The 57,524-nt window shown below is 71.8% G+C and carries 49 protein-coding genes (2 of these 49 running past the window's edge); 23 read left to right on the top strand and 26 right to left on the bottom strand.

Going from position 1 to position 57,524, the window contains the following annotated elements; all coding sequences use genetic code 11:
- Nucleotides 1–178, top strand: the end of a protein-coding gene (locus tag ACH35V_RS04670; protein WP_395970266.1) for a biotin--[acetyl-CoA-carboxylase] ligase. It extends 689 nt beyond the left edge of the window; the window shows 178 of its 867 coding nt (coding positions 690–867); its start codon lies beyond the left edge, outside the window; its stop codon occupies nt 176–178.
- Nucleotides 179–349: 171 nt separating this feature from the next.
- Nucleotides 350–1,363 carry an adenylate/guanylate cyclase domain-containing protein gene (locus ACH35V_RS04675; RefSeq protein ID WP_395970267.1) on the top strand — a complete coding sequence of 338 codons (1,014 nt, stop codon included), beginning with the start codon at nt 350–352 and terminating at the stop codon, nt 1,361–1,363.
- Between the two features lie 33 nt (nt 1,364–1,396).
- Here ACH35V_RS04675 and bfr read toward each other — a convergent pair whose 3' ends face one another.
- Nucleotides 1,397–1,894 carry a bacterioferritin gene (bfr, locus tag ACH35V_RS04680; RefSeq protein WP_395970268.1) on the bottom strand — a complete coding sequence of 166 codons (498 nt, stop codon included), beginning with the start codon at nt 1,892–1,894 and terminating at the stop codon, nt 1,397–1,399.
- A gap of 100 nt (nt 1,895–1,994) precedes the next feature.
- On the bottom strand, nt 1,995–2,291 hold the full coding sequence (locus ACH35V_RS04685) for a bacterioferritin-associated ferredoxin (protein WP_395970269.1): 297 nt from the start codon (nt 2,289–2,291) through the stop codon (nt 1,995–1,997).
- Between the two features lie 245 nt (nt 2,292–2,536).
- Here ACH35V_RS04685 and glgX point away from each other — a divergent pair, with 245 nt between their 5' ends.
- The 5 genes from glgX (at nt 2,537) to ACH35V_RS04710 (ending at nt 11,090) form a co-directional block, all read left to right on the top strand.
- Entirely contained in the window at nt 2,537–4,714 is a 2,178-nt protein-coding gene (glgX, locus tag ACH35V_RS04690) for a glycogen debranching protein GlgX (protein ID WP_395970270.1), read from the top strand.
- A 19-nt stretch (nt 4,715–4,733) separates the two neighbouring features.
- A complete protein-coding gene (treY, locus tag ACH35V_RS04695; protein WP_395970271.1) occupies nt 4,734–7,109 on the top strand; it encodes a malto-oligosyltrehalose synthase in 2,376 nt (791 codons plus the stop codon).
- Nucleotides 7,106–8,896, top strand: a complete 1,791-nt coding sequence (gene treZ / locus ACH35V_RS04700; RefSeq protein ID WP_395970272.1) for a malto-oligosyltrehalose trehalohydrolase — start codon at nt 7,106–7,108, stop codon at nt 8,894–8,896. Before treY ends, treZ begins: the two co-directional genes overlap by 4 nt.
- A 149-nt stretch (nt 8,897–9,045) precedes the next feature.
- Nucleotides 9,046–9,717 carry a response regulator transcription factor gene (locus ACH35V_RS04705; RefSeq protein WP_019629095.1) on the top strand — a complete coding sequence of 224 codons (672 nt, stop codon included), beginning with the start codon at nt 9,046–9,048 and terminating at the stop codon, nt 9,715–9,717.
- A 101-nt stretch (nt 9,718–9,818) separates the two neighbouring features.
- Nucleotides 9,819–11,090, top strand: coding sequence for an ATP-binding protein (locus tag ACH35V_RS04710; RefSeq protein ID WP_395970273.1), 1,272 nt, complete (start codon nt 9,819–9,821; stop codon nt 11,088–11,090).
- 13 nt (nt 11,091–11,103) lie between these two features.
- On the opposite strand, the gene ACH35V_RS04715 is transcribed toward ACH35V_RS04710, so the two are convergent.
- Entirely contained in the window at nt 11,104–11,706 is a 603-nt protein-coding gene (locus ACH35V_RS04715) for a GtrA family protein (protein WP_395970274.1), read from the bottom strand.
- Between the two features lie 221 nt (nt 11,707–11,927).
- On the opposite strand from ACH35V_RS04715, the gene ACH35V_RS04720 reads away from it, so the two are divergent.
- Together ACH35V_RS04720 and purE are read left to right on the top strand one after the other, a co-directional pair.
- Complete coding sequence (locus tag ACH35V_RS04720) at nt 11,928–13,118, top strand: 5-(carboxyamino)imidazole ribonucleotide synthase (protein ID WP_395970275.1); 1,191 nt, start codon at nt 11,928–11,930, stop codon at nt 13,116–13,118.
- A gap of 29 nt (nt 13,119–13,147) precedes the next feature.
- Nucleotides 13,148–13,615, top strand: a complete 468-nt coding sequence (gene purE, locus ACH35V_RS04725; RefSeq protein WP_395971132.1) for a 5-(carboxyamino)imidazole ribonucleotide mutase — start codon at nt 13,148–13,150, stop codon at nt 13,613–13,615.
- Between the two features lie 38 nt (nt 13,616–13,653).
- Here the strand turns inward: purE and ACH35V_RS04730 are convergent, their stop codons facing one another.
- The 5 genes from ACH35V_RS04730 to ACH35V_RS04750 all read right to left on the bottom strand — a co-directional run bounded on the left by ACH35V_RS04730 (nt 13,654) and on the right by ACH35V_RS04750 (nt 19,157).
- Complete coding sequence (locus ACH35V_RS04730) at nt 13,654–14,073, bottom strand: CoA-binding protein (protein WP_395970276.1); 420 nt, start codon at nt 14,071–14,073, stop codon at nt 13,654–13,656.
- Between the two features lie 62 nt (nt 14,074–14,135).
- The gene (locus tag ACH35V_RS04735) at nt 14,136–15,470 is read right to left on the bottom strand and encodes a UDP-glucose dehydrogenase family protein (RefSeq protein WP_395970277.1); all 1,335 of its coding nucleotides are present in this window, start codon (nt 15,468–15,470) and stop codon (nt 14,136–14,138) included.
- Between the two features lie 201 nt (nt 15,471–15,671).
- Nucleotides 15,672–16,502, bottom strand: coding sequence for a hypothetical protein (locus tag ACH35V_RS04740; protein ID WP_395970278.1), 831 nt, complete (start codon nt 16,500–16,502; stop codon nt 15,672–15,674).
- Nucleotides 16,503–16,604: 102 nt separating this feature from the next.
- Nucleotides 16,605–17,441: a thioesterase family protein gene (locus ACH35V_RS04745; protein ID WP_395970279.1), complete on the bottom strand. Its 837-nt coding sequence runs from the start codon at nt 17,439–17,441 to the stop codon at nt 16,605–16,607.
- 39 nt (nt 17,442–17,480) lie between these two features.
- Complete coding sequence (locus tag ACH35V_RS04750) at nt 17,481–19,157, bottom strand: LCP family protein (protein WP_395970280.1); 1,677 nt, start codon at nt 19,155–19,157, stop codon at nt 17,481–17,483.
- Nucleotides 19,158–19,302: 145 nt separating this feature from the next.
- On the opposite strand from ACH35V_RS04750, the gene ACH35V_RS04755 reads away from it, so the two are divergent.
- Together ACH35V_RS04755 and ACH35V_RS04760 are read left to right on the top strand one after the other, a co-directional pair.
- On the top strand, nt 19,303–20,397 hold the full coding sequence (locus ACH35V_RS04755) for a glycosyltransferase family 2 protein (protein ID WP_395970281.1): 1,095 nt from the start codon (nt 19,303–19,305) through the stop codon (nt 20,395–20,397).
- A 103-nt stretch (nt 20,398–20,500) separates the two neighbouring features.
- The gene (locus ACH35V_RS04760; RefSeq protein ID WP_395970282.1) at nt 20,501–21,244 is read left to right on the top strand and encodes a hypothetical protein; all 744 of its coding nucleotides are present in this window, start codon (nt 20,501–20,503) and stop codon (nt 21,242–21,244) included.
- 42 nt (nt 21,245–21,286) lie between these two features.
- Here ACH35V_RS04760 and ACH35V_RS04765 read toward each other — a convergent pair whose 3' ends face one another.
- Both ACH35V_RS04765 and ispD read right to left on the bottom strand, forming a co-directional pair.
- A complete protein-coding gene (locus tag ACH35V_RS04765; protein WP_395970283.1) occupies nt 21,287–22,036 on the bottom strand; it encodes a glycerophosphodiester phosphodiesterase in 750 nt (249 codons plus the stop codon).
- Nucleotides 22,033–22,749: a 2-C-methyl-D-erythritol 4-phosphate cytidylyltransferase gene (gene ispD / locus ACH35V_RS04770; protein WP_395970284.1), complete on the bottom strand. Its 717-nt coding sequence runs from the start codon at nt 22,747–22,749 to the stop codon at nt 22,033–22,035. Before ispD ends, ACH35V_RS04765 begins: the two co-directional genes overlap by 4 nt.
- A gap of 86 nt (nt 22,750–22,835) precedes the next feature.
- Between ispD and ACH35V_RS04775 the strand changes: the two genes are divergently transcribed.
- The 6 genes from ACH35V_RS04775 to ACH35V_RS04800 are packed head-to-tail and all read left to right on the top strand — an operon-like array spanning nt 22,836 to nt 27,763.
- The gene (locus tag ACH35V_RS04775; protein WP_395970285.1) at nt 22,836–23,504 is read left to right on the top strand and encodes a hypothetical protein; all 669 of its coding nucleotides are present in this window, start codon (nt 22,836–22,838) and stop codon (nt 23,502–23,504) included.
- Nucleotides 23,501–24,121, top strand: coding sequence for a DUF5941 domain-containing protein (locus tag ACH35V_RS04780; protein WP_395970286.1), 621 nt, complete (start codon nt 23,501–23,503; stop codon nt 24,119–24,121). The genes ACH35V_RS04775 and ACH35V_RS04780 overlap by 4 nt, the downstream gene beginning before the upstream one ends.
- Complete coding sequence (locus tag ACH35V_RS04785; protein ID WP_395970287.1) at nt 24,118–24,861, top strand: sugar phosphate nucleotidyltransferase; 744 nt, start codon at nt 24,118–24,120, stop codon at nt 24,859–24,861. The genes ACH35V_RS04780 and ACH35V_RS04785 overlap by 4 nt, the downstream gene beginning before the upstream one ends.
- 52 nt (nt 24,862–24,913) lie before the next feature.
- Entirely contained in the window at nt 24,914–25,969 is a 1,056-nt protein-coding gene (locus ACH35V_RS04790) for an iron-containing alcohol dehydrogenase family protein (protein WP_395971133.1), read from the top strand.
- Nucleotides 25,959–26,885 carry a CDP-alcohol phosphatidyltransferase family protein gene (locus ACH35V_RS04795; protein ID WP_395970288.1) on the top strand — a complete coding sequence of 309 codons (927 nt, stop codon included), beginning with the start codon at nt 25,959–25,961 and terminating at the stop codon, nt 26,883–26,885. The genes ACH35V_RS04790 and ACH35V_RS04795 overlap by 11 nt, the downstream gene beginning before the upstream one ends.
- Nucleotides 26,886–26,908: 23 nt before the next feature.
- Nucleotides 26,909–27,763 (top strand): glycosyltransferase family 2 protein, encoded by an 855-nt coding sequence (locus ACH35V_RS04800; protein WP_395971134.1) that lies wholly within the window; start codon nt 26,909–26,911, stop codon nt 27,761–27,763.
- On the opposite strand, the gene ACH35V_RS04805 is transcribed toward ACH35V_RS04800, so the two are convergent.
- From ACH35V_RS04805 to ACH35V_RS04825, 5 genes are all read right to left on the bottom strand, one after another.
- Nucleotides 27,760–28,398, bottom strand: coding sequence for a TetR/AcrR family transcriptional regulator (locus ACH35V_RS04805; RefSeq protein ID WP_395970289.1), 639 nt, complete (start codon nt 28,396–28,398; stop codon nt 27,760–27,762). The genes ACH35V_RS04800 and ACH35V_RS04805 overlap by 4 nt on opposite strands.
- Before the next feature lie 60 nt (nt 28,399–28,458).
- Nucleotides 28,459–30,963 (bottom strand): HelD family protein, encoded by a 2,505-nt coding sequence (locus ACH35V_RS04810; protein ID WP_395970290.1) that lies wholly within the window; start codon nt 30,961–30,963, stop codon nt 28,459–28,461.
- Between the two features lie 208 nt (nt 30,964–31,171).
- A complete protein-coding gene (locus ACH35V_RS04815) occupies nt 31,172–31,918 on the bottom strand; it encodes an acetoacetate decarboxylase family protein (protein WP_395970291.1) in 747 nt (248 codons plus the stop codon).
- A gap of 56 nt (nt 31,919–31,974) precedes the next feature.
- Nucleotides 31,975–32,472: an SRPBCC family protein gene (locus ACH35V_RS04820; RefSeq protein WP_395970292.1), complete on the bottom strand. Its 498-nt coding sequence runs from the start codon at nt 32,470–32,472 to the stop codon at nt 31,975–31,977.
- A 32-nt stretch (nt 32,473–32,504) separates the two neighbouring features.
- A complete protein-coding gene (locus ACH35V_RS04825; protein ID WP_395970293.1) occupies nt 32,505–33,095 on the bottom strand; it encodes an HD domain-containing protein in 591 nt (196 codons plus the stop codon).
- A 55-nt stretch (nt 33,096–33,150) separates the two neighbouring features.
- Here ACH35V_RS04825 and ACH35V_RS04830 point away from each other — a divergent pair, with 55 nt between their 5' ends.
- Nucleotides 33,151–35,142 (top strand): PQQ-binding-like beta-propeller repeat protein, encoded by a 1,992-nt coding sequence (locus ACH35V_RS04830; RefSeq protein ID WP_395970294.1) that lies wholly within the window; start codon nt 33,151–33,153, stop codon nt 35,140–35,142.
- Between the two features lie 4 nt (nt 35,143–35,146).
- On the opposite strand, the gene ACH35V_RS04835 is transcribed toward ACH35V_RS04830, so the two are convergent.
- The 3 genes from ACH35V_RS04835 to ACH35V_RS04845 form a co-directional block, all read right to left on the bottom strand.
- Complete coding sequence (locus ACH35V_RS04835) at nt 35,147–36,328, bottom strand: glycosyltransferase family 4 protein (protein ID WP_395970295.1); 1,182 nt, start codon at nt 36,326–36,328, stop codon at nt 35,147–35,149.
- A gap of 183 nt (nt 36,329–36,511) precedes the next feature.
- Complete coding sequence (locus ACH35V_RS04840) at nt 36,512–37,774, bottom strand: nucleotide sugar dehydrogenase (protein WP_395970296.1); 1,263 nt, start codon at nt 37,772–37,774, stop codon at nt 36,512–36,514.
- Between the two features lie 22 nt (nt 37,775–37,796).
- Nucleotides 37,797–39,251 carry a glycosyltransferase family 4 protein gene (locus ACH35V_RS04845; RefSeq protein ID WP_395970297.1) on the bottom strand — a complete coding sequence of 485 codons (1,455 nt, stop codon included), beginning with the start codon at nt 39,249–39,251 and terminating at the stop codon, nt 37,797–37,799.
- Between the two features lie 24 nt (nt 39,252–39,275).
- Here ACH35V_RS04845 and wecB point away from each other — a divergent pair, with 24 nt between their 5' ends.
- Genes wecB through ACH35V_RS04860 form a run of 3 tightly spaced genes read left to right on the top strand, consistent with a single transcriptional unit; the run spans nt 39,276 to nt 43,262 of the window.
- Nucleotides 39,276–40,376: a non-hydrolyzing UDP-N-acetylglucosamine 2-epimerase gene (wecB, locus tag ACH35V_RS04850; protein WP_395970298.1), complete on the top strand. Its 1,101-nt coding sequence runs from the start codon at nt 39,276–39,278 to the stop codon at nt 40,374–40,376.
- A complete protein-coding gene (locus tag ACH35V_RS04855; RefSeq protein ID WP_395970299.1) occupies nt 40,369–41,082 on the top strand; it encodes a hypothetical protein in 714 nt (237 codons plus the stop codon). Before wecB ends, ACH35V_RS04855 begins: the two co-directional genes overlap by 8 nt.
- A 53-nt stretch (nt 41,083–41,135) precedes the next feature.
- On the top strand, nt 41,136–43,262 hold the full coding sequence (locus ACH35V_RS04860) for a glycosyltransferase (RefSeq protein WP_395971135.1): 2,127 nt from the start codon (nt 41,136–41,138) through the stop codon (nt 43,260–43,262).
- A 3-nt stretch (nt 43,263–43,265) separates the two neighbouring features.
- On the opposite strand, the gene ACH35V_RS04865 is transcribed toward ACH35V_RS04860, so the two are convergent.
- The gene (locus tag ACH35V_RS04865; RefSeq protein WP_395970300.1) at nt 43,266–43,697 is read right to left on the bottom strand and encodes an excalibur calcium-binding domain-containing protein; all 432 of its coding nucleotides are present in this window, start codon (nt 43,695–43,697) and stop codon (nt 43,266–43,268) included.
- A 102-nt stretch (nt 43,698–43,799) separates the two neighbouring features.
- Nucleotides 43,800–44,471: a winged helix-turn-helix transcriptional regulator gene (locus ACH35V_RS04870; protein WP_395970301.1), complete on the bottom strand. Its 672-nt coding sequence runs from the start codon at nt 44,469–44,471 to the stop codon at nt 43,800–43,802.
- Between the two features lie 102 nt (nt 44,472–44,573).
- Between ACH35V_RS04870 and ACH35V_RS04875 the strand changes: the two genes are divergently transcribed.
- Nucleotides 44,574–45,398 (top strand): class I SAM-dependent methyltransferase, encoded by an 825-nt coding sequence (locus ACH35V_RS04875; protein WP_395970302.1) that lies wholly within the window; start codon nt 44,574–44,576, stop codon nt 45,396–45,398.
- An 80-nt stretch (nt 45,399–45,478) separates the two neighbouring features.
- Here the strand turns inward: ACH35V_RS04875 and ACH35V_RS04880 are convergent, their stop codons facing one another.
- The gene (locus tag ACH35V_RS04880; RefSeq protein ID WP_395970303.1) at nt 45,479–46,489 is read right to left on the bottom strand and encodes a CDP-alcohol phosphatidyltransferase family protein; all 1,011 of its coding nucleotides are present in this window, start codon (nt 46,487–46,489) and stop codon (nt 45,479–45,481) included.
- Between the two features lie 176 nt (nt 46,490–46,665).
- On the opposite strand from ACH35V_RS04880, the gene ACH35V_RS04885 reads away from it, so the two are divergent.
- Nucleotides 46,666–48,090, top strand: a complete 1,425-nt coding sequence (locus ACH35V_RS04885) for a hypothetical protein (RefSeq protein ID WP_395970304.1) — start codon at nt 46,666–46,668, stop codon at nt 48,088–48,090.
- Nucleotides 48,091–48,174: 84 nt separating this feature from the next.
- Here ACH35V_RS04885 and ACH35V_RS04890 read toward each other — a convergent pair whose 3' ends face one another.
- The 5 genes from ACH35V_RS04890 to ACH35V_RS04910 form a co-directional block, all read right to left on the bottom strand.
- Nucleotides 48,175–51,576 carry a CDP-glycerol:glycerophosphate glycerophosphotransferase gene (locus ACH35V_RS04890; RefSeq protein ID WP_395970305.1) on the bottom strand — a complete coding sequence of 1,134 codons (3,402 nt, stop codon included), beginning with the start codon at nt 51,574–51,576 and terminating at the stop codon, nt 48,175–48,177.
- A gap of 115 nt (nt 51,577–51,691) precedes the next feature.
- Complete coding sequence (locus ACH35V_RS04895; protein WP_395970306.1) at nt 51,692–53,920, bottom strand: CDP-glycerol glycerophosphotransferase family protein; 2,229 nt, start codon at nt 53,918–53,920, stop codon at nt 51,692–51,694.
- Between the two features lie 59 nt (nt 53,921–53,979).
- Nucleotides 53,980–55,170 (bottom strand): acyltransferase family protein, encoded by a 1,191-nt coding sequence (locus ACH35V_RS04900; protein ID WP_395970307.1) that lies wholly within the window; start codon nt 55,168–55,170, stop codon nt 53,980–53,982.
- A gap of 97 nt (nt 55,171–55,267) precedes the next feature.
- Complete coding sequence (locus ACH35V_RS04905) at nt 55,268–56,452, bottom strand: acyltransferase family protein (RefSeq protein ID WP_395970308.1); 1,185 nt, start codon at nt 56,450–56,452, stop codon at nt 55,268–55,270.
- 13 nt (nt 56,453–56,465) lie between these two features.
- Nucleotides 56,466–57,524: the 3' portion of an LCP family protein gene (locus ACH35V_RS04910; protein WP_395970309.1), read on the bottom strand. It continues 372 nt past the right edge of the window; only the last 1,059 of its 1,431 coding nucleotides appear in the window; the start codon falls outside the window, past its right edge — the gene reads right to left on this strand; the stop codon is at nt 56,466–56,468.

Consider the following 57,524-nt stretch of genomic DNA (forward strand, 5'->3'; position numbering starts at 1 on the left):
CCGCACCGCCTACAAGGACCTGTGCGCCACCCTCGGCCGGGAGGTGCGGGTGGAGCTGCCCGGCGACGAGCGGCTGACCGGAACCGCCCGGGACGTCGACGGCGCCGGACGCCTGGTCGTCGCCGGACCGGGCGGCGACCGCACGATCAGCGCCGGCGACGTCGTCCACGTCCGATGAAGGGCACGGGTCCGATGAAGGGCACACGTCCGGTGAACAAGCGGAGACCATCGGCGGTCACCGCCATGAATCAGTTGCTGATCTGCGACGATATGTCCGGATACCGATTCACGACGCCGTCGCCGCGGCCCACGGCGCCGGCTGACTGAGGGGCGGAAGATGGCGGCCGGAATGCCGGATCCGAAGGAGATCGAAGAGCTCCTCCTCGGGGGCGAGCTGCGGTACAACCGCGTCGACGCCGTGCGCCTGGCCGGGGTCTCCCGGGAGTTCTCCGGACGGGTGTGGCGCGCGTTCGGCTACCCGTCGATGCCGGACGAGACCGTCGCCTACACCGAGGGCGACATCGCCGCCCTGGACCGCATCCGCCGCCTGATGGACGACGGCGTCCTCGACGAGGAGGGCGTGATCCGGCTCGTCCGGGCGTTCGGGCAGACCATGACCCGGCTCGCGGAGTGGCAGGTCAGCCTGCTGCACAGCATGCTGACGCAGGATCCGCACGACACGCCGTCCGCCGAGGCCGTCCAGACGATCGTGGACGTGGCCGAGAAGCACATCGGGGAGTTCGAGCCGCTGGTCGTGCACGCATGGCGGCGGCAGCTCGCCGCGGCCGGGACGCGCGCCCTGGCCGCCGCCGCGACGCGCGACAACGGCGACCCGGCGGGCCGCACCCCGACCACCGTCGGGTTCGCGGACATGGTGTCGTTCACGCAGGTCAGCCGGGAGCTGGAGGAGATCGAGCTGGCCCGGATCGTGGAGTGGTTCGAGGAGACGGCCGCCGACATCATCGCGTCCTGCGGCGGCCGGCTGGTGAAGACGCTCGGCGACGAGGTGCTGTTCAGCGCGGAGACGCCGGAGGTCGGCGCGGAGATCGCGCTGACGGTCGCGGCCGCGATCCAGGACGAGACCGAGGTCCCGGACGTGCGGGTCGGCGTCGCGCACGGGCCCGTCGTGCCGCTGATGGGCGACCTGTTCGGCACCACGGTGAACCTCGCGGCCCGGCTGACGTCCATGGCCCGGCCCGGCTCCGTCGTGATCGACGGCGAGCTGGCCGCGCGGCTGGAGTCGAGCCGGGCGTACGAGGTGACGCGGCTCGTGCGCCGTCCGGTCCAGGGGCTCGGCATCATCCAGCCGTACGTGCTGCGCCGCACCCCCGGCATGCGGCCCCCGACCCTGGACGCGCCCTAGCCGCGCCCTAGCCGCGGGCCCGGACGTCCCCGCTCAGACGGGTTTGATCGAGTCCTCGCCGGGGGCGTCGGTAAGGCGCTGCAGGTAGTTCTGCTCGCCGAGCGCCTGGACGAGGCTCAGCTCGGTCTCCAGGTAGTCGATGTGCTCCTCCTCGTCCGCGAGGATGTCCTCGAAGATCCGGGCGGACGTCACGTCGCCCCGCGAGCGCATCAGCTCGATGCCGGGACGCAGCCGGGCCACGGCCTCCATCTCGACGGCGAGGTCCGCCTCCAGCTGCTCGACGATGTTCTGCCCGATCCGCAGGGTGCCGAGTTTCTGGTAGTTCGGCAGCCCCTCCAGGAACAGGATCCGGTCGGTCAGCCGCTCCGCGTGCTTCATCTCGTCGAACGACTCGTCGCGGGTGTGCTCGGCGATGCGGGTGAAGCCCCAGTTCGCCTGCATCTTGGAATGCAGGAAGTACTGGTTGATCGCCGTCAGTTCCGCGGTGAGCTGGTCGTTCAGCAGCGCGATGATGTCCTTGTCGCCATCCATGACGCCCATGTTTCCATGGCGGGTGGTTTCAGGACAGCACTAACCCCCGCAAGGCGCGTGTCCGCCCGTCGCGGGCGGGGCCGTGCGGGGCCCGGAAGGCTCAGGCTGCGGTCGAGGCGGCGCCTCCCTCTTCGATCTCGGCGATGATCTGTTCGGGGTCCAGTTCGGGGCCCTGGTCGGGGACGGCTGCCAGCTCGGCCGGGCCGCCGGTCAGGGCGTCCGCGAGCTCGCTGGCGGTCTGATACTCGCTGACCATGGTGTGGATGCGCTTGGTGCACGTCCCGCACCCGGGCTTGAAGCCGCAGGCGGCCTTGACCTCTCTGGCCGTCCGGCAACCGGTGGCCATGCAGCCGTGAACGTCGTCCTCTGTGACGGCGTTGCAGATGCAGACGTACATTCGGCTGACGGACCTTCCGTGCGGCTACGCGTGCTCCACACGCCTGACCAGGCGAGCTTAGGGCACCCTCATTAAGGTTAGGCTCCCCTAAAGTAGCTCAGGTTTGTCCGTTCTGGCCAGAGGACTCCCGATCGGTGTGATCCACCCCTCACGGGGAAGGGCTCTCCACGCGCGCGCCGCGGCGCGGGCTCGCGTCGCTCGCGTCGCGTGGGACTTGCGGGCCGCAGGGACGGGAGGGCGGGACGGTGGCTCAGGTTTGGCCGGGCGACGCCTACCCCCTCGGCGCCCGGTTCGACGGGGCGGGCACGAACTTCGCCGTCTACTCCGAGGCGGCCGAGCGGGTCGAACTGTGCCTGTTCGACGACCCGCCGGGCGGCGGTTCCGGCGATGGCGGGGACAGCGTTGAGACCAGGCTCACACTCCCCGAGGTGGACGCCTTCGTCTGGCACGGCTACCTGCCCGGCGTCATGCCCGGACGCCGCTACGGGTTCCGGGTGCACGGCCCGTACGAGCCGCGCCGGGGCCTGCGCTGCAACCCCGCGAAACTGCTCCTCGACCCGTACGCGCTGGCCGTCGAGGGGGCCGTCGACTGGGACGAGTCCTGCTTCGGCTACGACTTCGGCGACCCCGCGTCCTGCGACGGCTCGTCCCGCAACGACGCCGACTCGGCGGCCCACACGATGCGGTCCGTGGTCGTCAGCCCGTACTTCGACTGGGGCGACGACCGGCCGCCGCGCATCCCGTACCACGAGACGGTGATCTACGAGGCGCACGTGAAGGGCCTCACCGCCCGGCATCCGGACGTCCCGCCGGGGCTGCGCGGCACCTACGCGGGCCTCGCCCACCCGGTGATCGTCGATCATCTGCGCTCGATCGGGGTGACGGCGGTGGAGCTGATGCCCGTCCACCAGTTCGTCCACGACGACGCGCTGATCGGCCGCGGCCTGCGCAACTACTGGGGCTACAACACGATCGGGTTCTTCGCGCCGCACAACGAGTACGCCTCGTCCGGGCGGCGGGGCGAGCAGGTGCTGGAGTTCAAGGCGATGGTGAAGGCGCTGCACGAGGCGGGGATCGAGGTGATCCTGGACGTCGTCTACAACCACACCGCCGAGGGCGACCACCGCGGCCCGACGCTGTCGTTCCGCGGCATCGACAACCCCGCCTACTACCGGCTCGCCGACGACGACCCGCGCTTCTACGCCGACACGACGGGCACGGGGAACAGCCTGCTGATGCGCGGCCCGCACGTCCTGCAGCTGATCATGGACTCGCTGCGGTACTGGGTGACGGACATGCACGTGGACGGGTTCCGCTTCGACCTGGCCGCGACGCTGGCCCGCGACCTGCACGAGGTGGACCGGCTGTCGGCGTTCTTCGACCTCGTCCAGCAGGACCCGGTGGTGTCGCAGGTGAAGCTGATCGCCGAGCCGTGGGACGTGGGGGAGGGCGGCTACCAGGTCGGCAACTTCCCGCCGCTGTGGACGGAGTGGAACGGCAAGTACCGCGACACGATGCGCGACTACTGGCGCGGCGAGCCGGGCGCGATGCCCGAGTTCGCGTCCAGGCTGACGGGCTCGTCCGACCTGTACGCCGACGACGGCCGCCGTCCCAGCGCCTCGATCAACTTCGTGACGTGCCACGACGGTTTCACGCTCCACGACCTCGTCTCCTACGACCGCAAGCACAACGACGCCAACGGCGAGGGCAACCGCGACGGGACCGACGACGACCGGTCGTGGAACTGCGGCCGCGAGGGCCCGACCCGCGACCCGGAGATCGTCGCGCTGCGCGAACGGCAGAAACGCAACCTCCTGACCACGCTGTTCCTGTCGCAGGGCGTCCCGATGCTGCTGCACGGCGACGAGATCGGCCGGACGCAGCGCGGCAACAACAACGCCTACTGCCAGGACAACGAGCTCTCATGGGTCGACTGGACGCTCTGCGAGCACGGCACGCTGCTCGACTTCGTCCGGCGGCTGTCCAGGCTGCGTACCGAGCATTCGGTGTTCCGGCGGCGGCGCTTCTTCCTCGGCGACCGGCGGACGAAGCGGACCCGCGCCGCCGCGCGGCCGGAGGAGCTGCCCGACCTCGTCTGGTTCACGCCGGGAGGCGCGGAGATGGCGGGCACGGACTGGTCGGCCGGGTTCAACAAGTCCCTGAACGTGTTCCTGAACGGCGACGCGATCTCCGAGCCGGACCGGCGGGGCAGGCGGGTCGGGGACGACTCGTTCCTGCTGCTGATCAACGCGCACGACGGGGACCTCGCGTTCACGCTTCCGCCCGCCGCATACGGGGAAATGTGGATGAAGACCCTCGACACCGCCGACCCCTCGCCCGCCGAGGAGGAGTCGCCGGTCATGAAGGCCCGCGAGGCCGTCCAGGTCGGCGCCCGCTCGATCCAGGTCCTGCGCCGCGGCTGAACCCATGCAGGTGAAGGTCATGCCCATGCACGTCGACGACATCTACGCCGAACCCGCTCCCGAGGAACCGCTCCCCGGCGACGAACCCCCCGATGAGGAGACCGTGTCCGAGGACCACCTGGCCGAAGAGAACCTGACCGAATTCAACAGAGCCGTCCCGGCGGAGGACGGGATCGGGGCGCCGCCGTCCGGCACGTACCGGCTCCAGCTCCGCGGGACGCCGGAAGGGCGGTTCGGATTCGCTGAAGCCGCCGCGCTGGCCCCCTACCTGTCGTCCCTTGGCGTGTCGCACGTCTACCTGTCGCCGATCCTGCAAGCCGCGCCCGGGTCGGAGCACGGCTACGACGTGGTCGACCATTCCCGGCTGGCGGACGAGCTGGGCGGGTCCGAGGCGTTCGGCGCGATGGCGGCCCGGTTCCGCGCGCACGGGCTGAAGGTGCTGGTGGACGTCGTCCCGAACCACATGGCGATCCCGGCGCCGCCCGACCTGAGCCCGCCGCTCGCCGCCGTCCTCGCGGAGGGGCCCGGGTCGCCGTTCGCGAAGTGGTTCGACGTCGACTGGGAGGCGGGCGGCGGCCGGATCGTCCTGCCGGGCGAAGGCGGCACGGCGGAGCCGAACTACCGGCGGTTCTTCGACATCGACGGCCTCATCGGGCTCCGCCAGGAGGACCCGGAGGTGTTCGAGCGGACGCACGCGCTGCTGCTGAGCCTGGTCGAGGAGGGCCTGGTGCACGGCCTGCGCGTCGACCATCCGGACGGCCTCGCCGACCCGCGCGGCTACCTGCGGCGGCTGGCGGACGCGGCCCCGGACGCCTGGCTGCTGGTCGAGAAGATCACCGAGGGGGAGGAGCGGCTCCCGCCGGACTGGCCGTGCGCGGGCACCACCGGCTACGACTCGCTCGGCATGATCGGCGGCCTGTTCGTCGACCCGGCGGGCGAGAAGCCGCTCACCGAGTACTACGCGGCGCTGACGGGCGGCCCGCGCGACTTCGACGAGGTCGAGCGCGACTCCCGCGTCCATGTCGCGTCACACGGCCTGAAACCGGAAATCGACCGGCTGGTGCGCGTCCTCCGGAGGGTCGTGGGCGAGCAGAACGCCGGCCTGGAACGGGCACTGGTCGAGCTGCTCGTCGCCATGCCCGTCTACCGCGCGTACGTCGTCCCTGGGGAGGACGCGCCGCAGCAGGCCGTGGACGTCCTGGACGAGGCCGCTCGCCGTGCACGCGCCCATCTGCCAGAGGAACTGCACGCAGACCTGGAAACCGTCGTGGATCTGGCCCTCGGACGCGGCGAACGCACCGACGCCGAGTTCATCGTGCGGTTCCAGCAGACGTCAGCCCCCCTCGCGGCCAAAGGCGTTGAAGACACAGCGTTTTACCGCTGGAACCGTATGGCCGCGCTGAACGAGGTCGGCGGCGCCCCAGGTCGCTTCTCCGTCAGCGCTGAAGAGTTCCATTCGCACTGCATAAGGCTCGCTCGCGACTGGCCGTTCACGATGACGACGCTGTCCACGCACGACACCAAACGGGAGGAGGACGTACGGGCCTGGCTGTCCGTGCTGTCGGAACTGCCCGGCGAGTGGGCGGAGGAAGTGGAACGTTGGCGAACCTGGGGCGCCGTCCCGTCCCCACTGGAACCGGACCTCGAATACCTGCTCTGGCAGACGCTCGTAGGGGCATGGCCGCTCACCCCAGGCCGCCTTGAAGAGTTCCTCGTCAAGGCGATGCGCGAGGCCAAGACACGCACTTCCTGGCTCGACCCAGACCTCGCCTACGAGGAGGCAGTCCTGGAGTACGCGCGGGGCGTTCTCGCTGATCCCGACCTGGTCACCGACATGACCTCGTTCGTCGGGCGGCTCGCACCCTACGCGCGCGTGAACACGCTCGGGCAGAAGCTCGTCCAGTTGGCGATGCCGGGCGTCCCGGACGTGTACCAGGGCTGCGAGCTGACGGGTCTGTCGCTGGTCGACCCCGACAACCGGCGGCCGGTCGACTACGGGCGGCGCCGCGAGCACCTGTTCCGCCTCGACACCGGCCGGCAGCCGAAGGAGGTGGACGACGAGAAGCTGCTCGTGACGTCGCGGACGCTGCGCCTGCGCCGCTCGCACCCCGAATGGTTCGGCCCGGACGCCGGGCACGAGCCGATCGCCTCCCGCGGGCCCGCCGCCGAGCACGTCGTCGGGTTCGCCCGCGGCGACGCCGTCGCGCTCGCCACCCGCCTGCCCGTCGGCCTGGAACGGCGCGGCGGCTGGGACCGGACGCGGGTGGACGTCCGCAGCCAGGGCTGGCGGGACGTCCTCACCGGCTGCACGCACATGGGCCCGATCCTGAACGCCGCCCGGCTTTTCGAGCACCTGCCCGTCGCGCTGCTCGTCCCCAGAGAGATGAACCGGTGAGCACCCGGTTCGAGGTGTGGGCCCCTCGCGCCCACAGTGTGGACGTCGTGACTGGCCCCGACCAGCGTCACCCCATGGACGCCTCGGATTCTGGCTGGTGGCGAGCCGATGTCCCAGACGCCGCCCACGGCACGGACTACGGCTTCGCTCTGGACGGCAGTGACGAAGTGCTCCCCGACCCGCGCTCACCGAGGCAGCCGGACGGCGTCCACGGGCCCAGCCGCGTCTACGACCACGAACGGTACGCCTGGACGGACCAGCACTGGCACGGACGACCGCTCCCCGGAAGCGTCCTTTACGAAATGCACGTGGGCACGTTCACGCCGGAAGGGACGTTCGATGCGGCGGCCGAGCGTCTCGACCATCTCGTCGCACTCGGCATAGACGCCGTAGAACTCCTGCCCGTCGCCGCATTTCCCGGCCACCACGGATGGGGCTACGACGGTGTTCACCTGTGGGCGCCGCACGAGCCGTACGGCGGCCCTGACGGGTTGAAGCGTTTTGTAGATGCCGCCCACGCACGCGGCCTCGCCGTCATCCTGGACGTCGTCTACAACCACCTGGGCCCGGACGGTAACCGCCTCGGTGCCTACGGCCCGTATTTCACCGACGTCCATCCCACCCCCTGGGGCGAGGCGGTGAATTTCGACCAGGAGGGCTCGGACGAAGTCCGCGCGTTCGTCGTGCAGAACGCGCTGATGTGGCTGCGCGACTACCACTTCGACGGGCTTCGCCTGGACGCCGTCCATGCCATCACCGACCACAGCGCCGTCCACATTCTGGAAGACCTGTCGTGCGCGGTGGCGTGCCTGTCGGCGCACCTTGGGCGTGAACTGTTCCTCATCGCCGAATCCGACCTGAACGACCCGCGCCTGGTGACGTCCAGGGAGGCGGGCGGATACGGGCTGGACGCCCAGTGGAGCGACGATTTCCACCACGCGCTGTACGCCGCGCTGACCGGCGAGCGGCAGGGCTACTACTGCGACTTCGGGCCCCTGGAGACGCTCAAGAAAGCACTGACGAACGTCTTCGTCCACGACGGAAGCTGGTCGACGTACAGGGGGCGGCGGCATGGGCGGCCGGTCGACGTCCTGAAGACTCCCGCGCACCGGTTCCTGGGTTTCCTGCAGAACCACGACCAGGTGGGCAATCGGGCGGCGGGGGACCGGATCGGAACCGTCCTGGAGTCCGCCCGGATATCCCCGTCGATGCTCAAGGCGGGCGCGGCGCTCGTCCTGCTCGGGCCGTTCACGCCGATGCTGTTCATGGGCGAGGAATGGGGCGCGTCCACCCCGTGGTGCTATTTCACCGACCACCAGGACGCGGAACTCGCGCGCGCCGTCAGCGAGGGACGCCGCCGCGAATTCGCCCGGCACGGCTGGACCGGCCCGGTCCCCGATCCACAGGCTGTGGAAACTTTCCGGCGCTCTGTCCTCGACTGGACCGAACCCGACCGGCCGCATCACCGCGACCTGCTCGAATGGCACCGGGCCCTGCTGGCGTTGCGCCGCTCCTGGCCAGACCTGAACGACCCGCGCCTGACCGAGACGACCGTCGAGGTGGACGACGACACCGCCCGCTGGCTGATGATGTGGCGCGGCCGGGTGTGCGTCGCGGCGAACCTCGGCGGGCTCCCCGTGGTCCTCCCCGCGTCCCCTCCCGGAGCGCCCAGACCCCGCCTCCTGCTCGCCTCAGATCCGGCTATTCGCCTCGACGCCGACAAATTCGGCGATTCCGAAACCGCATTCGTCGAACTGCCGGGCGCGTCGGCCGCCGTGTTCGCCTGACCTCCCGCCACGCCCGGACGGCCGAATGCCGCATGCATCCGGATTGCACCGGATATGTGGTGTTCGAGGATGTACTATGAGTGGCAAACCGCAGGTCAAGAGCGCGGCGGCGACCGGGCAATGTTCAAGAATGGTCATACGATCGGTTCATGACCTCAGTACTGCTCGCCGAGGACGACACGTCCATCTCCGAGCCTCTCGCCCGCGCGCTGCGGCGCGAGGGGTACACCGTCGAAGTCAGCCCGGACGGCCCGCAGGCGCTGGAGCGGGCGCTCGGCGGCGGGGTGGACCTGATCGTCCTCGATCTCGGCCTTCCCGAACTGGACGGCCTTGAGGTGGCCCGCAGGGTGCGGGCCGAGGGACATGGCGTCCCCATCCTGATCCTGACCGCACGTGCCGACGAGGTCGACACCGTCGTCGGACTGGACGCGGGCGCCGACGACTATGTGACCAAGCCGTTCCGGCTGGCCGAGCTGCTCGCACGGGTGCGGGCACTGCTGCGCCGGGGCAGCACCGAGACGCCGATCGTCCAGGGGGTGCGGATCGACGCCGAGTCGCGCCGCGCCTGGATGGGCGACCAGGAGCTGCAGCTCACCACGAAGGAGTTCGACCTGCTGCGCGTCCTCGTCCGCGACGCGGGCAAGGTCGTGACCCGCGAACAGATCATGCGCGAAGTGTGGGACACCAACTGGTGGGGTTCCACCAAGACGCTCGACATGCACATTTCCTGGCTGCGCCGCAAGCTCGGCGACGACGCCGGCAGCCCCCGCTACATCACGACGGTGCGGGGCGTCGGCTTCCGGTTCGAGCGCGGCGACTAGCACCGGCCGCCGCGGTCGTGCGGGACGCCGGGGGCCTTCCCGAGAGGCCCCCGGGATGACGTGCCGCACGCGCCGCGGCCCCACCCTCGAAGGAGCCCCTGATGAGGCGCCGACTCCTCCTGTCGACGCTCGCGGTGGCGGTGGTCGCGATCCTGTCGCTCGGCATACCCCTCGCCTACGCCGCACACAAGCTCGTCTACGAGGAGGCCGGCCGGTCGCTGTACCGCGAGGCGTCCTCCATCGCGGGCGGCGTCGGCTTCAGCCTGGAGACGCGCCGTCCCGTCACCGGCGAGATGATCGCGCGGGAGTACCCGGGCCGGCACATCTCGATCACCCTGCCGGACGGCCGGACGCTCACCGCGGGACCGCCGCGGCGCGGACCCGTCCTCACCGCCACGCAGGCGGAGGGCGCGGTGCGCGTACGGGTGTCGCGGCCGGAGGCGGAGGTCCGCGCCGACGCGCTGCGGCTGATGGCACTCATCGGCAGCCTCGCGCTGCTCGGCGTCGCCGTCACCGTCTGCCTGGCGATGGTCCAGGCCCGCAAGCTGACCCTGCCGCTGATCGACCTCGCCGAGACCGCCGACCGGCTCGGCACCGGCAACGCCCGGCCCCGCCGCCGCCGCTACGGCGTCCCGGAGGTCGACCGGGTCGCCGAGGTCTTAGACCGCAGCGCGGTCCGCATCGCCGACCTGGTCGCGTCCAGCCGCGAGTTCGCGTCCGACGCCAGCCACCAGCTCCGCACGCCGCTGACCGCGCTGTCCATGCGGCTGGAAGAGATGATCGAGGCCGCCGACTATCCGGACGTCGTCCGGGAGGAGGGCGCCGCCGCCGTCACGCAGGCCGAACGGCTCGTCGCGGTCGTCGAGCAGCTGCTCGCCCGCGCCCGGCACGACCGCACCGGCGGCGCCGTCGCCTCGCCCATCGACGAGATCATCGAGCAGCAGGTCGAGGAGTGGCGGCCGATCTTCCGGCGGGACGGACGCGACGTGCGCATCGTCGGCGAGCAGGGCCTCGTCGGCATGACCAACCCGGAGGGCCTCTCCCAGATCGTCGCGACGCTCCTGGACAACTCGCTGATGCACGGCGCCGGGACCGTCACCATCCACACCAAGCCGGGCGCGAGCGGGGTGGTCGTCGAGGTCGGCGACGAGGGCGCCGGCATTCCGCCCGAGCTGGAGCCGCGGATCTTCGAGCGGAGCGTCAGCGGCGGCCGCGGCACCGGGCTCGGCCTCTACCTGGCCAGGTCCCTCGCGATCGTGGACGGCGGGCGGCTCGAACTGATCCAGTCGCGTCCCGCCGTGTTCGGAGTCTTCCTCCGCCAGGCCGCGGAGGCCCGGCTCGCCGCCGAGCGGGTGGTGATGGGGCCCGCCTAGATCCCGGCGGGGCCTAGATCTCGGCGTAGTCCTCGGCGGTCTGGTCGAGGGGGTGGCCGAGCCGCGGGGACGGCGCCGGGCGGTCGCCGTTCGCGCGGTGCGCGCCCGGCCCTTCCGCGGCGGGCTCGGCCGGGTCGGCGGACGGGGCCTCCGGCAGCCCGGACGCCGGGTCGACCTGCGGCGCGCTCGCCGGCAGGAACACCCACTTCTTGTACGACCAGAAGCGGAACAGCGTCGCGACGCCCGTGCCGACGACCAGCGCGGCGTTGTAGGAGACCGGGCCGTCCAGCTTGAGGACGTAGTGGGTGAACCCGATGAACAGCTCCGTGATGACCAGCCCGACGCCGTTCAGGCCGAAGAACAGCACGTACTCGCGCCCCAGGCCGGTGCGGTCGCGGTGCCGGAACGTCCAGTAGCGGTTGGCCAGGTACGAGAACGTCGTCGCGAAGACCGTCGCCACGGCGTTGGACGTCAGCGGCCCCACGCCAAGGCCAGTGTGCAGGCCGTTGCCGATCGCGACGGTGATGACGAACGCGATCGCGCCCACGCTGCCGAACTTTGCCAGCTCCCGCACGAGGTGCGCGAACTGCCGATGGATCTTGGCGACCAGGCTCACGAAGGGGAACCGTCCTTCCGGACATCGTCTCTGCGCCACGTCCGGCGCGGCGGCTACTGCGGAGGCATCACGAGGATAGACGCATGCGACCCCTGGGACGTCGGAACATGAACGTTTCACGCCGTCCGAGCGTTCCATGCCCATAACCGAGGTTCCCACACACGGGTACGACGCAAGGGCCGGACGGTTCGTTCGTACCATCCGCCCGATAACCTTCTGACGTGACGATTCAAGCTGAGAAGCCTGTGGTCGGCATGGCAGGGGGCGGCCAGCTGGCGCGGATGACGCAGCAGGCCGCGATCGGACTCGGCGTGTCGCTGCGCGTGCTCGCCGGGTCGGCGGACGATTCGGCGGCCAAGGTCGTCTCCGGCGCCCGGATCGGCGACGACCGCTCCCTCGACGACCTCCTGTCGTTCGCCAGGGGCTGCGACGTCGTGACCTTCGACCACGAGCACGTCCCGGGGCCGCACATCCAGAAGCTGGAGTCGTCGGGTGTCCCGTGCCGTCCCGGTTCGGCCGCGCTGGCACACGCGCAGGACAAGCTCGTGATGCGCGAGCGGCTCACCGCCATGGACGTCCCATGCCCCGCGTACGTGCATCTGCACAGGTCCGCGCCATTGCAGCTGCTTGAGGTCTTCGCCCGCGACCACGGGTTCCCGCTTGTGATCAAGGCCACCCGCGGCGGCTACGACGGCAAGGGCGTCTGGGTGCTGGACGCCCTCGACCGCGCCGCCGTCGAGCTGATCCAGGAGCTGCTGTCCCAGGACGTCGACCTGATGGTCGAGGAGCACGTGCCGTTCACGCGGGAGCTGGCCGCAGTCGTCGCGCGCTCCCCGTACGGGCAGGGCGCCGCGTACCCGGTCGTGGAGACCGTCCAGGAGGGCGGGATCTGCACCGAGGTGATCTCGCCAGCGCCCGGCCTGCCCGCCGACGTGGCCGCGGAGGCGCAGCGCCTCGCCCTGACCATCGCCGCCGAGCTGGACGTCGTCGGCCTCCTCGCCGTCGAGCTGTTCGAGACGGCGGACGGCCTGCTCGTCAACGAGCTGGCGATGCGCCCGCACAACTCCGGGCACTGGACGATCGAGGGCGCCCGGACGTCGCAGTTCGAGCAGCACCTGCGCGCCGTCCTCGACCTGCCGCTCGGGTCCACCGAGCCCACCGCCCCGTACACGGTCATGGCCAACGTGCTCGGCGGCGACGACCCGGACGTCTACTCCCGCTACTTCCACGTGATGGCGCACGACCCCGGCGTCAAAGTGCACATGTACGGCAAGGAGCCGCGTCCCGGCCGCAAGATCGGCCATGTGACCGCGCTCGGCGACGACCTCGCGGACGTCCGCGAGCGCGCCCGCCACGCCGCGGCCTACCTGCGCTGGGGCACCCGGATGAAGGAGCGGGAGGAACGGTCGTGACGGAGCCGGAGCCGCTGGTCGGCGTGGTGATGGGCAGCGACTCGGACTGGCCGGTGATGCAGGACGCGGCCGAGGCGCTCGCGGAGTTCGGCGTCCCGTACGAGGCCGACGTCGTGTCCGCGCACCGGATGCCGCACGACATGATCGCCTACGGGGAGGACGCGGCGGCCCGCGGCCTCCGCGTGATCATCGCGGGCGCGGGCGGGGCGGCGCACCTGCCCGGCATGCTGGCCTCGGTGACGCCGCTGCCGGTGATCGGCGTGCCCGTCCCGCTGAAGTACCTCGACGGGATGGACTCGCTGCTGTCGATCGTGCAAATGCCCGCCGGCGTGCCCGTCGCGACCGTCTCGGTCGGCGGCGCCCGCAACGCCGGGCTGCTCGCCGTCCGGATCCTGGCCGCGTCCGACGAGGATCTGCGCGCCAAGATGAAGGTCTTCCAGCGGGACCTCTACGGGCAGGCCAAGGCGAAGGGCGTCCGGCTCCGAGAACGGATCTGAGCGCCGCCCAGCGGCATCGGGGGCCGCGGGTCCGCAGGTCAGCGGCGCAGGGCCCACTCGACGGCCGGGCACCGGTTCATGACGACGTCGAGCCCGGCGTCCTTCGCGCGCCGCGCCGCGGCCTCGTCGATCACCTGGAGCGGCAGCCACACCGCCTTCGCGCCGGCCGCGATCGCCTCGTCCACCGCCTCCCCGGCATGCTCGGCGCGGCGGTAGACGCCGACGACGTCCACCTCGGACACGTCCGGCACCTCGGCCAGCGACGCGTACCCCCGCTCGCCCAGCACCGCCCGCGCCGCCGGATGGACGGGAATGATCCGCTTGCCGCGCTCCTGCAGCAACCGGGCCTGGGTGTAGACCTCGCGTTCCGGGTTGTCGCCGAGCCCGACGAACGCCCACGTCTTCGACTCGTTCAGCAGCCGCCGGATCACGTCCAGGTCGGCGAAGGCATCAGACATGTCCACGACAACAGCCGATGTGGCCCTTTGCTTCCCTTTCAGGGACGTCTTCGAGGACGCCTTCAGGGGCGTCCCAGGGCCCGGTAGTTCCAGCCGGCGGCGCGCCACCGCTCGGGGTCGAGCGCGTTGCGTCCGTCGACGATGTTGCGTTCGGCGACGACCTCGGCGAGCGCGAACGGGTCCATGTCCCGGAACTCAGCCCACTCGGTCAGCAGCAGCACGACGTGCGCGTCGCGCGCCGCGGACAGGGCCGAGTCGCCGTACTCCAGCGTCGGCTGGGCGCGGCGCGCGTTCGACATCGCCTGCGGGTCGTACACCGTCACCTTCCCGCCCTGGGCGCGTATCGACGCGGCCACGTCCAGGGCGGGCGAGTCGCGGACGTCGTCGGAGTTCGGCTTGAAGGCGGCGCCGAGCACCCCGACCGTCCGTCCGGTGAACGAGCCGCCGAGCAGCTTGCGGGCGAGGTCCACCATCCGGATCCGCCGCCGGATGTTGATCTCGTCGACCTCGCGCAGGAAGGAGAGCGCCTGGTCGGCGCCGAGCTCGCCGGCCCTGGCCATGAACGCGCGGATGTCCTTCGGCAGGCAGCCGCCGCCGAACCCGAGGCCCGGGCCGAGGAACTTGCCGCCGATCCGGTCGTCGTAGGACAGCGCCTCGGAGAGCTTCGTCACGTCGGCGTGCGCGGCCTCGCACACCTCCGCCATCGCGTTGATGAAGGAGATCTTGGTGGCGAGGAAGGCGTTGGCCGACACCTTGACCAGCTCCGCGGTCGCGTAGTCGCTGGTGATGAACGGGGTGCCGGCCGCGATCATCGTCCGGTAGATCTCGCGCAGCGCCTTCTCGGCGTGCTCGGCGGCGCCCTGGTCGGCGGGCAGCCCGGCCACGATCCGGTCCGGGTGCAGCGTGTCCTGGACGGCGAAGCCCTCCCGCAGGAACTCGGGATTCCACGCGAGGACGGCGTCGCCCCCGGCCGGGGCCGTCCGCGCTAGCGTGTCGGCGAGCCGCGCGGCCGTCCCGACCGGCACGGTGGACTTGCCGACGATCAGGCACGGCCGCCGCAGCAGCGGCGCCAGCGACGCGATCGCGGCGTCCACGTAGGAGAGGTCGGCCGCGTACTCCCCGGACTTCTGCGGGGTGCCGACGCACAGGAAGTGGACGTCGCCGAACTCCGCGGCCTCCGCGTACGACGAGGTGAACCGCAGCCGCCCGCTGGCCAGGCCCCGGCGCAGCACCGGCTCCAGCCCTGGCTCGTAGAAGGGCAGGTCACCGGCCGCGAGGCGGGCGATGCGCTCCTCGTCCACGTCGAGCCCCAGCACCTCGAAGCCCAGATCCGCCATGCAGGCCGCGTGGGTGGCGCCGAGATACCCGGTTCCGATGACCGTCAGCCGGTAGGACAAGGCCTGCTCCTCTCGCTTCGTTGTCGCCGACTAGCGGCCTCTTCCAACAGTGCCCGCTACGGGCGGGTCCGTGCATCGACCGCGGCAGTGTACTGGTCGGTATACGGGAGCGGTGCACCTGCCCGAATGGTACGGCGACAAGCGACAGGGTGATGGCCGCCGGCCACCACCCTGTCGTGCTCGTTTCCCCGGTCTCTCCGGTCAGGCGTGGGAGATGTTGAGGATGACGCTGCCGTCCTCCGCCATGCGCGGGCTCAGCATCAGGCCGTTGTAGTACGCCATCGAGCCCGGCTGGGCCGCGTTGGCGGACGTCCTCGTCGTCGACTTGCCCTTCCGGACGGAGAAGGTCACCTGGCTTCCCTCGACGTCGACGCGGATCGGCCCCATGCCGTACTTCTTGTCGAGCGCGATCTCCTGGCCGTCCTTGACCTGGACCTCGCACCTCGCGTCCGCACACGCCTGGAGATCGGTGCCGTCCTTGGCCAGCGGCTTCGCGCCGGGCTTGGCGGGCTTGGCCGGCTTGGCGGCGGGCTTGTCCGGCGCGGCGGCTTCGTCCAGGTTCGGCGCGGCCTGCGCGTCCTGCTGCCCCTGCTCATGCGCCTGCGGCTGGTTCTGAGCGTTCGGCTGGTTGTGAGCGTTCGGCTGGTTGTGAGCGCCCGGCTGGTTCTGTGCGTTGGGCTGGCCCTGTGCGTTGGGCTGGCCCTGTGCGTTGGGCTGGCCCTGTGCCTCCGGCTGGCCCTGTGCCTCCGGCGGGGCCTGGCCCTCCGGCGGGGCCTGGCCGTCCGGTGGGGCCTGGCCCTCTGGTGGTGTTTGGGCGTCCGGCGGCATTTCCGCGTCCGGCGGACTCTGGTCGTTCGGTGGCGTCTGGGCGTCTGGTGCTTCCGCATCCGGTGCGGGCTCGGGATTGGACGCGCTGCTGGCGTCCGGCGGAGACGGCGGCGGTGCGGCGAGGGCGGCGCTTGCGGTGCCGATGGAGGCGGTGAGCGCCAGCGCGGCGGTCGTCGTGAGCAGGCCGAAATTCCTTGTCGACATTCTGTGAGCTCCTGACGAGTGACTACTCTCTGTCAACATCGATTGTTACCCACAGTGTTCGATCAAGAACACGGAGCGATGCGGCGTGTCGTCGCGGGTTTTCTATGCAAAAGGACGTTCGTCCACAAGAAGTGTTTGCAGGACGCGGCCGAATTCACCGGACGAATCGGCCATCGTCGCGCCGCACAGCGCGCTTCCGCCGGGGCTCGCGTCCAGCGAGGCGTCCATGTACAGCCACTCGCCCACGGGGTCGCGGTGCAGGGCCACCGTCATGTCCGTGTTGATGATCAGCCACTTGCCGAGGTCGACCTGGCTGCCGACCCCGGACGCGCTGTCGGCCAGCGTCAGGGCGCGCACCAGCGGCGTGTCCGGCTCGCCCGCGACCAGCGGGATCCGGGACCGCGCCCACACCGCGGCGGGACCGGGCTCGCCGAAGGAGCCGTGGACGGGACGCCATTCCATCGCCGCGAGATAGCCGTGGACGTGCAGGTCCTCCCAGTGTCCGAACGGGGGAGTGACATCCGGGCGGGGCGGCGGCGCGGGCGCGTGGACGACGGGCTCCAGGTGGGACGGCGCCTCCATGATCCGCCACGCGCCGGCGCGGACCACGGGACGGCCCTCATGGCTGATCTCCCCTTCGAGGTAGGCGACGCGCCTGCCGGGCCGGACGACCCGGACTTCGACGTCCAGCACCGCCACCGGGACGGGGCTCAGGATCTCGACCGTCACCCGCGCGACCCGCGTCCCGGGGACGGGGTCGTGCCGCTCGAAGGCCCGCCCCAGCAGGCCCGCCACCGGCCCGCCGTGCTGGAGGTCAGGCGACCACGGTCCCGCCGTGGCCGGGGTGCTGGCGAACCGCCCGCCGCCGAGCGGCTCGTAAAACGTCTCGGCGGGCACCGTTCCGGCTGGGGCTTTCTTGGCGGGCACGTCGTCGCTCATGGGGCTCCCTTCAGGTCTAGAACGATATTCTAGATCAGGTCAGCCGCAGAGTTTCTGGGTGGCGGTGTCGGTGTCGATTCCCGAGGTGGGGGAGGCGCTCGGCGACGCGCCGCCGCCGGCCTCGACCTTCCGCACGTCGCCCCAGTTCGTGCCGACCATGACCTGCAGCCTCGCCCCGAGCCCGTCGATCCGCCTCAGCTTGGCGTCCGGGATCGCGGCGGCCAGCGTCTTCGCGGACTCCGCGCCCTCCGGGCCGTACTGGATCTGCGTCGTCTGCAGCCCCCGGCGCGCCACGCCGGGCACGACCGTGGTGCGGAAGCCCAGCTCCCGCAGTTGCCCGCCCGCCTTCGTCGCCAGCCCCTGCGTGCCGACCGCGTTCAGGACGCGGACGGACACGTCCTCCGGCGGCACCGTGAGCCGGTCCTCGGGCTTCTGCGTCGGCGTCGCGCTCGGCTTCTTGGTGTGCTCGTCCAGCGGCTGGTCCCGCCGGATCCTGGTGAACAGGTCCCGCGCCTTGTCCTGGTTCCACTGGACGACCGACTGCGGCGCCGGCGTGTTCCACAGGACGGCGTTGTACCCGGGATTCGCGAGCGGGATCTTCGCGAACGTCAGGTCGTCGGTCTTCAGGTCCTTCATCTGCTCGGCGAGTTCCGGCAGGTTGTCGGCCAGTTCCGAGTCGACGCGCAGCGACTTCAGCGACGCCTTCAGGAACCGCGTCGACTTCACCGGGTCGCTGAGCGTCTTCGTCGACAGCGCCTGCTTCATCATCGACGCCATGAACTGCTGCTGCCGGTCGATGCGGCCGAGGTCGCTGCCGTCCGACAGCGTGTAGCGGGCGCGGGTGAACGAGAGCGCCTTCAGGCCGTCCACGTGCGACTTCCCGGGGGGGAGCCGCAGCCCGCTCTTCGGGTCGTTGATCGGCACCTCGGTGCAGACGTCGACGCCGCCGAGCGCGTCCACCATGCGCACGAACCCGAAGAAGTTCACCTCGACGTAGTGGTCGATGGACACGCCCGTCGCGCGCTTGACGGTGTTGACCGTCAGGTCGGGCCCGCCGAACTGGTACGCCCAGGTCAGCTTGCCCGGACGGGCCGGGATCCGCGCCCCCTTCGCCCCCTCCGACCCGTTCGACTTGTGCGCCGGGATCATCACGTAGGAGTCGCGGGGCAGGTTCACGACCGACACGCTGTCGTGGTCGCGGGAGATGTGGACCAGCATCATCGTGTCGGACCGCTCGCCCGGCTGGTGCCCGAGCTTCGCCGCCTTCTGCTGCTCCCTCGTCAGCCCGTCGCGGCGGTCGACCCCGGCGACCAGGATCGTCATCGCGCCCTTCGGCGCGTCCTTGCCGCGGCCGAGCCCGCCGACCGACACCTCGTCGATCAGGCCGGTGACGTAGTTCTGGAACGCCCACGCGCCGCCCGAGGTCAGCAGGACGACCACCGACATCGTCCCGGTCAGCGTCAGGAACCGCTTCTGCCGCCGCGCGCCGGCCGCCGCCCGCGGGCTCAGCCCGCGGCCCGGCCGGCGCGGGCCGCGCGGGCCCTCCACCGAGACGCGCGGCGCGGGCATCCCCTCGATGGTCACGCCCTCGATGTCGCCGTCCGCCGCGGGGCCCGCCGCCCCCTGCGCGCCCGGACGCGGCCGGAAATAGCGCTCCAGCGGGTCGGCGTCCGGCGGGTCGCCCGCGCCGGGACCCGAGTCGTACCCGTCTGCCATGCCGGCCGCCGCCTCCCGAAGACGTCGCTCTGACGCGATTCCCCACCACTCTAAAGTGGGGGACACCCGTCCGTTCGCTACCTGGACCTCGTGTCCGTGCAGTAACGTGGCGCCGTCTTGCCCACTCTGCGCCCCGCGAGCACATATGAACCCGTCTCCCCATGCCCAGAGCGCCACGAAGCAGGAAACGAAGCGAGAAACCCAGCACGCCGTGAAGCCCCGCAGCGACTCCGGTGAACGCACCTGGCCCGCCGTGTCGGTGGTGATGCCGGTCCTCAACGAGCAGCGGCATCTGGCCGACGCCGTCCGCGGCATCCTGACCCAGGACTACCCGGGCGAACTCGAACTCGTCCTCGCGGTCGGGCCGTCCCGCGACCGGACCGAGGAGATCGCCCGCAAGCTCGCCGCCGAGGACCCGCGCGTCCTGGTGGTCGCCAACCCGACCGGCCGCACACCGCAGGGCCTCAACATCGCGATCAAGGCGTCGCAGTACTCGATCATCGTCCGGGTGGACGGGCACTCGCTGCTCCCGGCCGACTACGTCCGCGCCGGGGTCGAGACGATGGAGGAGACCGGCGCCGACAACGTCGGCGGGATCATGGCCGCCGAGGGCGTCACCGCGTTCGAGAAGGCCGTCGCGCGGGCGATGACGTCCAAGCTGGGCGTCGGGAACGCCCGCTTCCACACCGGCGGCGAGGCGGGCGACGTCGAGACCGTCTACCTCGGGACGTTCCGCCGCAGCGCCCTCGACCGCGTCGGCGGCTACGACGAGACGTTCACCCGCGCGCAGGACTGGGAGATGAACCACCGCATCCGGCAGACCGGCGGCCGGGTGTTCTTCACGCCGCGGATGCGGGTCACCTACCGCCCGCGTCCCAACCTGCGGGCCCTCGCCAAGCAGTACTTCCACACGGGCCGCTGGCGGCGCGTCGTCGGACGCGAGCACCAGGGCACGCTGAACCTCCGCTACCTCGCGCCGCCGATCGCCGTGGTCGCGATGGCCGCCGGCGCGGTCGCGGGCGCGTTCGGGTTCTGGCCCGGCTGGATCGTGCCCGGCGGGTACGCGGCCGCGATGATCGCCGGAGCCGCCGTGGAGGGACGCGGGCTGCCGCCGTCCGCCTGGCTGCGCCTGCCGCTCGTGTACGCCACCATGCACGTGACCTGGGGCGTCGGCTTCCTGACGAGCCCGCCGAGGCTGGGCCAGCCATCTCCGGTCAAACCGGGCGAGTCCGTCCAGTAGCGGGCAAGAAACGCAAATCGACCTCCGAACCCGCGTGCCTTCGCGCACGTCTCAGGGTTAGGTTTGGCGGGATCTCGCCGCCGACCCGGTTTGGAGGGTGGCCATGTCCAACGGAGCACGCCACGGCCTGGGTGTGATGATCGGCCTTGTCGTGACGCCGATCATCGCCGCCTGCCTGATGTACGGGACGTCGAAGCTGGGCCAGTTCGCACGGCTCCTGGCCTTCCACGGCAGCGACCGGTGGGTCGGCGCGGGCGTCCTGCTCGCCGGGGCCGTCCTCATCGGCCTCGTGGCGGGGTCGCGGACCTCGCCGCTGGCGTCGCTGATCCCCGGCGCCGTCTACACGGCCGTCGGGCTCATGTGGATCCTGGCGCCGCGCTGGAGCTTCGAGCACGCCGGACGCGACATCCTCCCCGACGATCTCGGCCGCGGATACTTCACGCTCGCCCCCTTCGGCATCTTCCTGGTGCTCGGCGTCGCGCTGGTGGTGGCGTCCGTCGCGCCGTCGCGCTGGAAGGCGGGCACGGCCGCCGGTGCCGCGCCGCGGTACGGCGCGCCGCCGCCCGCGCCGATGGGACCTCCCCCCATGCATGGCGCTCCGCAGCACATGGGAGCGCCCCAGCCGCATCAGGCGCCGCAGCCGCATCAAGCGCCGCAGGCGCCGCCGGGACAGAGCCCCCCGCCCTGGCAGGGGACGCCCCAGTACGGCCAGGCGCCCGCCGCGTCCAACCCGCCCCCGCTGCCACCCGCGCCGCCCGCGTCCGAACGGCCCAAGTCCTCCGGAAGCGGAACGGACGATGACGACGAGCCAGGCGACTGGACCCGCATGTACGGCGGCAACCGCTGACAGACGCTCAGCCAGCCGCTGACACCCCAGCGCGGTTGACGCTCAGAGCGCCGCGAGGACGCCGGGGGTGTCGTTGACGACCATTGCGTCGAAGCCGGCGGCCGCGTAGTTCGGTGCCGTTTCGGCGGTGGGGCACCAGACGACCGTTTCCAGGCCCGCCTTGTGTGCGACGTCCACGCAGTGGTCCAGCGGGCGCAGCCGCGTGTCGGGATGGTCGATGCCGCACGAGGCGGTGTGCACGCCGACGGCGTCCAGGCCGAGGCCCGCCGCGGCCGGGACGGCGTGCCACAGCGGGAACCGCAGCCATGTCAGCAGGCCCAGCGGGACGCGGGGCAGCTCGTCCCGCAGGAATGTCAGCAGGGACGGGTCGAACGACGTGACGAGAAGCCTGCGCCGCTTCGCCTCCCGCTTCAGCACCGGCAGCAGCAGCGCGCCGGTGCGGCGGGACGGGGCGTCCACCGCGTCCTCCAGGACGGTCTTGACGTCCACGTCGACGGCGACGTCCGGAGGCAGCGCGTCGAAGACGTCCGTGAGGCGGGGCAGCCCGGTGGCCGTGGCCGCCAGGTCCACCACGTGGTCACCCCCGGACGTCGTCGGGTCGTGCCGCAGGACGAGGTCGTCGTCGGCCGTCCGCGTCACGTCGATCTCGATCCAGCTCAGCCCTGCCTCCACGGCGGCGAGCATCGACGGCAGGGTGTTCTCGGCGACGGGCGTCCGCGCGCCGGGCGGCGTGAGGTCGCCCGACCCGTAGCCGCGGTGGCCGATGACCGTGGGGGTGCTCTCGAAGATCAAAGGTTGTTCCCGGTGGTGAGGTGCCCGGTGGCGAGATGCTCGGCGACGACGGCGTCGAGGGGCTGGGTGACCTTGAGGTTGCGCTCGCTGCCCGCGACGACCCGGATCGGGACGTCCGGCAGGTAGCGGTGCACGATCCCGCAGTCGTCGGTGGCGCGCAGCTCCGGGTCGGCGAGGGCCAGCTCGTAGGCCTTGCGGATCGTGCCGAGCCGGAACCCCTGCGGGGTCTGGAACCGGCTCATCGTCTCGCGCGGCGGCATCGAGACGACCACGCCGTCCTCGACCACCACGATCGTGTCGGACGAGGGCACGCCCACCGCGACGGCGTCGTGGGCGTCCAGCGCGTCCAGGACGCGGTCGATCACCGGGGCCTCCACGAACGGGCGTGCCGCGTCGTGGAACAGGACCCGCGCGTCGTCGGGACGGTCGTCCAGCAGGCGCAGCGCAGCGACCGTGGACGCGGTCCGGGTGTCGCCGCCCTCGATCACGGCCGCCGTCTTCCGGAACGGCGCGGCGATCGCGGCGGCGGCCCGCAGGTGCCCGGCCGCCATCACGACCACCACCTCGCCGATGCCGGGATGCGCGTCGAACGCGCCGACCGCGTGCGCCAGGATCGGCCGCCCGCCGACCTCCATGAGCTGCTTGGGGCGCCCGGCGCCCATCCGCGCGCCGACCCCGCCGGCGAGCACCACCGCAACCGTCCGCGTCGCCATCTCTCCTCGGTTTTCCACGACACCCGGTCATCGGGCCACTACGCTGTGCACCCTGCCCTTAGCTGTCCCGACCGGCCGGAGGCCCGATGCTCCAGGCGCCGCTGCGCGACCGGCCGGTCACGCTCAACGTACCGGAACACGCGCCGGACCACCTCGCGATCATCCGCCCGCACCGAGAGGCGGTCGAAGCCGTGGACGACGGCAGCGCCCTTGCCACCACGCCGGACACCGTGTCGGCGATCTCCCTGGCCTTCGCGGTGCTCGCCGCCGTGTGGTTCTCGGACGGCACCCTCGGCGGCCTGATCGCGGGGGCGCTGCTGCTGTGCGCCTCGCTCGTCCTCGGGGCCTTCCGGCCGGACGGCGTCCTCGACCGGGCCGGCGAGTTCGCGGTGTACGCGGGCCTGACGGCCGGGGCGGTCGGGGCGGCCGGAGTCGCCGTGCCCGGCGCGAACCTGTGGTGGGCGGCGACGGGCGCGGTGGCGCTGATCTCCGTCCGGGACATGATGGACGCGTCGTACGCGGCGACCCGGACCGCCCACTGGAACCCGTCCGGCCAGGGCATGGCTCGCCGGAGTGACGTGCTGCGGCGGGTCGGGAAGGGGCTCGGGCTGCCGACCGGCGAACGGCTCGCGCTGGTCTCGGTCACGACCGCCGTCGCGGGCGCCCGGCCGACGTTCGCCGTGCTCCTCGCGTGGGGCTCGGCCGCCGCCACCGTCGTCCTGGCCGGACGCGCGGCAAGGTCCCTCGTGCGATGAGGGCCGCCCTGAGCACCAGAACGCTGTGGGCCTTCCGGGACGACGGCCCGGCGAACCGCGCGCTCGGCCGGATGGCCGCCGGACGGCTCCCGCCGCTGCCCGCCGCCGTCCTCGCCGCCGCCGCGACGGGCGTCCTTTCGGCGCTGCGCGCGGACGGCGGACCGGCCCCGGCGCTGTTCGCCCCGGTCGTCGTCCTGCTGCTGACCGGCGCGTCATCCGGGCATCCGCACAGCGGGCGGCTGGACTGGCTCGCACCGCCCATCTTCCGCGGGATCGAGTATGGTTACCTGGCCGTGCTGGGGTTCGCGCAGTCCGTGTCGGCGCCGCTCGTCTACGTGCTGATCGCGGTGCTCGCGCTCCATCACTACGACACCATGTGCCGTGTCCGCCGGGGGATCCGGCCGCAGGAGTGGGTCGTCCTCGCCGGGCTCGGCTGGGAGGGCCGGATGCTGCTCGTGGCCCTCGCGGGCCTGTCCGGGTTCCTCCCGTTCGCGTACGCGGCGCTGGCCGCCTACCTTGGCGTGTTGTTCGGCAGTGAGAGCGTCCTCGCCTGGACGCGTACCGGCCGCGACAGCGGCCCTGGCGTGATGGTCGACCTGGAAAGAGGGAAAGCATGATCGGCATGGTGCTGGCGGCGGGCGCGGGCCGGAGGCTGCGGCCGTACACCGACACCCTTCCCAAGGCCCTCGTCCCCGTGGTCGAGAACACGGGCGGGGCGACGACCGTCCTCGACATCGCGCTCGGCAACTTCGCCGAGGTCGGGCTGACCGACGTGGTCATCGTCGTCGGCTACCGCGCGGAGGCGGTCGAGGAGCGCAAGGCCGGGTTCGAGAAGCGGTACGGCGTGTCCATCACGCTGGTCCACAACGACAAGGCCGAGGAGTGGAACAACGCCTACTCCATGTGGCTGGCTCGGGATCACTTCTCCAAGGGCGTCCTCATGGTCAACGGGGACACGGTCCATCCGGTGAGCGTCGAAAAGACACTATTGGCGAACCGCGGGCCGGACATCCTCCTCGCGGTGGACGATGTGAAAACTCTCGCTGACGAGGAGATGAAGGTCACCCTCGACGCCGAGGGGCGCCTGAAGACCATCACCAAGCTCATGGACCCGTCCACCGCCGACGGCGAGTACATCGGCGCCACGCTCATCGAGCCCGCCGCGGCCGGGCCGCTCGCCGACGCCCTCAAGGCCACCTGGGAGCGGAACCCCGACCTCTACTACGAGGACGGCTACCAGGAGCACGTGAACCGGGGCGGGCGCATCGGCGTGGCCCCGATCGGCGACGTGCAGTGGGTCGAGGTCGACAACCACGACGACCTGGAGAAGGCCCGCAGGATCGCCAAGGGCTACTGACCGGAAGCACGGGACGACCCGAGCGAGGAGGCACATGCCCCTGCTGACGCGGATGCTGAACGCGCCGCTGTCCATCGACGTGCGGCGCGGCGCCGTCGCGGGCCTCGGCGAACTGCTCGCCGACCGGCGGATCGTCACCGAGGGACGGGTCGCGATCGCGGTCGGCCCCGGGCAGGGCGACCAGATCGCCGAGCACGTCCGCCCGTCCCTGTCGGCCTGCGAGGTGTACCGGGTCGAGGACGGCAGCGTCGACGCCGCCGTCGGCCTGGGCGCCAAGCTGCGCGCCGGGTCGTTCGAGGCCGTCGTCGGGATCGGCGGCGGCCGGACGATCGACGCCACCAAGTACGCGGCCACCCTGTCCGGCATCCCGATGGTGTCGGTCGCGACGAACCTGTCCCACGACGGGATCTGCTCCCCGGTCGCCTCGCTCGTCCACGACAAGGGCAAGGGCTCGTTCGGCGTGGTGATGCCGCTGGCGATGATCGTCGACCTCGACTACGTGCACGCGGCGCCGCCCCGGCTCGTCCGCGCGGGGATCGGCGACGTGGTGAGCAACTTCTCCGCCGTGGACGACTGGCTGCTCGCCGCCGACGAGTGCGGCGAGCGCGTCGACCGGATGGCGCTGACCGTGGCGCGCACCGCCGCGGAGGCGCTGTTGCACCAGCCCGAGTCGATCGAGTCGGACCGGTTCCTGACCGTCCTCGCGGAGAGCCTCGTCCTGTCGGGGATGGCGATGGCGTTCGCGGGCGACTCCCGTCCGGCGAGCGGCGGCGACCACGAGATCCTGCACGCCATCGACCAGCTCTTCCCCGGCACCGCCAACCACGGCGAGCTGGCCGGGATCGGCGCCGCGTTCTGCTACCACCTGCGCGCCACCCATCTCGGCGCGGGCGCGGACCGGCTGGCCGAGATCCTCACCTGCCTCGGCCGGCACGGCCTGCCGCGGTTCCCCGGCGACGTCGGGCTGTCGGTCGACCAGTTCGCCGAGGCCGTCGTCTTCGCCCCGCAGACCCGCCCCGGCCGCTATACGATCTTGGAATATCTCGGCCTCGACAAGGGCGCGACCCTCAAGGCGGTGGAAGAGTATGTCCAGGCCCATGGAGGCTGAGATCCCCGGACGGAGCCGCTCCCCCGAACCGCCTGGCGACGAGACCCCTGGCGAGCCTCCCGGCGGCGAGTCCTCCGGCGGCGAGTCCTCCGGCGGCGAGTCCTCCGGCGGGGAGCCGCGGCCGCATCGCAAGGGCGCCTCGGTCGCCGACGTCCGCCGGTACGGGCAGCCGCCCGGCCTGAAGGACCGGCGCAACGAGGAGCACTGGGCCGGACGCCTCTACATGCGCGACCTGTCCCCCTACTTCGGGTGGATCGCGCTGCGGCTCGGATTCAGCCCCAACCAGCTCACCTACCTGATGATGTTGAGCGGCGTCGCCGCGGGCGTCGTGGTGTCGCTGCCCGCGTCCCCGCTGTGGACGGCCCTCGCCGGCGCCGTCCTCATCCAGCTCTACCTGCTGCTCGACTGCGTGGACGGCGAGGTCGCCCGCTACCTGAAGCAGACGTCGGTGGCGGGGGTGTTCCTCGACCGCATCGGCCACTACCTGTCCGAGGTGTCGCTGCTCATCGGGCTCGGCTTCATGGCGCAGGGCGGCTGGGAGAACGGCGGCTGGGCCGAGCTCGGCCTCGTCGCCGCGCTCGGCGCCGCGCTGATCAAGGCGGAGACCGACAACGTCGTCGTGGCGCGGGCCAAGTCGGGCCTGGCCGCCGACCCGTCCGGCGGGGACCGGGCGCTGCGTCCCCGCTCCACCGGCATCGCCCTCGCCCGGCAGGCCGCGTCCATGCTGCGCTTCCACCGCATCATCGGCGCTGTCGAGCTGTCGCTGCTGATCCTCGCCGCCGCCGTGGTCGACGACGTCTTCGGCGCCGACGGGCCCGTCGCGGTGCGGGTTCTCATGGTCACCGTCGCGGCGGTCGCCGTCCTGCAGACCCTGCTGCACCTGGTCAGCATCCTCGCCTCGCGGAGGCTGAAGTGAAACTCTCCGTCGTCGTGCTGACCATGGGGAACAGGCCGGACGAGCTGGCCCGCGCCGTCCGCAGCGCGCTGGAGCAGGACCACGTGGACGTCGAGGTCGTCCTCGTCGGCAACGGCGTCGACCCCCTCGGCGGCCACGCGGACGTCGCGCCGTTCGACGACGAGCGCGTCAAGGCGCTCGCCCTCCCGACCAACGTCGGCATCCCCGCCGGGCGGAACCGGGGCGTCGAGGCGTCCTGCGGCGACGTCGTCCTCTTCCTGGACGACGACGGCTGGTACCGCTCCACCCGCCTCGGCACCTACCTGCGCGACCGGTTCTCCGCCGAGCCCGACCTCGGCGTCATCTCGTTCCGCGTCCGCGACCCCGAGGGCGGGCGCGGCGAGCGCCGCCACGTGCCCCGGCTGCGGGCCGGCGACCCGGAACGTTCCTCCGCCGTGACGACGTTCCTCGGCGGCGCCTGCGCGATCCGCCGCACCGCGTTCGACGCCGGCGGCGGCCTCCCCGAGGACTTCTTCTACGCGCACGAGGAGACCGACCTCGCCTGGCAGATCCTCAACGCCGGGTACCGCATCGTGTACGACTCGTCCGCGGTGATGTTCCACCCGGCCGTCCTGCCGACGCGGCACGACATGTTCTACCGCTACAACGCCCGCAACCGCGTCTGGCTGGCGCGCCGCAACCTTCCGTGGCCCCTCGCCCTCACGTACCTCGCGGTGTGGGTCGGCATGACCGTCCTGCGTGAACGCAAGCCGAGCGCTCTCAAGCCGTGGTTCAAGGGCTTCACGGAGGGCTGGCGCAAACCGGCCGGGCCCCGCCGTCCCATCTCTTACCGAACTGCATGGCGCATGACTCGCACGGGACGTCCGCCCATCATCTAGGGGCGTGTGACGGCGGCGAGGATCAAGCGGGTCAGTTCGGCGGTGATGTCGTCCAGGGGGATGTCCTGGTCGCGGGCGGACCAGTGGTGGACGAGGTTGTTGATGGCGCCGATAATCGCGATCATGGTCAGCCGGTAGTCGCGGTTCACGGCCTCGCCGCGCCGGACGGCCTCGCGGGTCATCGCGAGCAGCGCGTCCTCCCACTGGCCGCGCCAGCTCAGCCGGTGCCGCTCCAGGCCCGCGCTCACGCCGATGACCTCGACGAACGCGATGCGGGCCCAGCGGGGGTCGCTGGCGGTGACGGTGACGAACGCGCGGACGGCGCGCTCCACCCGGCTCGCGAGATCGGCGTCCGCGCCCTCGGTGAACGCGGTGGCGAGCGCCTGCGAGGCGCGCTCGTTGATGGTCCGGTGCAGGGCGGTGAGCAGTTCCTCGCGTCCCGAGAACTCCTCGTAGAAGTTGCGGGTCGACACGCTCGCCGTCGCGCACAGCCGTTCGATGGACGTGGCCGCGTAGCCGCGCGTGCCGAACAGTTCGAGGCCGGCCGCAAGCAGACGCTCCCGCCGTTCGGCGCGGCGCTCCTCGGCGGACCGGCCGCCGTAGCTCCGCCGGGGCGCGGGATTCCGGCCGCTCATCGATCTCCGTCCACCCGTGCGAATGGGGCCAGCGTCAGCCTAACCCGCGCGGGGCCGGGCTCAGTCCTCGAAGAGCGTGCCGCGCCATTCCGGGTCGGCGGTGAGGACGGTCAGCCGCTGCGTCGCCCGGGACACGGCCACGTACAGCACGCGCAGCCCGCGCGGGGACTGCGCCGCAACCGTCTCCGGCGCGACGATCACCGCGGCGTCGAACTCCAGGCCCTTGGCCTCCAGGACGTCCAGGACCTGGACGCGTTCCGGCAGGCCCGCGGCGAGCCGGTCCCGGTCGGACGCCGTCCAGGCGGTGGCGGGCTCATGGGCGTCGGGCCCGTCGAACAGGGTCGCCTGCCCGGCCGACTCGTCCAGGGACAGCGGGACGATGACGCCGATCGTGCCCTCCACCTGGCCGAGCAACTCCTCCGCCGCCTCCCGCGCGGCGGCGGGCAGGTCGGGCTCCGGGACGACCCGCGCCACCGGCTCGATCCCGGACGTCCGGACGGCGCGGGCCGGGCGGGCCTCCGGCAGCGCGACCGCCAGCACCCGCGCGGACACGGCGGCGATCTCGGTCGAGTTCCGGTAGTTGGTGGTGAGCTCGTACTCGTGCCGCACGCGGGCGGGCGCGGGCTTGCGGGGGGCGCCGCCGCGGCCGCGGCGTCCCCGGCCGCGGCCCCGGGACCTGGCCGCGGGCCGCTCCCCGCCGAGCGCGATCTCCATCGCCTGGCGGGCGGCGTCGAGGTCCTCCCAGGCGCTCTGGGCCGGGTCCTCGACGATGGTCCAGCTGGCCTGGCGCCCGCGGCGGCCGAGCATCCGCCACTGCATGGGGGAGAGGTCCTGCGCCTCGTCCACGACGATGTGCGCGTACTCGGGACGCTCCTCGACCACGCCGTCGTCGACGCGCCGCGACCGCTCCAGCCGCTCCATGGACGTGGTCAGCTCCTGCATCTCCGGCTCCCACGTGTCGTCCACGACGTCCTCGCCGGTGAGGATGTTGACGCCGTCCACGACGAACGGGTCGTCGGCGGCGGGGGCGGGCCTGCGCCGTGACGGGCGTGGCGGGGATCCGAGAAGCGCGTCGAGCTCGTCCAGCAGCGCGATGTCCTGGTAGCTGAGCGGCGCGCCGTCGTTCTTCGAGGAGGCAGCGCCTTTCCAGGAGGCGGCGAGCGCGTCGAGGTCGGCGCGGCCGAGGTCGCGCCCGGCGGCGCGGCGCAGCCGGGACGGGTCGCCGAGCGAGCGCAGCACGTCCAGCGGGCTGCGGATCGGCCACCACGCGACGAGGAAGTCGGTGAACGCGCGCTGCTCCCGGACGCGCGTCTCGAACTGGGCGCGTCTGGGGTCGCCGCCGCCGTTCTCGCGCCCGTGCCCGTTCTCGCGGCCGCGTCCTGGCGCCTGGTCGTGCGGGTCGTCGAGGGCGGCGAGGCCGTCCGCGGCGAGGATCGCGTTCCACAGCCCCGCCTCGGCGCCCTCCGCCGACTCGGCCGCCTCCTGGCCGCCGATGTCGGTGAACCGGTCCCAGAGGGCGTCCAGGAGGAGTTCGGCGGCGCGGCCCCGGGCGGCGTTGACGCTGCCGCGGCTGCGCCGGTGGACCTCGTTCCTGATCCGGTCGAGCCGGGCCCGGTCGAGCGCCACGACGACGCCCTTGAACACCACACGCAGCTCGTCCGGGGCGCCGGGCGCGTGGTCGGTCACGGCGCGGCGCAGCACCTCCGCCATCTCGTCCGCGCCCTTGAGCCGGGCGAGCCGCGGCGCGTCGTGGACGGACGCGGTCACGCCGTCCACCAGGTCGCCGAGCGAGCGCAGCGTCGCCGAGCCCTCGCCGAGCGACGGCAGCACCCGCTCGATGTAGGCGGTGAACCGGCGGTTCGGGCCGACGACCAGCACGCCGCGCGAGCCGAACCGGCGGCGGTGCCGGAACAGCAGGTACGCGACGCGGTGCAGCGCGACCGCCGTCTTGCCGGTGCCGGGGGCGCCGCGGACGAGGATCGTCCCGTCGGCGGGCGCGCGGATCACCTCGTCCTGCTCCCGCTGGATCGTCGCGACGATGTCGCGCATCGCGCCCTCGCGGGCGCGGGCCAGCGAGGCGAGGAACGCGCCGTCGCCGACGACGGTCATGCCGTCCGCCGCGTCCGGGTCGAGCAGGTCGTCCTCCAGGTCGACGACCGTGTGCCCGCGCGAGTGCAGCACGCGCCGCCGGACGACGCCGCGCGGGTCCTCGGGGGTGGCGCGGTAGAAGTCCTCGGCGGCGGGCGCCCGCCAGTCGATCACCAGGGAGTCGTGCTCGCTGGTCCGGACGCCGATGCGGCCGACATAGCGCACCTCGTCAGAGGTGAGGTCGAGGCGGCCGAACACCAGGCCGTCGTCGGCGATGTCCAGCGCCTGGGCGCGCAGCGCCGCCTGGTGGACCATCGCGTCCCGGTCCACCAGCGAGCCCTTGGTGCCGGCGAGCGACTGCCGGTAGCCCTCCCGGATCATGGCCTGGGCGTCCGCGCGCATCTCCTCCAGCCGCGCGTACGCGATGTCCACATAACGCTGCTCGGCAGCGATCTCCTGATCCTTGACCGTGTTCATGGCATTTCTCTCCTCCTTCGGCCCCGGGGGGCCTCCATCGTCGAGAAACACGGTGCGATCGCTGCATCGCTCCGGCTCGCCTGGCGGCTCACTGCGCGATCAGTTCCTCGCATGCTCGGAACTGCCTTCGGACGCGATCGCGACGGTCCAGGTCGTCGGGTGGTCGAGGCGGTGGCCGGTGCGGTCACGCCTCACCATCCGTTCCGACTCAGCGGCGCGCCACCTCGGCGGCCTCGAAGACCATTCTCATGTGCGCGGCCGTGCCGGTGCACAGCGCCCGTGCGCGGTCGAGGCCCAAGCCTCGCAGCTCCGCCGCCACCGGGTGATCACCGAGCACGACCTTCGCCCCGCCCGGACGAACTCGGACGCCGGACGGCGCGACCATCCATGATATTCGGTGCGTGAGGCCGTCCATGCACGTGTAGGCGTCGAGGTTCGGGGCCTGGTTCCTGGTCGGGATCGGCGCTCCGGGGCGTATTGCCAGCTCGATCGCGGTGCGGCCGTCGAAACGGACCGCGCAGCGTTTGACGCGGCCGTCCAGGTGCATGGGGATGTCGGCGAGTTCTTTCGGGAAGCCCCAGATCGTGCGGCCCGCTTCGAGGGTGAATTCCTGGTCGACCGGGAGCCAATGGATGAACGCCCCGGCCTCCGCCATTTCGCGGAGGCGTCCGGACGTCCCCCGCGGTGCGGCCGCGCCGGGCGGGCGCACCAGGAAGGCGACGGCGAACTCGTGGTAGCGGCCCAGGTCGCCGTCCGTGTACCGGACGAACGCCAGCGAGCAGACGGCCTTGCCCGGCAGCGGCTCGGCGACGTCCAGCCCCGAGTAGGCGATCAGTGCCTGGGCGGGGGCGGCGGGGACGGCGAACATCGCGGACGCCACGGCGGCGTCGCGGATCCGGACCGGAAGCGCGACCCGTTCGCCCTGGATCGTCCAGGCGCCGGCGGCGGTGCTCATGCACTTAAGTAGAACAGGTTCTCGTTTTTCTGCCAAGGGCCCGGAGCCGGGGAGGCTCAGCCCTTCTCGGCGGCCGTTCTGATGCGGGCGAGGGTGGCGCGCATGCCCTCGCGGTTCACCGCGGCGCGCCGCTCGGCGGGGACGCCCGTGAAGACCTTGCCGAGCAGCGAGGCGAACGCGGCGCCGCGGTTGTCGCGACGCAGGTCCTCCCAGTACTCGGTGAGGCGCGTCCGGGGCGCGGACGGGTCGTCCGCGATGTCCTCGATGCGGTAGCCCCACAGCGCGACCGGCGCCCCGAAGGCCGACACGCGGAACGCGAACGCCTCGCCCGGCACCGCGACCGTCACCTGGCAGGTGGTGAACCAGACGCGCCAGCCGATCCGGTTGAAGCCGACGAACTTCGTGCCCGGCGCGATCTTCCGGCCGCGGATCCAGGTGGCGAACACCTCCGGGCTCCACTCGCGCATCCGCCGCAGGTCGGCCACCGCCGCGTACAGGGTCCGGGCCCCGGCTTCGACGGCGACGCTCTCCTCGACGACCCATTCCCGTTCCATGCGCGGGATTCTCCCACTCCATGACCGTCCGGTCACATCAGGTGGGCGAAATGGCGGCGCCAGGACGCGTACCAGTCCTTGAACCAGGGCTCGGGCTCGGCCAGCGGGATGACGTAGGTGACCGTCTCGGCGTAGTAGCGGCGCTGGAAATCGGGCGGCATCCGGTCGAGGGTCTGGACGTTGCTGGCCCGGTCGGCGAGCTTCACCAGCACCGCCTCCCGCGGCGCCTCGCCGAGTCGGCGCAGGTAGGCGGCCCGTGCGGCGCGCTTCGCCTGGCGGCCGGTCCCGGTGGACGGCGGCTTGGTGACCCAGTCGACCAGCTCCGTCACCACGGGCCCGAACTCGGCCTCCACGTCCGCGAGGGTGGCCGCGGTGTCCTCGACGACGTCGTGCAGCAGCGCGGCGGACAGGACGTCGACATCAGTCACGCGCGGCCCGCTGACCAGCACTTCCAGTGCCTCCAGCAGGTGCTCGACGTACGGGTCGCCGGTCGGCCGGAGCTGATCGCCGTGCCAGCGCTCCGCGGCGGCGGCGGCCCTGGCGAGGGCGGCCACGTCGATCTCGCCTCCGGAGAGGGCGGTCCGGGCCTCGTCCCAGGTTCGCCAATGGGTGAAGACCTTCACGTTCCGCTCCGTTCTGTCGCGCCGACGCCCGGCACAGGGCATGGTGGGTGTCGTCTTGCAGGCACAGTACGCGGAGGGAGGCGGCGCGGTCGTGGTCGCGAGCCGGCAGCGGCCCGGTGGCCGGCCGGAGTCCGTGGGCGGTGTCCGCGTCGCTCTCGGCCTGGTCTCCGGCGCGGTGGCGATCGCGCTGTGCGCCGTCCTCGTCGACCGGTTCGTGCTGGGCGCGGAATGGTGGCAGGTCCGGCACACCGTGACCGCCGAGCCCGCCACGCCGCAGAGCGAGACGGGCCCGCCGCCCGGCCCGCTCGCCGTGAGCTGGGAGCAGACGACGCGCGCGCACCACGGGTCCGTCGCCGGGCACGACGGCGTCGCCTACGCGGTCGCGCAGGGCCAGGTCGTGACGGCGTCCGGGCGCGGCCTCGACGTCCGGGACGCGCGGACCGGCGCGCCCCGCTGGAGCTACCGCCGCTCCGGCTGGACGCTGCTCGGCTGGGCGTCCACCCGGTCCCGGCTGGTCGCCCACTTCCAGCGGGACGGCGACCGCACCGACCGGCTGATGGTCGCCTTCGACGCGCTGTCGGGCGGGCTGCTGTGGCGGCGCGAGGGCGAGCGTCCGGCGGCGGTGTCCCGGACGACGCTGCGCTGGCCCGCCGGCTCGGACGTGCTGCTCGCCACCGACGAGCACCGCCGGACGCTGTTCGGGGTCTCGGCCGTGTCCGGCAAGCGGGTGTGGCGGCTGCCGCTGCCGCGCGGCTGCCGGCTGTTCGAGGGCGGGGCGCGCCCGTCCGACGGCCGGGAGACCCTCGCGGCGCTCGCCCTGGAGTGCGCGGGCGGCGAACGCCACAGCCGGCTCCTCGCGGTCGAGCCGGGGAAGGGCTCCGTCCGCTGGAACCGGCCGCTCGGCTCCCCGGAGTCGCCCGAGGTGTCGATGCTGGACGGCGTGACGCTGGCGTCCGACGGCACCGGGCTGCGCGCGTTCGACGACCGCGGCCGGCAGTTCGCCGAGTGGAAGGGCGACAGCGTGTGCGGCGACGCGATGTGCCAGGGCGTCCTGACGGCGGGCCGGCTCGTGATCGTCTACCACCCGGACGGGGAGAAGCGCGGCGTGACCCGGATGGAGGCGCGGCGCGTCTCGTCCGGGACGGTCGACTGGGAGCGGGACGTGCCCGCGTACGCGGCGCTCGCGCAGGCGGGCGGACGCGTGTTCGCGCTGCGCCCGCGGCTGTCGGAGCGGCTGCTCCCGGCGGGCGTCGACATCGTCGAGCCCGGCGACGGGCGCACCACGACCGCGCCCGCGCCGTTCTCGCTGAACACCGACCTGCCGGGCGCGCGGCCGTGGCTGGCGGCGGCGGGCGGGCTGCTGTACGCGGCCGTCCCGCAGGCCGCGCCGCGCCCGGACGGCGCCGCGCGGCTGGTCGCGCTCCGCGGCGGGCTCACCGGCGCCGGACCGGCCGAGCTGGACGGCGTCCCCGCGGGCGACTGGCCGGACGCCTGCTCGCTGCTGGAGAAGGCCGACCTGGCGGCGGCGCACATGGCGGGCCACGTCGCCGAGCCCGTTCGCGCCGGCGCTGGAACGATACGACTCCCGCGAGCGGTGTCCTGCACGTACAAGCCGCCCAAGAAGGGCGGCGAGCCGAAGGATCCGGAGCGGAAGCGGAGGAACGTGCCCGAGCCCGAGGCGTCCAAGCCGTCCGGGTCGCCGGGTTCGGGGTCGCCGTCGTCCTCGGTGTCCGCGACGCCCAGCGCGTCCGGCCCGGCGGCCACTGGGCCGGACACGGGCGTGGGGAGCATCAGCGTCAGCGTCCGCTGGGTCGGCAGGTCCGACCAGGCCGCCTCGCGGATGCTGGACGCTCTCCAGGCCACCCAGGCCCAGGCCCGGAAGCGGCGCGACATCCGCGCCGACGAGGCGTACGAGATCGGCCCGACCGCCGGGATGATCGCGTTGCGGGTCGCGCGGTACGTCGTGGTGGTGGAGGCGGAACGGCCCGCGGGCGCCGCGGCACGCCTCGCCCGGTCCGTCGCGTACCGGCTGAACCAGCCGTCCTGACCGGTCAGTACTCGGGGACGGGCTTCGGGCCTGGTTCGGGCTCCGATTCGGGCTCTGGCTGGGGCTGGGGCTTGGGCTGGGGTTCCGGGACGTGTGCGGGCGAGCGTCCCGCCCACGTCTCCAGCTGGGCGACGAAGCGTTCGGCGTGGACGGGCCAGTGGAACCGCGCCCGCGCGGTCCGGTAGCCGCGCTCGCCGAGGCCGGTGCGCAGTTCGGGGTCGTCGCGCAGCCGCAGGACGGCCTTCGCGGCGCTCTCCGGGTCGCCGAACGGGACGACGATCCCGCAGTCGGCGGGCTCCACGATGTCCACCGCCGGCGGGTTCGGCGTGGTGATCACCGGGACGCCGCGGGCCATGTACTCCACGACCTTGGTCGGCATCGAGTGCCGGTAGTTCGGCTCGTCGTGCAGCAGCGCCAGCCCGGCCATCGCGCCCTCGGCGATGCGCAGCGCCCGGTCGTTCGGGACGAACCCGTACCAGCGCAGGATCCCCTCGCGCTGCGCGGCCCGCAGCGGGTCCCGGACGTCGGCGTCCGCCGCCCCGATCAGCTCGACCAGCACGCCCTCGGCGGCCAGCGGGCGGGCCATCTCGATCATGTCGAGCGCGCCGCGCGCCCGGGAGAGCTGCCCGACGTAGACGGCGCGGCGGCCGTCCGGGGCCGGGGGCCGCCGGTCGGAGACGTAGGTGGTGTTGGGGACGACGGGATGGTCCTCGCTGAACCGGGACCGGTAGCCGTCCTCGGCGAGCAGCAGCCGGTGCCGCCGCTCGCTGCGCCGCTCCAGGTGGCGGACGGCGGGCCGCAGCACGGGACGCGCCGGGCCCGGCACCCAGCCCTTGGCGCTGAGCGCGGCGGCGGTGTCCTCGTGGACGTCCCACACGACCGTCCGGCGGCGGACCTCGCGGGGGAGCGACACCAGCAGCTCTGGGTCGTGCAGCAGGATCACGTCGGCGTAGGCGGCGTGCTCGATGAGGGCCCGGTGGGCGGCGCGCAGGGCCCGGATGCGGCGCCGTCCGGTGGCGCGCGGGACGTCCACCGGGCTGACCTCCCGCCACGGGGTCGCATTGCATGCCCGAAATGGAGCGATATATGTGACTTCATGGCCGGCGTCGAGCAGCGCGCGTATCTGCCGGTGCAGAATGCGCGCGTCCTCGGGATGGTGCACGACCGTGCAAACACAGACCCGCATTATCACTCACTCCGCTGACGCCGGATATTCATGGCCTACGGCCGAGTCTTGGGCGTCGATGGAAATTACCGATGAATTCCCGCTGTCCATGGCGTGGACGATGCCGGGCCAATCCGTCCCGTGTGTTAAGGGCCCCTGTGCCGAGGGCGCGCGTGTCAAGGGCTCGTGGGCCATGACGCGCGCTCAGAGCAGTTCCACGGTGTCCGCCGGGGCGTTCCGCGTCCGGCCGCGCGTGTCGAACAGCAGCGGCGCGTGCCGCGTCAGCGTCGCCGCGTCGTAGGCGGCGTGGTCGGCCAGGACGATCGCCAGGTCGGCCGCCTCCAGCGCCGCGCGCAGATCGCCGCTCGCGGGCGGGACGGACGCCCCGTCGACCTCCCAGGACTCCACGAACGGGTCGTGGAACGACAGCTCCGCGCCGAGCCGGGCCAGCCGCCGCGCCACCGGACGGGCCGGAGACTCGCGCTGGTCGGCGATGTCGGCCTTGTAGGTGACGCCGAGGAGCAGGACCTTCGCGCCCTTCAGCGCCCGGCCCTCCCGGTTGAGCAGCAGCTGCGCGCGTTCCGCGACGTAGCGCGGCATCCGGTCGTTGATCTCCTGGGCCAGCTCCACGAACCGGAACGGGTAGCCCAGCGAGCGGACCTTGTACGACAGGTAGTTCGGGTCGATCGGGATGCAGTGCCCGCCGACGCCGGGGCCCGGCCGGAACGCCTGGAACCCGAACGGCTTCGTGGCCGCGCAGTCGATCGCGTCCCACAGGTCGATGCCGAGCTCGTTGCAGAACACCGCCATCTCGTTGACCAGCGCGATGTTGACGTGCCGGTAGGTGTTCTCCAGCAGCTTGGCCATCTCCGCCTCGCGGGTGCCCTTGGCCTGCACGACCTGCTCGACGAACTTGCCGTAGAACGCCGACGCCGCCGACGCGCACGCCGGGCTCATCCCGCCGACGATCTTCGGCGTGTTGCGCACCCCGTACACCGGGTTGCCCGGGTCGATCCGCTCCGGCGAGAACGCCAGATGGAACTCCTCGCCCGCGACCAGCCCGGACGTCTCCAGGATCGGCCGGACGACCTCCTCCGTCGTGCCCGGGTAGGTGGTCGACTCCAGCACCACCAGCGTCCCCGGCTCCAGATGCCGGGAGACGGTGTCGGCCGCGCCGCGCACGGCGGTGAGGTCGGGGCCGCCCTCGGGCGACAGCGGCGTCGGCACGCAGATGACCACGGTGCGGGCGCCGTCCAGGACGTCCTCCTGGAGGCTCGGGACGAACCCGGCCTCCAGCATCTCCTCGATCTCGGCGGGCGAGACGTCGTCGATGTGCGACAGCCCGGCCTTGAGCCCGGCGACCACGCGCGCGTCGCGGTCGAGACCGGCGACCCGCAGGCCGGCCCGGCAGGCCTCCCGCACGAGCGGCAGTCCCACGTAGCCGAGTCCGATGACCACCAGATCCACGCCGGTGGCTCCCTTCCAGCATCTATGTGATGGCGTATGCGGCGCGGTAGCCGTCCGCCACGGCCCGCCAGGTGCGTTCCGCGCGGACCCATTCCCGGCCCGCCCGCCCTATTTTGTGCCTTCTTTCGGGACTGTAAGCCAGATCTTCCAGGCAATTCGCCCATGCTTCCGGGTCTTCCGGAACTGTTAACTCGCCGGTCACCCCGGATTCCACGATTTCGCGAAGTGCCCTGACATCACTGGCTATGACGGGGATTCCCCCTGCCATCGCCTCGATGGGTTTCAGAGGCGTCACCAGCTGGCAGACACGGTCCGCACGGCGCGGAACCGCGAACACATCGAGGATTGCGTGGTATCGGCGAACGGATTCCATCGGCACCCGGCCGGTGAACACGGCATGAACGCCGTGCCCCGCCGCGCGCCGTTCGAGCGCCCCGCGCTCGGGCCCGTCGCCGACCAGCAGCAGCGTGACCGGCGCCTTCCGGTCGCGGAGCAGCGCGGCGGCGTCGATCAGCGTGTCGATGCCCTCGTAGCCGTAGAACGACGACGTGAGGCCGACGACCGTGGCCCCGGCCTCGATGCCGAGCCGTTCGCGCAGGTCGCCGGGGTCGGGGAGCGGTTCGAGGAACGCCCCGTCCACCCCGTTCGGCACCGTGAAGATCTTCTCCCCGGGGACGCCGCGGGACGCGATCTCCGCCCGCATGGCCTCGCCGAGCGTCACCACCGCGTCCGCCTCGGACATCCGGCGGGTCTCCAGCTCGCGCGTCAGCCGGTAGAAGTCGTCCGACTCGCTGTGCGACGGGTCGCGCGACAACCAGGAGTCCTCCAGGAAGCCGCGCACCTCGTACACGACCGGCAGCCCGTGCCGCCGGCCCGCCTCCAGCGCGACGGCCGCGTTCAGATGGTTGCTGACCGCGTGCAGGACGGCGGGCCGCAGCTCCTCGACGAGACGTCCGGCCAGGTCGGCGCCCTTCCCGACGGCCCGCAGCGGGTCGGCGGGCGGCAGCCACGGCAGCAGCCGGTGGTAGGGGACGCCGTCGACGTCCACCCGCGCCCGCGCGTCGCCGACGCCCTGGCTGAGCGGGTATCCGAGCCGCGTCACCACGTGAGTGTCGAACCCCATCTCCCGCTGGGCGAGCGCGAGCCGGTGCGTCCGGACGGTGTAGCCCGCGTTCGTGCACGGCAGCGCATTCGTCACGAACTTCAGAACGCCCTTACCCTGCGCGGGCGGCTGCGACGGCGGCTCCGGAGCGCGAGCGGGGGCGTGGGCGGGCGCGTGGGCGAGGAGGCGGCGCAGGTCGGACGTCTCGCGCCGCACGTCCCGCGGTTTCGGGACGATGATCGGGGAACGCCTCAGCCGGGCGCCGGCGGGCGTCCTGGCGAGCAGCCGGACGGCGAGCCGGGACGCCCGGCCCGGGTCGTCGCGGAGCTGCCGCCAAGTCAGTCCCAGCAGGTAGACGGGCTTTTTCAAGGGCACGGCGGGCGAGCGTAGGCAACCCCGATGAACAGAAGGGAAATTGTGTTGGGACCCATCGTGCACGTCCTCGGGGCGCGGCCGAACTTCGTCAAGGCCGCGCCGGTGATCGGCGCGCTGCGGGCCGCGGGCGCCGAGCAGGCGGTGGTCCACACCGGCCAGCACTACGACGCCCGGATGTCGGAGATCTTCTTCGACGAGCTGGGCCTGCCCGAGCCCGACGTCAACCTCGGCGTCGGCTCCGGCGGGCACGCCGCGCAGACCGCCGCGCTCATGATCGGGCTGGAGCGGGAGTTCACGAGCCGTTCACCCGCGCTCGTCATCGTGTACGGCGACGTGAACTCGACGATCGCCGCCGCACTGGTCGCGGCCAAGCTGCACATCCCGGTCGCGCATGTGGAGGCCGGGCTGCGCAGTTTCGACATGTCCATGCCGGAGGAGGTCAACCGCCGCCTCACCGACCAGCTGTCCGCGCTGTGCCTGGTCACGAGCCCGGAGGCGGTCGGGCACCTGGCGAACGAGGGCGTCCCGGTGGAGCGGGCGCACTTCGTCGGCAACCCGATGATCGACACGCTGCTCGCGAACCTCGGCTCCTTCGACACGGCCGCCGTCCGGAAGGCCCATGACCTGCCGGAACGGTACGTCCTGGCGACCATGCACCGGCCCGCGAACGTGGACGCCCCCGAGACCGCGGCGGCGCTCGTCCGGCACCTGCACGGCATCGCCGACCTCGCCGACCTGGTCATCCCCGTCCATCCGCGCGGCCGGGCGAACCTGCTGGCCGCCGGGCTGGACGACCACGACGGCGTGCACGTCCTGGAGCCGCTGGGCTACATCGACTTCATCGCGGCCGTCCGGGGCGCGGCCGCGGTCGTCACGGACTCGGGGGGCCTCCAGGAGGAGACGACGATCCTCGGGGTGCCGTGCCTGACCGTCCGTCCCAACACCGAGCGGCCGATCACGATCACCCACGGCACGAACCGCCTGGTGACGTTCGAGGAGCTGGTCCCCGGAGTGCGCAAGATCCTGGAGGCGGGCGGCCAGGGCGGCGACCGGCGCCCGCCGCTGTGGGACGGCGCCGCAGGCCCCCGCATCGCAGAGGTGATCATGGAGTATCTGGGTGAGTGACGACGACAGGGCCGACGACCGGGCCGACGAGCGGGCCGCGAAGGCGTACGAGCAGCTCGGGCGCCTGAAGTCCACGCTGCGGGAGCGCGAGGCGCGCCTCGCCGAGCTGGAGAAGCGGCTCGCGACGCTGGAGAACTCGACGGCCGTGCAGTTCGGCCGGATCGTCGCCAACGCGGCGCGGAACCCGAAGCGCGGCAGGCGGCTCCCGAAGGAGCTGTACCAGCTGTGGCGCAAGCGGCACGCCCCGGTCTCGGCGTCCGGATCATCGGGCGGCGGCGGCGTCCAGCCCGAGCGCGTCGACCGTCCCGAGGACCGCCTGCTGGTCGCCGGCCCCTGCGACACGGTGATCGTCGCCGGGGTGTTCGGGCCGGGCACGGCGGAGCTGCTCGGCGCGCACGCCAAGGTCGTCCCGCTGTACCCGCACGACGCCGCGACCGTCCTGCGCTCGGCCGATGTGGACCTGGTCGTCGTGGACGCGACGGCCGGCGAACCCGGCGGCCCCTGGGCCTACCTGGGCGTCCCCGGCATGTACGACAGGGACCTCGCGCTGCACGAGCTCCGCCGGATCGCCGCCGCCCGCTCGCTGCCGCTCGTCCTGTACGGCGAGGCGCCGCCCGCCACCCTGGCCTCCCTGACCTGGGACGCCAGGCTCCCGGACGCCGCGACCGCTCCCGGCCGGCTCACCGAACTCATGGAACCGGCTTGAAAGGAAGAACTTTGCGACCACGCGCCCTCGTCTACGGCGACGTCGATCTGAACATGATCGACGGCTCGGCGATCTGGGCCCAGGGCATGGTCCAGGCCCTCGCCCGCGCCGGCTGCGAGGTGACCCTGGTCCTCAAGGCCCCCGTCCGGACCGGACGCCTCGTCGACCCGCTCCGCGCCCTGCCCGGCGTCACCGTCCGCAGCCCGCACGCCGAGGGCCTGTTCGACGGGTCCCGCGGCATGTCCGCGAAGGACGCGGCCCAGGTCCTCGACCGCGTCGACGCCGAGAACCCGCACGACCTGGTCGTCGTGCGCGGCCGCCGCCTCGCGGGGAAGCTCGCTGCGGGCTCGCTGGCCGGACGGCTCTGGACGTACCTCACCGACGTCCCGCAGTCCGCGGCCGAGTTCGACACGTCCGCCAAGGCGGAGCTGCGCCGGATCGCGGACGCCTCCCGCGTCCTGCTCTGCCAGACCGAGGAGCTGCGCGGCTTCCTGGAGAGCGCCGTGCCCGCCGCGGCCGGCAAGAGCGTGCTGTTCCCGCCCGTCGTCGTCCTCCCGGACGGCCTGGACCCCCGCCCGCCGGGCGCGCCCGACGGCCGCGAGCTCCGCCTCGTCTACACGGGCAAGTTCGCGCCGCGCTGGAACACCTACGAGATGACCTCGCTGCCGCGCCTCCTCTCGATCAGGGGCGTGGACGCCGAGCTCCACATGGTCGGCGACAAGATCCACGACGACCCGGCCGACCCCGCGTTCGCGACCCGGATGCGGACCGCGCTGGAGTCCGGTGACGGCGTCGTCTGGCACGGCGGCCACCCCCGGGCCGAGGCGATGCGGCTGACGGCCGCCTGCGACGTGGGCCTGTCCTGGCGGCACCCGGACATGGACGCGAGCCTCGAACTGTCCACGAAGGTCCTGGAATGCGGCACGCTGGGCGTCCCGGTCGTCCTGAACCGCACCCCCATGCACGAACGCCTCCTCGGCGCCGACTACCCGCTCTTCGCCGCCACCGAGGACGACGTCCTGGACGCGCTGACCCTCATCGGAAAGAACCCCGACGTCTTCGCCCTCGCCGTGGACCGCTGCCGCTCCGCCGCCGCGGACTTCACGCTGGACGCCGCCGCCGGACGCCTCCGCGCCTATCTGGCACAGGCTTTCCCGGAACCGTCCGAAAAGGTCCTCGCGGTAAAAGAGCGGCCCCTGCGCATAGGCGTAGCGAGTCACGACCTCAAATTCTTCACCCGCCTCCTCGACTATCTGCGTTCCCGTCCGGACATGGAGGTCCGCGTCGACCACTGGTCGGCGCTGAAGGCCCACGACGAGAAACGCAGCCAGGACCTCGTCGACTGGGCGGACGTCATCATCTGCGAATGGTGCGGCCCCAACGCCCTCTGGTACGCCGATCGCAAACGTCCGGGGCAGCGGCTGGTCGTCCGCCTGCACCGTTTCGAGTTGTACGCCGCCTGGCCGAAGAAGCTGAACATCGGCGCCGTGGACGAGGTCATCTGCGTCAGCCCCCACTACAGCGACCTCACCCGCGAAATCACCGGCTGGCCCGCGGACAAGGTCGTCACCGTCCCCAACTGGGTGGACGTCGACCAGCTGGACCGTCCCAAGCTGCACGGCGCCGAACACCACCTCGGCATGATCGGCATCGCGCCGTCCCGCAAGCGCCTCGACCTGGCCCTGGACGTCGTCGAACAGCTCCGCCGCGACGACCCGCGCTTCACCCTCTTCGTCAAATCCAAGCTCCCCTGGGAGTACTGGTGGATCTGGCAAAAGGACGACGAGCGCGAACACTACGAAAAGCTCTTCCGCCGCATCCGCCGCTCGAAGAACCTTTCTGGCGGCGTGGTCTTCGACTCCTACGGCCGCGACGTCGCGTCCTGGCTCCGCCGCATCGGCTTCGTCCTTTCCACCAGCGACGACGAAAGCTTCCATCTGGCCCCCGCCGAGGGCATGGCGTCCGGCGCGATCCCGGCCCTGCTCCCATGGCCCGGCGCCGAAACCATTTACGACGACCGCTGGATTCACGAAACCCCACACGCCATGGCCGCCTCAATAGCCGCAACGGTCTCAGAGGGCCGCTGGGAAGCCGAAGCAGAACTGGCCCGCGCTCAAGTCAGCGAAGCCTATTCCCTGACGAAAGTCTGCAACCAATGGACGGACGTCCTGGCTCAGTAGGCCCTATTCGCACACCACACCGTCCCCGTCCCGATCCTCGTACCACTCGTACTCCGGCTCGCCCACGCGATAGTGCCCGTAACCGGCCGCCTTGGCCGCCGTGCACGTCGCGAACCGAGGATCCGTCCGAGGCGCCGGCCGAGCCGTCTTCCGCGGCTTGGGCCGGGGCTTCGGCACGGCACTCCGCGTCCGCCGCGGACTGGGCGTGGCAACCGGCGCGCTGGTCGTAGCCTCGACGGGCGGCGCGGTCGTCGTCTCCGTGACGGTCACCGTAGGCGCGACCGAGGCCGGGGCCGCCGCGGGCTTGGCGGTCTCCGACCCGGCGACCCCGGCGCCCACGGCACAGCCGAGCAGCAGGCACACACTGGCGATCAGCACGATCCCGACCGCCGATATGCGGTGCCGCTGCGGTGAAGGTGGAGGCGGTGGATACATGGGGCTCCCGTCGTTCGACCTGTCAGGTCGCGGCGGAGGGCGTGAGTGGGACGGCCTGCATGAGGGAGCCGTTCACCTACTGTCGCGATCCGGCCACGGCCGCTACGCGGGACGGGGCGCCGCCGCGAACGGCGGCAGGACGAACCACCCGGGCACCGCCCGGCGGAGCGACTCAGGCCCCCGCACCGTCACCTCTCCCGACCGCAGCGCGTGCTCCCACCGCACGTCGCCGCGCCAGATCCGGACCATGTGCCGCAGGTCGCCGGTGACCGTCACGGACACCTCGAAGCCGGGATCCACGTCGCAGACGTCCGCCTCGCCTGGCCCGAGCACGAGCCACCAATGGCGCTCGCGCACGGGAACGTCCGGGAAGCCGAACAGGACGACCGTCCGCCCGGCGGGCACGGCGCCATGATCGATCCTGCGCCGCATGTCCCACAGGAGCAGCTTCGGGTCGAGGTCGTGATCTCCCAGCTCCCCGATCCACCGGATGCCCCAGAGCGCGAGCGCCTCGACCACCGGCCGCAGCTCCTCACCGGCCGGAGTCAGGACGTACCGGTCGCCGTCCGCCCCCTTGGTCACGATGCCCGCCCGCACAAGCTGGCTCAGCCGCTTCGACAGGAGCGTGGGCGACATGCGCGGCACGCCGCGCCGCACCTCGTTGAACCGCTCGCTCCCGGACATCAGCTCACGGACGATCAGCAGCGTCCAGCGTTCGTCGAGCATTTCCATCGCCTTGGCGACGGGACAGAACTGGTAATAAGAGGCCCCCATCGCCGCAGGCTACGCCCCTATCGCGCTCCGGTACAGATCCTGTACTGGAGGCGCACCGGGCCGCTCCATAGCGTGGCCACCACGAACACGATGGGAGCAGTCATGGGGGAATTGAACGACAAGGTCAAGGCGGGCCACCGCAAGACGTGGGCGCTCGGCGACTATCCGGCGCTGGCCGCCGACGTCATCCCGGAACTCGGCCGGGTGCTCGTCCAGGCGTCCGGGGTGAAATCGGGCGACCGCGTCCTGGACGTCGCCGCCGGCTCCGGCAACGCCGCGATCAACGCCGCGCTGACCGGCGCGGACGTCGTCGCGAGCGACCTGACACCCGAGCTTCTGGAGGCCGGGCGCAAGGAGGCGGCACGCCGCGGCGCGACCCTGGAATGGCGCGAGGCCGACGCCGAGGCGCTCCCGTTCGGCGACGGCGAGTTCGACGTCGTCCTGTCCTGCGTGGGCATCATGTTCGCCCCGCACCACCAGACCGCCGCGGACGAGTCGCTGCGCGTCTGCCGCCCCGGCGGCACGATCGGCCTGCTCAACTGGACGCCGGAGGGCTTCATCGGCCAGATGTTCGCCGCCATGCGCCCCTACGCCCCGCCGCCCCCGCCGGGCGCGCAGCCGCCGCCGCTCTGGGGCAGCCCCGACCACGTCCAGAGCCTGCTGAGCGACCGGGTCACCGACGTCACCACCGAGCGCCGCATGCTCCAAGTCGACGCGTTCGCCAAACCCGAAGACTTCCGCGACTACTTCAAGGCGTACTACGGCCCCACCATCGCCACGTACCGCCACATAGCCGAAGACCCAGAAAAGGTGCTGGCCCTGGACCAGGCCCTAACGACCTTGGCCCAGGACCACGTCCAGTCCACCTCCCCGTTCACCCTGAACTGGGAGTACCTCCTCCTAACGGCCCACCGAGCCCCCAACTGACCCGACGAGGGCGATCGCGATCCGCCCCGAGGCACCGGCCAAGCCGCCTTCCGCGACTCAGGCCGGGCTTCGGCGCGGGGTCAGCCGGAGCTGGTGGTGGCGGGGGTTGCGGTGGGGGTGTCCGGGGTTTCCGGGAGCTGGGTGCGGTGTTCGGTGATCTTGGCGTTGAGTTTGGTGAGGTTGCGGCTGTAGTCGCGGGCGGCGAGCCAGAACTTGTAGATGATGATGAGTTCGAAGGTGAGGAGGCCGGCTCCGCTGGCGGCCACTACCGGGATGATGGCGCCGGAGATGGCCGCGGCGGCGATGGGGGCGACGATGAAGACGCCCATCTGGAACTCGATGCCGCTGAACAGGTGCGGGCGGATGCGGCCCGCCATGAGGACGTTGCGGACGCGGATGTACCAGGGGAAGCGGCGGTAGAAGCCGCTCTGGAGGGCGGCGTTGGCGGGGTCGTCGCCGACGACGCGGTCCTCCATGTCGGCCTCGGGGTCGTCGGCGAAGGCGCCTTCGGCGGAGCGGAGGTCCTCGTCGACGTGGCCGTTGGCGCGCTGCGCCGCGGCCTCAAGGGAGAGCGCCTCCGCGCGGGCCGCGGTGAGGGTGTCGCGCATCTGGGCGCGGATCTTGTAGATCTCCAGGGCGTCCATGTAGCGGAGCATGTCGAGGAACACGACGGCGAGGGCCGTCCAGATGTAGGCCTCGTTGCCGGTGGCGTGGTACTGGCCGCCCATCAGGGCGATCGCGCAGGCCAGGACGCGGACGCGGTCGAAGATGTAGTCGAGCCAGGCGCCGAACACCGAGCCGGTGCCCTTCAGGCGGGCGATCTTGCCGTCCATGCAGTCGAGGGTGAACGACAGGTGGTACAGCAGGGCGCCGGCGAGCAGCCACGGCCAGGAGGCCACGGCGAAGCAGGCGCCGGCGGCGAGGCCGAGGACGAGGGCCCCGACGGTGAGCTGGTTCGGGGTCACGCGCGTCCGGTTGGCGGTCAGCTTGACCAGCCTGGACGCGAGCGGGTCGACCAGGAGGACCGTCCACCAGGCGTCACGCGCCTTGTACGTCCGTTGCCGAACGTCGTCGAGCGTGAAGTTCGCCATGGGGTGCCCTTTCGTCGTCGGAAGCCGTCCGATGGTACCGGCCGTCCGGTTGTGGACTCCGGCATTGTCTCCGAGTCGTGATTGTGCGTACGGATGATCGCCGTCACCGCGGGTAGCTTCTGGTGATGCTTGTCCGGCCGGTCCTGTTTCATCTGCCTTTTGGCTGCGTATTGGTGGTGGCCATAGCCGTTCGGGCCCTCGCGGTGATGGGGTATCCGTCGCCGATGTGGTTCGGTGACTCGCCCGGGTACCTGACGGCGGCGGTGGAGTTCGAGCCCAGCGAGACGCGTCCGTCCGGGTACGCGCTGCTGCTCTGGGCGATCAAGCCGTTTCACAGCTTCACGTTGATGGTGGCGGTGCAGCACGCCATCGGGGTGCTGACCGGTGTGCTCGTTTATGTGTTGGTCTGGCGTGCTGGGCGGGCGGCCTGGCCGGACGGCAATGCCTGGGCGGTGGGGGTGTTCGGGGCGCTGTTGACGGTTCCGGTGCTTCTGCCGGTGCATCAGGTCGCCCTTGAGCACATGCTGATGTCGGATTCGTTCTTCGCGTTTCTGCTGCTCGCGGCGGTGGCGGCGGTGCTGTGGCGGCGCCGGACGACGTGGTGGCTGGCCGCGCTCGCCGGGCTGCTCGCGGGGTGCGCGGCGATCACCAGGACGGCGGGGCTGCCGCTGATCGCGGTGATCGTCGTCGCGATGGCGCTGCGGCGGGCGGGGTGGCGTGCCTGCGGCGTGGCCGTGGCGGTGTTCGCGGTTCCGGTCGCCGGGTACATGGTCTGGTTCCATTCGGCGTACGGCGAGTACAAGCTGGCCAAGGCCGAGCAGGTGTGGCTGTACGCGCGCACCGCGACGTTCGCGGACTGCGACGTCATCAGGCCGCGTCCCGAGCTGCGGATCATGTGCCCGGAGCGCAGCGATCCGCGGATCTCGCGGCCGTTCGCCGCGATGTGGACGGCCGACTCCGCGTTCCGCGACATCCCCGGCTGGATCTACGGCGAGCAGGGCAACAGGCTCGCGGGCGAGTTCTCGCGGGAGGCCCTCAAGGCGCAGCCCGTCGACTACGCGAAGGTCGTCGTCCACGACACGCTCCGGGCGTTCGAGTGGGAGCGCAGGCCGTATCCGACGCCGTGGACGTGGCGGCAGTACGAGTTCCCCGAGGGCGAGGCGTGGGCCGATGAGCAGGCGCAGATCGCGGCGAGGTACGACCCCGGCGGCGGTGGCAGGACGAGTGTCGTCGAGCCCTGGGCCGGGCGGATGCTGAGTTATCAGGACAATGTCGTGCTGCCGGGCACTGTGCTGGGTGTTCTGCTCCTTGGCGGGCTCGGCGGGGGGCTGCTGTATCTCCGGTCCGGGGGGCGGTGGCGTCCGCGCCGCGCCGCCTGGCACTGGGGGACGGGCGCCCTCCTCCCGTGGGGGACGAGCCTGGCGCTGCTCGTGATCCCCGCGGCGACGGCCGACTTCGACTACCGGTACGTGCTGCCCGCCGTCCCGTTCGCCTGCCTGGCGCTCGGGCTGGCGGTGCTTCCGCCGCCGCGGCCCGCGCCCGCCCCGGCCGGCGACCTGGCAGAGGACAGCCGGGAGAAGGTGGACGCGGAGCGAGGCTGACGCCGCCCAGCCGGACGCCTCGAAGGCGCCGCTTAGCCGGAGGTCTCGAAGGCGCCGCTTAGCCGGAGGTCTCGAAGGCGCCGCTCAGGCAGACGGGCCGAAGACGCGGTCGACGGTCCGGGACGCGGCCTTGCCGTCGTCCAGCGGGCAGAAGCGGTCGACGAAGTCGCGGTAGCGGTCCCGGTGGCCGGCGGTGGCGGAGTCGACGTCGCGGATCGCGTCGATCAGGTCGTCGGACGTCTCGACCAGGGGGCCGGGGGCCTCGGCCTCGAAGTCGAAGTAGAAGCCGCGGAGCCGGTCCCGGTAGTCGGCCAGGTCGTAGGTGAAGAACAGCATGGGACGGCCCGTGTTGGCGTAGTCGAACATCACCGACGAGTAGTCGCTGATCATCAGGTCGGAGATCAGGTACAGCTCGGTGATGTCGGGGTACAGGGACACGTCCCGGACGAAGCCGTGCTCGTCCTCGGCGACGCCGTCCACCACGTTGGTGTGCAGCCGGACGAGCAGGACGTGGTCGTCGCCGAGCGCCGCCCGCGCGCGTTCGAGGTCGAGGCGCATGTCGAACTTGTACCGGCCGCGGCTGTAGTACTGGTCGTCGCGCCACGTCGGCGCGTACAGCACGACGCGCTTCCCTTCGGGGATGCCGAGACGTGCTCTGACCTGCGCGGCGACGGCCCCGGCATCCGGGCTGTGCAGCAGGTCGTTGCGCGGGTAGCCGACCTCAAGCATCTCGCCCTTGAACGAGAACGCGCGGCGGAAGATCTCCGTGCTGAACGGGTTCGGCGACAGCAGATGGCTCCACTCGGGCACCGAGGGCCCGGCGGACTTCGACTGCAGCGCCTTCTTCATCCCGGGCGTGTAGGCGAAGTGCACCTCCTTGATGTCCTTGCCGATCTTCTTCAGCGGGGTGCCGTGCCAGGTCTGCAGGACGACCTGGTCCGGGTGCCGCCGGAACGCGTCGCCGAGCCGGTGGTTCGTCACGATGTAGCGGGACGTGGCGAGCGCCTCGTTCCACTCCCTGCCGTTCAGCCGGACGGCCCGCAGGCTGCCCGGCAGCTCCACCTGCGCGTCGTTGACCACCCACAGCTGCTCCAGGTCGGCGCCGCGGCGCAGCAGTTCCTGGTGGACGGCCTTGGGGCTGTCGGAGTATTGGCGTCCGCTGAAGCAGGAGAACACGACGGCGTCGCGCAGCCCGTCCCGGTCGACGCGGCGGCGGGCCTCCTCGCGGTGCTTCGCGCCGTCGCTCTTCTCCTCCTGGGACACGTCGCCGGTCACGGACACGGCGAGCCGCCCGTCGCTGCTCTCCAACTCGTAGCCGCGCCGCGCCACCTCCAGCGGCTCCGGCAGGTGCTTCTGCGCGGGCGCGGTGAGCCGGACGGTCAGCGCCCGGCCGCCGGGCGGGCGGAACAGCACGTCCCAGCGGCCGGGGCGGAGCGGCAGGACGCCCGCGACGCCCTGCACGGCCGCCACCGGCACTTTCGCGCGGAGGACGCCGGACGGCGGGTCGGCGACGAGGTCGAACGCGAAGTCCTTGCGGCGGCCCCGGCCGCGCAGCACGATCTGCCCGCCGTCGTGGGCGCTGTGCGTCGCCGTGAGCGTGAGCGTGCCGTCCGGGCGCCAGGTGCATTCGTCGACGACGAGGCGGGTGCTGGTGCGGCGGATGCGCAGGTAGCCGCTGGGGCCGCGGCCCGCGCCGACCTCCAGCGTGCCGAACGTCCGCTCGACGTCGTCGGCGTCCTCGGCGAGGACCAGCGGGCGGCCGTCGACGGAGACCGTCCAGTCGCGGGTGTCATCGATCCAGTCCGGCGGGATGGGGGAGCCTTCGAGGGCGTCCTTGTCGATGCGGGCGGTGAAACCGCTGGCGGTCGCGGTGATCGGGACGGGGATGCGGTCGTCGCCGAGCGTCAGCTCCAGCTCCCGCGGCGCCTTCCCGGCGGCCGTCACCTCGATGACGAGGGCGTCGCCGTCCCAGCGCAGCGCCGTCGCCTTCACGGCGACCTTCTCGACCCGGACGACGAGCCGGCCGTCCTCGATCAGCGGGACGACGCGGACGTCGTCGGCGACGTAGCGGTACGGCGGGTGCGCGCCGCTGCCGGAGCTGCCGCCGCGCAGCGGGCCCCGCCGGAACACGCCCGCGTTGAACACCGACGCCTCGACGTCCCAGTCGCCCTCGACCCACCGGCCGTGGTCGCGGAGCCGGGCCGCGTCGAACCCGAACTCGAACCCGGAGAAGCCGGACTTCTTCCCCGGCTTCGGGACCTGCCGGGCCCGCGCCACGATCTTCCGCTTGCCGGACCGCAGCGTCATCGTCTTCACCGACGTCCAGCGGCGCCGGTTGCTGACGGAGTTGATGTACGCCTCGCCGGTGACGGTGAGCCGGTCGTCCTTCCAGGCCACCGCGTGGACGCGGCCCCGCAGCCGGACCTCGTCGCGGGCCCGGTAGACGTCGCGGGGGACGCCGAGCTTGGAGTCCTTCCAGTACGGATACACGACGTACCGGCGCAGCGGATCGCGGACGATCGACGGCGACGCCTTCCCGCGCTCGTACCGCACGACCTTCACCAGCTCGGACGTGTGCCCGGTGGTCGCGAGATGCCATTTCAGCCGGGTCAGCGCGGGCGCGCCCGCGAGGACCTTCGCCGGGACCCCGGACGCGTACGCGGCGGCCTGCGCGACGACCTGGTCGCGTTCCTCGGCGGGCACGTCGGGCAGCGCGTCCAGGAACACGCGCAGGTCCTCGTCGACGGCGAGGAGCTGGAGCCGCTGCCGGGACCTGGCGTGGCCGTACTCCTCCAGCCAGGTGGTGGCGAGGGTGACGGCGCCGAACCCGTCCGCGATGTCCTGCGCCTCCGTCGTCGGCGCGAACCGGTCGTTGTGGCGGTGCAGGACGACGTCCGGCAGCACGTCGATCGACGCGGCGAGATGCAGCGCCTGGATCGTGGCGGGCAGGTCGTCGTACCGGCCGATGTCGGGGAACGCCGGCTTGGTCGCCGTCCAGAACGAGCGCCGGAACAGCTTCCCGAAGATCGCGCGGTCGCGGATCAGGTCGGGGCTTCGGCGCAGGTCAGTGCCGGTGGCGGGTTCGGCGATCGCCTCGCATGGACGCCATTGCGACACCTGGCCCGTCCACGTGCGGACGGCGTCGCGCCCGACCGCGATGTCGGAGCCGGACCGCTCCAGCGCCGCCGCCAGCACCGCGACCGCGTCCGCCGGGAGCTCGTCGCCGCCGTCGACGAACAGCAGGAACTCGCCGTCGCTCTCCTTGACGCCCAGGTCGCGCGCCGCGCCCCGGCTCAGCGCGCCCTGCCGGACGATGCGGAACCGGTCGTCGGGGACGGCGGTCTCGGCCGTGGCGCCCGCGCCGTCGTCCATGACGAGGACGTCGAGCCCGGCGTGCGTCTGGGCCGCGAGCGACTCCAGGGTGGCGTCCAGGGATTCCCCGGCTCCGTGGGAGAGCACGATCACGCTGATCCTGCTGGCGGGCAAGCGGCCCACTCCTTCGATCACTCGGCCGGCCGGGCGGCGTTGCCGGGCCGGGGGACGGCGGGTACTGCGGGAGCGGTGCGCGCCGCGGGTCACTGCGGCGGGTCACTGCCGCGGGTCACTGCGGCGGGTTCGGGACCTTCTCGCCGAGGAACATCCGCCGGACGGCGCGCTCGGCCGCGTGCCCGTCGTCCCATGGGCAGAAGCGGGCCTTGAAGTCGGCGCGGTCCTTGGCGGCGGCGTCGCTCCATGCGGCCCGGGACACGAACGCGTCGACCAGCTCGTCCTCCGTCGTCGCGACGACCCCGGGCGGCGTTTCCGTCAGGTCGAAGTTGACGCCGCGGGTGAGCCGGTACGTCTCCCAGTCGTTGGCGTAGATCACGATCGGCTTGTCGAGGTTGGCGTAATCGAACATGACCGACGAGTAGTCGGTGAGCAGCACGTCCGAGGCGATCATGAGGTCCTCGACGGACGGGTGCCGGGACACGTCGATGACCCGGTCCTCCGGCCAGCCCATGTCCGCCGCCATGTTCTTGATCTTGTAGTAGTAGTGCGCCCGCAGCAGCAGCACGTGGTCGTCGCCGAGCTGCTCCATGACCCGTCCGATGTCGAACATGGGGCTGTAGCGGCGCTGGTAGTCGCGGTGCGTCGGCGCGTACAGGATCGCGGTCGCGCCGTCCGGGACGGCGAGCTCGTCGCGCAGCCTGGCCCGCAGCTCCGCGTCGTTCCCGGCGGTCACCAGCCGGTCGTTGCGCGGGTAGCCGATCTCCAGCATCTCGTAGCCGCACGGGAACCCGCGCTGCCACGCCTCCGTCGACAGCGGGTTGGACGAGACGAGGAAGTCCCACCGGTCGGACCGCTTGATCAGGGCCTTGAAGTCCATGTCGTTCGCGCCGACCGGATACTCCATCTGGTCGAGGCCCATCTTCTTCAGCGGCGTGCCGTGCTGCGTCATCAGATGGACCTGCTCCGGCCGCTTCACGTAGAAGTCGGGGAAGTTGACGTTGTTGACGAAGTACTTCGCGCGGGCGAGCGTCCGGTAGTAGTCGGCCGAACCGGTGACGACGTACTCGACGCCGTCCGGCATCGCCGACCGCGCGCCCGGCTTCACCACCCAGACGGGGTTGATGTGCGGGGCCAGCTCGCGGACCTTCTCGTAGATCGCCGCCGGGTTGCACGCGTACCCGCGGTACCAGTACGCCGCGAACACGGCGAGGTTCTCGTCGATCGGCAGCTTCCGCTGCATCTGGTAGTAGCGGTCCTTCGCGAGGTCCTTCGAGGCCCGGACGCCGCGCTTGCCGAGGCGGCCGACCTTGCGGGTCCGCCGCTTCGTCGTCTTCACCCTCGACTCGGTCGCCCGGACGCGCACGAACCCCTTGTAGTCGTTCGCCTTGATCGCCCGGTGCTTGTCGGCGAGGTACGGCTTGTCCTCGGGCTCCGGCGGGACGTGCCCGTCCGGCTCGTGCCGGCCGTAGGTGTTCGACATCTCGGCGAAGAACCGCGGCTTCTCCGACTCGTGGACGCGGTCCTCGCGCTCGATGATGACGAGCAGGTGCCAGATCGTCCGGTCGAACATCAGGTTCCGGAACGGGTCGGCGGCGGCGCCCATCCCGTCCATGAACTCGAAGATGCGGTCGTACTGCGCGAACGCGTCGAAGTGCTTCGCGCCGGTGGTCTTGGTGATCGCCCCGTGGCGGCGCTGCCGGTAGATGTAGCAGACCCGGTCCAGCAGGCTGAGCCGCTCGGCGGCCATCAGGATCGGGTAGGTGACGTTGACGTCCTCGTAGTAGCCGCCGCTGAACCGCAGCCCGAGGTCGAGCAGGAACTCCCGGCGGATCGCCTTGTTCCAGGCGGTCATCATCATCTCGAGGACGCTCGGGCGCTCTTCGAGGGTGAACACGTCCGGGGCGGGCGGCTCGCGGAACAGGTGGTTGATGATGCTGCGCTTGACCTTGCCGTTCCAGTACGAGCGCGCGTAGTCGAAGACCAGCACGTCGGGACGGGTCTCGGCGAGCCGGTCGTAGATCGCGCGGACGGCGCCCTCGGTGGCGTAGTCGTCGCTGTCGAAGAACCAGACGTAGTCGCCGGTCGCCATGTCGAGGCCGATGTTGCGGGCGTGGCCGAGCCCGACGTTCTCCTCGAGGTGCCGCACCCGGACGCGCGGGTCGCGTTCGGCGAACTCGTCCAGAATCTCCCCGCAGCCGTCCGGCGAATGATCATCGACCGCTATGACCTCTAGGTTCGGAATGTCCGGGTCGAGGATGGAATCGAGGCACTGCCGGATGTACCCCTGCACTTTGTGCACGGGCACGATGACGCTCAAGGAGATGGTGTGGTCACTGCTCACGCGTTGGCCAATCGACTACTCGGTGATTCTGGACTATACCCGCAAGTGTAGGCAAAAACTTATGTCGTGCCTTGTGCGGGCTTCAGCAGCCGGCGGGCTTCGGGCTCAATGGCCCATCGGGTCAGCCGCACCACGGGGGGCGTGGTGAGGACCACGCCGAGGGCGAGACCGCCGGCGGTGACGAGGACGAGCCCGGCCGGGCTCTGGAAGAACCGGCCGTCGAGGACGCCGCCGTACTGCAGCGGCTTGATGGCGAGGCCGTGCAGGAGGTAGACGTACATCGTCCGCGTCCCGAGCCGGGTGTACCAGGCCCGTCCGCGCGGGACCGCCGCGAGGAACGCCGCGCCGAGGACGAGGGCGAACGCCATCGCCAGCAGCCGGTACGACATGCCCTCCGGCATGCTGAAACCCATCTGCTCGTAGCCGCGGTTCCACAGCCTGACCCCGTGCTCGATCTTCGGGACGACCGTCCCGCGCTCCCAGACGTAGGCGACCGGAAGCGCGGCCAGCAGGACGAACCCGCCCGCCCAGCGCGTCCAGCCGCGGCTCCGCAGGGCCTCGACAGGGCCCGGCCCGCCGCCCGCCCCGCCCGCTGCCGCGCTCGGCCCGGAGGCGATGGTCAGGCCCAGGACGAAGAACGGCAGCAGCGCGGCCGCCCGGCACAGCGTCGGATCGGAATTGAAACTCCAGCTCCCGGCGATCAGGCTCAATGCGACCGCCGTCGCGACCGGATACCGCAAATGCGACCACAGCGGCGCGCTCAACCGCCACAGCACGAGCGCGACGAGAAACCACATCAGGAACTGCGGACGGAAAAGCTGGTCCATCCGGAAGGAATCGGTTTTGATGAAAACCAGCAGCCGGTACAGGACGTTGAAAATCGCGAATGGCACGATCAGCGTCGGGAAAATGCTGCGGAATTTGCCCGTCGAGCGCATGAAGCCGCGGGAGAAGTAACCGGAGACGAACACGAACAGCGGCATGTGGAACGCGTAGACGACGGTGTAGGCCGCGTTCGCCGCGTTGCTGTCCTTCCGGAACACCTCCCAGACGTGGCCGAGCACCACCAGCATGATCAGGAAGAACTTGACGTTGTCGAAGTAGGCGTCGCGCTGCCGGGGGGCGGGGGCCGTCCGGTCGCCGGTCGCCCCGGCGCCGGTCGTTCCGGGGGCGGGCGCGTCCGGCGCGGCGGCGGGCGGCCCGTCGCCGGACGGCGGCGGGTGCTGGGGTGGGCGGAGGATGCCGGTCATGTCTCCGGGGGATCTCATCGGGTACGTGCACGTGGGAGCACGGCGACTCTAGTCGCCGATCGGGGTGAGCCGTGGCCTGATGTCGTGAGGCGGCACGCTAGCGCATTCGCCTCCCGGGTCTGCGCAGGGGTGTGAAGATCCAGGTCATCCTGGGCTCCAGCGCCCAGCTCATGGACCGGACGACCGGCCTCGTGCACAGCGCCGTCCCGACCGCGAGCGCGCCGCCGAGCACGATGACGACGCCCGGGACGGTGTGCATCCAGGCCGAGTCCCACCAGCCGGTGAACTCCAGCAGGCGGGTGACGAACCCGTGCAGCAGGTAGGCGTACAGCGTCGCCGCGCCGAGCCCGGTGAACCAGTGCCGGCGGCGCGGGATCTGGGTGAGGAACGCCGCGACGAGGACGGTCGCGCACACGAACATGGCGAGCCGCATCAGCGTGCCGGTGAAGTTGCCGACGCCCATCTCGAAGTGCGCGTGCTTCCAGTAGATCCAGTTCCGCGCCATGCGGTCCATGACGAGGTAGGCGCCGCCGAGCCCGGCGGCGAGCACGACGGCGCCGATCGGCCGCGCCACGGGCCTCTTCAGCAGCTCGAAGTGGTGCGGCTTCAGCGTGAGCCCGAGGACGTAGAACGGCAGCAGCCCCAGCACCCGGTGGATATCGAACGTTCCACCGAGGTCGCTCATGTACGACAGCAGCGCGAACCCCACCGCGACCGCGAGCGGCCAGCGGATCTGCTGCCAGACCGGGGTGGACAGCCGCCACATGAACAGCGCGCACAGGAACCACGTCAGGTAGTACGGGTTCAGCAGGCTGATCTCCAGCTCATTGCGTCCCGCGAGCCAGTCGTACAGCGAGTAGGCGAATTCGAACACCACGTAGGGAACGCCGACATTGGTGATCAGCTTTCGGGCCTTGCCGCCGGCGAACGTCCAGTTCCGGGAGAAGTAGCCGGTGATCACGATGAACAGCGGCATGTGGAACATGTAGACGAAGAGGTACAGCCCCTTCGCCAGCGGGACGTTCAGCAGGTTGGCCAGGGAATGCCCCGCCACCACCAGGAGGATCGCGAAGTACTTCGCGTTGTCGAAGAACGGGTCGCGCTGCTTGCGCGGGCCGCCCTCCGGGCCGGGTCCGAGGCCCCGCGCCTTCGGGACGCCGCCAGGCGCTTCCGGGGAGGCCCCCGGTGCCTCCGGGACCGGACCCGCCGCAGGGTCCTCGGTAAGCGGCCGGTCTGCACGCTGTGCCGTCTCGGCCCCGGAGGGCCTGGTGGTAGAGCTCATACGCGGTGCCCGGTCACGTCTCCTTGCAGATGTTGTCGCTGGCGCGGATCTCGCCCTGCTGCTTGGGAATGCCGCCGCCCGCGTTCTTCAGGTTCGTCCAGTCGCTGCCGACGACCAGGTCCACGACGCCCGGCTTGCCGCCGGTGGTCCGCGCGGCGGGCTGCGGCCCGCTCGGGATCAGCGCGGCCAGCGACTGGGCCTGCTGGTCGGCACCGGAACCGTACATCACCTTGGTGGCGGTCGTGGGGGCGGAGGCGTTTCCGCCGACCGTGACGTGGAAGCCCTGCGACTCCAGGTCGTCGGCGACGCGGCCGGCCTGCCCGTCGATGCCGCTGCCGTTGAAGACCCGCACCCGGATCTGGCTCGGCGGGATCTTCACGGCGCCCGGCTTCTGCTCCTTCGGGATGGTCTTGTCGTTGCGGATCGCGGCGAAGAACGGCTGCGCGGCGGCGTTGAGCGCCACCCGGTTCGGGTCCTGCGAGTCCGGCCCGGACGGGACGGTCACGAACCGCAGCTTGCCGGACGTCATGCCCTGCATCTCTTTGGCGATGTCCATCATGACCTGCGGCGTCAGCTCTTTGTCGGTGGTGAGCGACTTGGTGACCGCGTTCATCAGGTCGAGGAGCTTCTTGGGGTTGCTGAGCACGCCCGCGCTCATCGCCTTGTTGGCGAGCGCGCCCATGAACTTCTGCTGCCGCTTGATGCGGTCGAGGTCGGAGCCGTCCCCTAGGCCGTGCCGGACGCGCACGTACGCCAGCGCCTGCTCGCCCTTGATGTTGTGCTGCCCCTTGCCGAGCTTGAGCTTCGACTGCGGGTCGTTGACCGCCTTCGGCAGGCACACCGGCACGCCGCCGACAGCGTTCGTGATGGCCTTGAACCCGTTGAAGTCGACCTGCATGAAGTGGTCGACCCGGATGTTGGAGATGCTCTCTATCGTCTTGATGACGCAGGCCGCGCCGCCGTTGGTGAAGGCCGAGTTGATCTGCGCGCGGGCCTGCGCCGGGATTACCTGGCCCTTCCTGCCCTTGCAGGACGGCATCCGGACGATCAGGTCGCGGGGAAAGCTGATGCC

The organism is Actinomadura sp. 1N219 (assembly GCF_044326405.1).
GTDB lineage: Bacteria > Actinomycetota > Actinomycetes > Streptosporangiales > Streptosporangiaceae > Spirillospora.

Coding starts and splice junctions, on each gene's coding strand:
- ACH35V_RS04750 (WP_395970280.1), bottom strand. CDS start 19,157: ATGGCAGACGGGTACGACTCGGGTCCCGGCGCGGGCGACCCGCCGGAC.
- ACH35V_RS04810 (WP_395970290.1), bottom strand. CDS start 30,963: ATGAACACGGTCAAGGATCAGGAGATCGCTGCCGAGCAGCGTTATGTG.
- ACH35V_RS04705 (WP_019629095.1), top strand. CDS start 9,046: ATGACCTCAGTACTGCTCGCCGAGGACGACACGTCCATCTCCGAGCCT.
- ACH35V_RS04905 (WP_395970308.1), bottom strand. CDS start 56,452: ATGAGCTCTACCACCAGGCCCTCCGGGGCCGAGACGGCACAGCGTGCA.
- purE (WP_395971132.1), top strand. CDS start 13,148: ATGGGCAGCGACTCGGACTGGCCGGTGATGCAGGACGCGGCCGAGGCG.
- ACH35V_RS04875 (WP_395970302.1), top strand. CDS start 44,574: ATGGGGGAATTGAACGACAAGGTCAAGGCGGGCCACCGCAAGACGTGG.
- ACH35V_RS04865 (WP_395970300.1), bottom strand. CDS start 43,697: ATGTATCCACCGCCTCCACCTTCACCGCAGCGGCACCGCATATCGGCG.
- ACH35V_RS04755 (WP_395970281.1), top strand. CDS start 19,303: ATGAACCCGTCTCCCCATGCCCAGAGCGCCACGAAGCAGGAAACGAAG.
- ACH35V_RS04835 (WP_395970295.1), bottom strand. CDS start 36,328: ATGCGGGTCTGTGTTTGCACGGTCGTGCACCATCCCGAGGACGCGCGC.
- ACH35V_RS04745 (WP_395970279.1), bottom strand. CDS start 17,441: ATGAGCGACGACGTGCCCGCCAAGAAAGCCCCAGCCGGAACGGTGCCC.
- ACH35V_RS04710 (WP_395970273.1), top strand. CDS start 9,819: ATGAGGCGCCGACTCCTCCTGTCGACGCTCGCGGTGGCGGTGGTCGCG.
- ACH35V_RS04900 (WP_395970307.1), bottom strand. CDS start 55,170: ATGACCGGCATCCTCCGCCCACCCCAGCACCCGCCGCCGTCCGGCGAC.
- wecB (WP_395970298.1), top strand. CDS start 39,276: ATGAACAGAAGGGAAATTGTGTTGGGACCCATCGTGCACGTCCTCGGG.
- ACH35V_RS04800 (WP_395971134.1), top strand. CDS start 26,909: ATGGGGAACAGGCCGGACGAGCTGGCCCGCGCCGTCCGCAGCGCGCTG.
- ACH35V_RS04805 (WP_395970289.1), bottom strand. CDS start 28,398: ATGAGCGGCCGGAATCCCGCGCCCCGGCGGAGCTACGGCGGCCGGTCC.
- ACH35V_RS04860 (WP_395971135.1), top strand. CDS start 41,136: ATGATCGACGGCTCGGCGATCTGGGCCCAGGGCATGGTCCAGGCCCTC.
- ACH35V_RS04675 (WP_395970267.1), top strand. CDS start 350: ATGCCGGATCCGAAGGAGATCGAAGAGCTCCTCCTCGGGGGCGAGCTG.
- ACH35V_RS04880 (WP_395970303.1), bottom strand. CDS start 46,489: ATGGCGAACTTCACGCTCGACGACGTTCGGCAACGGACGTACAAGGCG.
- treY (WP_395970271.1), top strand. CDS start 4,734: ATGCCCATGCACGTCGACGACATCTACGCCGAACCCGCTCCCGAGGAA.
- ACH35V_RS04795 (WP_395970288.1), top strand. CDS start 25,959: ATGGAGGCTGAGATCCCCGGACGGAGCCGCTCCCCCGAACCGCCTGGC.
- ACH35V_RS04870 (WP_395970301.1), bottom strand. CDS start 44,471: ATGGGGGCCTCTTATTACCAGTTCTGTCCCGTCGCCAAGGCGATGGAA.
- bfr (WP_395970268.1), bottom strand. CDS start 1,894: ATGGATGGCGACAAGGACATCATCGCGCTGCTGAACGACCAGCTCACC.
- ACH35V_RS04790 (WP_395971133.1), top strand. CDS start 24,914: ATGCTGAACGCGCCGCTGTCCATCGACGTGCGGCGCGGCGCCGTCGCG.
- ACH35V_RS04760 (WP_395970282.1), top strand. CDS start 20,501: ATGTCCAACGGAGCACGCCACGGCCTGGGTGTGATGATCGGCCTTGTC.
- ACH35V_RS04740 (WP_395970278.1), bottom strand. CDS start 16,502: ATGTCGACAAGGAATTTCGGCCTGCTCACGACGACCGCCGCGCTGGCG.
- ACH35V_RS04780 (WP_395970286.1), top strand. CDS start 23,501: ATGAGGGCCGCCCTGAGCACCAGAACGCTGTGGGCCTTCCGGGACGAC.
- ACH35V_RS04815 (WP_395970291.1), bottom strand. CDS start 31,918: ATGAGCACCGCCGCCGGCGCCTGGACGATCCAGGGCGAACGGGTCGCG.
- ACH35V_RS04730 (WP_395970276.1), bottom strand. CDS start 14,073: ATGTCTGATGCCTTCGCCGACCTGGACGTGATCCGGCGGCTGCTGAAC.
- ACH35V_RS04785 (WP_395970287.1), top strand. CDS start 24,118: ATGATCGGCATGGTGCTGGCGGCGGGCGCGGGCCGGAGGCTGCGGCCG.
- ispD (WP_395970284.1), bottom strand. CDS start 22,749: ATGGCGACGCGGACGGTTGCGGTGGTGCTCGCCGGCGGGGTCGGCGCG.
- ACH35V_RS04775 (WP_395970285.1), top strand. CDS start 22,836: ATGCTCCAGGCGCCGCTGCGCGACCGGCCGGTCACGCTCAACGTACCG.
- ACH35V_RS04685 (WP_395970269.1), bottom strand. CDS start 2,291: ATGTACGTCTGCATCTGCAACGCCGTCACAGAGGACGACGTTCACGGC.
- ACH35V_RS04820 (WP_395970292.1), bottom strand. CDS start 32,472: ATGGAACGGGAATGGGTCGTCGAGGAGAGCGTCGCCGTCGAAGCCGGG.